Genomic DNA, 55,692 nt, shown 5'->3' on the forward strand with positions numbered 1-55,692 from the left:
GGAAGCGCGGCCACATGCCCTGCGCGAGCGCCGCGCGGCTGACCGAAGCCGGCTTGCCGGTTTGCGCTTCATAGACCCAGTAATTGCGCAGCACGGTGGTGACGTAGCCACGCGTCTCCCAATAGGGGATCGATTCGATATAGAGCAGCGGATCGCCGCCATCGCGCGTCTGTGCGTTCCACAGCTCGACTGGGCCGGGACCGGCATTGTAAGCCGCGATGACTTTCGGGAGCAGACCCTCGGTGCACCGCTGGTCGCGCAATTGCTCGAGATAGCTTTGGCCGACTTCGAAATTGGTGCCGGGGCGCGACAGTGCGCTGCGGTCGAAGCTGCGGCCCTGCTTGCGCGCGATGTCGGTCGCGGCGCGCGGCATTACCTGCATCAAGCCGTAAGCGCCCGCTGGACTCACCACATCGGTGCGGAAGCGCGATTCCTGGAGCGTGTGCGCAAACACCAGCGCCTTGTCGACGCGCCAGCCACCATCGGGCGCCCAGTTCGGCGCAGGGAAACGCGCCTCGAGCGGCGGCGTCGCGCCGACCGGTCCGTTATGCGACAGCCAGACCTGCGTTGCGGGCAGATCGAGCGCCGCCGCCACGCGGACCAGCGCAGGATATTCCGAGGGATCGCCGATCCGCGCCTGCTGGCGGATCACCGCATCGGCGAGGCCGTTCTCGCCGATCTCGACCAAGGCGGCCGCGACGCGGACGTTGGGACGACGCCCGACCTGCTGCCAGTCGCTCGTGCCCGACAGCGTCGCCGCGCGGTTGGGGGCGTCCTTGATGCCGAGCGCCTGGCGCGCGAGCAGGCCGTAAAAGGTCTCGCGATATTGCGCGGCGTTCTTGAGGCGGTTCTCGATCCGGTCGGGACGGCCGCACTGCATGTCGGCGCGCGCGGTCCAATAGAGCCCGGCGGCGCGCAGTTCGATATCGCTCGCACGCGCGGCGACGCTCTGGAAGAGATCGCCCGCGGCGGCGCAATCGCGCTGCCGCCACGCGGCGAGCGCACCGACCCACACCGCTTCGACCGCGAAATCGCCGTAGCCGCTGCCCGCGCGCGCCGCCATCGTGCGGGCGTTGGCGTCGTCGCCGGCAAGATAATACATCCAAGCGATCTTGCGTTGCCACTCGGTGACCGAATCCGACGACAGGCCGGGGGTCGATTCGAGCAACTGCTGGGCTTCGAAGCCGCGATCTTCCTTGATGAAGGGCTGCATCTTGAGCGCCAGCTCGACCGCAAGCATGTCGCCAGTGCCGAAGCTCTTGGCGCGCTTGCGGGCCGGTGCGCCGTCGATCCAGCGCAGCGCACGCGCCTCGGGCAGGGGTGGCAGGCCGACGCCGCCGCGCGACGCCGCCATCGTCAGGATCTGCTTGGCCTGCGGGAGCTCGGGCGCATCGGCGAGCAGCTTCATCAGCGGGTCGAGATCGGCCTTGGGCGAGCCCTTGGCGGTGAGCAGTTCGGCCTCGGCGATCGCGTGGAGCGGCCCCGGCTTGAGCGAGGCCAGGAGGAGCTGCGCATCCTGCCACTTCTGCGCGCGGATATTGGCGAACACCGCGCGATAGGCATCGCGCTGTTCGGCGTCGAGCTGCGTCGGGATGATGCTGCGTTGGCTGGTCTGGACCGACGCCATCGGCGGTTCGCCCGCTGCCTGTGCGATGCCCGGCACCGCCAGGATAAGAGCGGTGAGAAGAACCCGCTTTGCGCTCATGCGCTCAACCCCGCGATCAACATTTGTAAATCCTTCCACGCCCGGGCCTTGTCGGCCGGGCGTTCCAGCAACAGCCGCGGATGGAAACTGGCCACCACATCGACCGTTACCGCTGGCATGCCATCTTCTAGGTTAATTGGGTGTAAACTGCCGCGGGCATGTGCGACGTCCATCCCCGTCAGCGCACGGCTCGGCGCATTTCCCAGCACGAGCAGCCGCATCGGCTTCACCAAGGCGACGTGATGCCGCGCAACCTCGACGATCCGTTGCTCGATCTCGGGGGCGATCCGCCCCGCGGTCGGGCGCTTGCTGCACATCGGAACGATGTAGACCGATTCGCGACTCCGCCCGATCGCGGCGAGCATCCGGTCGAACAGTTTGCCCACTGGCCCGCCGAACAGGCTTCCCGAGTCGCCATCTTCGCGATCGGGCACGTCGGTCAAAATCATGATGTCGGCGGACGGATCGCCCGACGCGCCGATCGGATCGCCGCGCCAGTCGGCCTCGGGCGCATCGGCACCGGCGCGCCACGTGAGGAAATCCTCGAGCGTGCGCGGCAGCGGCAGCACGACCGGTTCCGCTACGGCGGCAACGCGTGCGCGCTGCTTGGGGACGACGACCGGGGAGACCGGGGCAGCGGTCCAATCGCGCGGTGCTTCGTCGACCAGCGAATCGATGCCGGCGTCGCGCCACCATTCGAGCGCGCTCGCCGCGGCCATCCGCCAGTCGATATTTTGGTCAGCCCCCATATATGCCTATAGCTACCATGTTGACGCGAAGGTCAATTCGCTGGCACGCGCAGCAGGACAGGAAGTGCCGCGCGCGCGACGAGACCGATGCGAAGGCGCCCCGGATGGAGAAGTACCGTGAGTGAAGGCGAAAACCATCGCGAGTCCATGCCGTACGATGTGGTCATCGTCGGCGCCGGCCCCTCGGGCCTGTCGGCTGCGATCCGGCTGAAACAGGTGGCCGCCGAGAAGGGCGCCGATCTCTCGGTCTGCGTGCTCGAAAAGGGCTCGGAAGTCGGCGCGCACATCCTTTCGGGCGCGGTCATCGATCCCAAGAGCCTCGACGAATTGCTGCCGAACTGGCGCGAGGACGGCTGCCCCCTCGCCGAGGTGCCCGTCACCGAAAACCACCATTGGGTGCTGAGCAAGGGTGGGAAGCGCAACCTGCCGCATTTCCTCACGCCGTCGTTCATGCACAACAAGGGGACCTATACCGGCAGCCTCGGCAATCTGTGCCGCTGGCTCGCGGGCAAGGCCGAGGAGCTCGGCGTCGAGATCTTCCCCGGCTTTGCCGCCGCCGAAATCCTTTATAACGACCACGGCTCGGTTAAGGGCGTCGCGACCGGCGACATGGGCGTCGCACGCGATGGCTCGCACAAGGGCGATTACACGCCGGGTCTCGAGCTCCACGCGAAATACACCTTCTTCTCGGAAGGCTGCCGCGGGCATCTGTCGAAGCAGCTGATCCGCAGCTTCGATCTCGCCAAGGACAGCGACCCGCAAGTCTATGGCCTCGGCGTAAAGGAATTGTGGGACATCGACCCCGCGCTCCATTCGCCCGGCCGCGTGATCCACACGCAGGGCTGGCCGCTCAGCGAGACGCACGGGTCGAACGGCGGCGGCTGGATCTATCACCAGGCCAATGGCCAGGTGTCGATCGGCTTCGTGACGTGGCTCAACTACACCAATCCGTATCTCTCGCCGTTCCAGGAGATGCAGCGCTGGAAGACGCATCCCGAGATCGCCGCTTTGCTCAAGGGCGCCAAGCGCGTCAGCTACGGCGCGCGCGCGATCAGCGATGGCGGGCTGCAGTCGATCCCCAAGCTGGTGATGCCCGGCGCGGCGCTGATCGGCGACAGCGCGGGCTTCCTCAACGTGCCGCGGATCAAGGGCACGCATACCGCGATGAAATCGGGCATGCTCGCCGCCGAGGCCGCCGCCGATGCGATCCTCAGCCAGCGCGAACATGACGAGCTCGCCGCCTATCCCGCGGCGTTCGAGCAGAGCTGGGTCAAGAAGGAGCTGTCGGTCGTCCGCAACGTCGTGCCGCTGGTCAAGAAGTTCGGCGATTTCGTCGGCTCGGGGCTTGCCGGGATCACGATGTGGCTCGAGCATTGGGGCCTCAAGGTGCCCTTCACGCTGCACCATCACCCCGATCACGAGAGCCTGTGGCGCAAGGACCAGGTCCAGCCGATCGTCTATCCCAAGGCCGACGGCGTGCTGACCTTCGATCGTCTGTCGTCGGTGTTCATCTCGAACACCAATCACGAGGAGGACCAGCCGGTCCATCTGACGCTCAAGGATCCCGACGTCCCGGTGAAGCACAATCTGCCGCTGTATGACGAGCCCGCGCAGCGTTACTGCCCGGCGGGCGTGTACGAGATCGTCGGCGAGGAAACCGGCGATCCCAAGTTCGTGATCAACGCGCAGAATTGCGTCCACTGCAAGACCTGCGACATCAAGGACCCGACGCAGAACATCAACTGGGTCGTGCCCGAAGGGGGCGGGGGCCCCAACTACCCCAATATGTAAGGCGCGCCGGGCAAGACGCAGCGAAGCTGCGTCGCGCCTCAAGGCGCGCCCGGCCGGCGGCGCCTTAAGCGCCGTCCGACGACGCGGCTTCGCCGCGGCGCTCTCAACCGGACGAAGCGAATGATCACCGAAACCGCCCCCGCCAAGATCAACCTCGCGCTCCACGTCCGCGCGCGTCGGAGCGACGGCTATCACGAGCTCGAAACGCTGTTCGCCTTCGTTGCCGATGGCGACACGGTGACGCTCGCCCCCGGGCCACTCTCGCTGGCGATCACCGGGCCGTTCTCGGAAGGCTTGAGCGGCGAGGGCGACAATCTCGTGCTCCGCGCCGCGCGCGCGTTCGCCGCGGCGTTCGATCTGCCAGAGGGCGGCGCCTTCACGCTCGACAAGCATTTGCCGGTCGCCTCGGGGATCGGCGGCGGTTCGGCCGATGCTGCGGCGGCGCTCCGCGCGCTCGCCCGCGCCAATGATATCGCGATCGACGATCCCAAGCTGTTCGATATCGCGGCCGCGCTCGGCTCCGACGTTCCGGCGTGCCTGCTCGGCCGCACCGCGCTGGGGCAGGGGCGGGGCGAGCGCCTCGTCCCGCTCGACGGCCCCAGCGGAATGCCGGTGCTGCTCGTCAATCCCGGCGTGGCGGTGTCGACCGCCGCGGTGTTCAAGGCCTGGGACGGCTTCGATCTCGGCGCGATGCCCGAGGGCGATGTGTTCGACGTCGCGCTCGCCGCGCGCAACGACCTCGAGCCCCCCGCCCGCCGGCTCGCGCCCGAAATCGACGGAGTGCTCGCGCTGCTCGCCGAGGGGACGCCGTTGCTCGCGCGCATGTCGGGTTCGGGCGCGACGTGCTTCGCGCTTTACGCCACCACCGCCGAGCGCAGCGCCGCCGCCGAGCGGATCCGCGCTGCGCAGCCCGGCTATTGGTGTCTCGAAACGACACTCGCGTGACGGATCGCCGCGTCATTCTGGGACAAGCGCACGCGGGTCAGCGCCAAAACCGGCGGAAAACCGCGATTGGCGCGCCGCTTGCTATGCTAGGGCAAGATGGGTCCGCCGCCCCCCTGCGGAGCGCCCGTTGATGGTCCATGGCTCAGCCTTGCGCCATTCCCCGGCCGGGGTGGTGACATCCATGTCATCCCCCCGGTCGTGACCATATGACGCGCCCCCACATCCTCTCCGGCAAACCCGGCGGCATCTTGCTGATCTGCGATCACGCGTCGAACGCGGTTCCCGACGGTATCGATCTCGGCATCGCGCCGGCCTTGCTCGAAAAGCATATCGCGATCGACATCGGCACCGCCGCGCTCACTCAAGCGCTTGCGGCGGAACTGGGCACGCCTGCCTTGCTCGCCACGCTGTCGCGGCTGGTGATCGACCTCAATCGTCCGACCGACCATCCCGGTCTGATCCCGCTCGCGAGCGACGGCCACGCCATTCCCGGAAATGCCACGGCAGACCGCACGGACCGGATCGCCCGCTTCTATACGCCCTATCACGACGCGCTCGCCGCGCTGATCGTCGAGACGCAGCCCACGCTCATTGCGGCGATTCACAGCTTCACGCCGCGGCTCGAACACGGTGACGGTGCGCCCCGCCCGTGGGAGATCGGCATCCTGTCGAACACCGATCGCCGCGCAGCCGACCTAGCGCTACCGCTGCTCGCAGCGCAGGGTCTCGTCACTGGCGACAACGAGCCCTATTCGGGGCAATTGCTCAACGCGACGCTCGACCGCCACGGCGAGGGCAATGGCATTCCGAGCCTGTCGATCGAAATCCGCAACGATCTCATCGCCGACCCGGCAGGCGTAGATCGCTGGACCGCGATCCTCGCGCCAATCTTGCGTGAAATCAGCAACAGACTTGCGTCGAGCGACCATCCTACGCAATAGGCTGTCGCCATGACTCGCACCTTCGACAAATCCAAGCTCCCCAGCCGCCATGTCTCCGTCGGCCCCGAGCGCGCCCCGCACCGCAGCTATTATTACGCGATGGGAATTGCCGAGGAGGATATCGCCAAGCCGTTCGTCGCGCTTGCCTCCGCCGGCAACAACTCCGCACCGTGCAACACCACGCTCGATGCGCAGGCCGATGCCGCGCAGGCGGGCGTCATCTCGGGCGGCGGCATGCCGCGGCGCTTCAACACGATCACCGTCACAGACGGCATCGCGATGGGGCATCAGGGGATGAAATCCTCGCTCGTCAGCCGCGAAGTGATCGCCGATTCGGTCGAGCTCTCGGTCCGCGGGCATTGCTACGACGCGCTGGTCGGCTTTGCCGGCTGCGACAAATCGCTCCCCGGCATGATGATGGCGATGCTCCGCCTCAATATCCCGAGCATCTTCGTCTATGGCGGCTCGATCCTGCCGGGCAGCTATCACGGCAAGGACGTCACCGTTGTCGACGTGTTCGAGGCGGTCGGGCAATACGCCGCCGGCTCGTGCCCGCTGCAGGAATTGATCGAGCTCGAAAAGGTCGCGTGCCCCGGCCACGGCGCGTGCGGCGGCCAGTTCACCGCCAACACCATGGCGTGCGTCGGCGAGGCGATCGGCCTGTCGCTGCCCAATTCGAACATGATGCCCGCGCCGTATCGCGGCCGCGACGAGATCGCGCGCGCCGCTGGCGACCAGGTGATGGAGCTCGTCGCGCGGGGCATCCGCCCGCGCGACATCTGCACGCGCGAGGCATTCATCAACGCAGCGCGCGTCGTCGCGGCGACCGGCGGCTCGACCAACGCCGCGCTGCATCTGCCCGCAATGGCGAACGAGGCAGGGATCGACTTCGACCTGTTCGACGTGGCGGAAGCTTTCAAATCAACGCCGTACATCGCCGACCTCAAGCCCGGTGGTAAGTATGTGGCCAAGGACATGTACGAGGCCGGCGGCGTCTACATGCTGATGAAGACGATGCTCGCGGGCGGGTTCCTCGACGGCAATTGCCTGACCGTTACCGGCAAGACGCTCGGCGAGAATATCGATCAAGTCACCTGGAACCCCGACCAGAAGGTCATCTACGACGTCAAGGCGCCGCTCTCGGCGACCGGCGGCGTGGTCGGCCTTCGCGGATCGCTCGCCCCCGATGGCGCGATCGTCAAGGTCGCGGGCATGCACCGGCTCCAGTTCACCGGCCCGGCGCGCGTGTTCGATTGCGAGGAAGACTGTTTCGCCGCGGTCGAGGCACGATCGATCAACGAGGGCGAAGTGCTCGTGATCCGCTACGAAGGCCCCAAGGGCGGCCCCGGCATGCGCGAAATGCTGTCGACCACCGCCGCGCTCTACGGTCTCGGCATGGGCGAGAAGATCGCGCTGATCACCGACGGCCGTTTCTCCGGCGCGACGCGGGGTTTCTGCATCGGCCATGTCGGGCCCGAAGCCGCCGACGGCGGTCCGATCGCGCTGATCGAGGACGGCGATTCGATCCGGATCGACGCCGAGGCCGGCACGATCGATCTCGATGTCCCCGCCGATGTCCTCGCCGCGCGGAAAGCGGCGTGGCAGGCGCGCGTCAACGATTATCAGTCGGGTGTGTTGTGGCGCTATGCCAAAACCGTCGGCCCGGCGTATAGGGGCGCGGTCACGCACCCAGGAGCCAGTGCCGAAACCCATGTCTATGCGGATATCTAGCGCAGCATTGCTGCTCCTCGCGCTCGCGGCTTGCGGCGAGCCGCAGACCGACAAGGCGACGCTCGCCAAGGTCGAGGCCGAGCAGCGCGCGCGCCAGGACGATAGCGGCAATATCGTCTGCGCGCAGCGTGGCTCTGTCGATTTCGCGCGCGTCTGCACGGTCGATCGCACGCAGAGCGCCGACGGGCTGGTGTTGACGCTGCGCCATCCCGACGGCACCTTCCACCGCTTGCTCGTGACGCGCGACGGCCGCGGCGTTATCGCAGCCGACGGCGCCGAGAAGGCCATGGTCAGCGTGATCGGCAGCGGCGAGATCGAAGTCGCGCTCGGCGGCGATCGCTATCGTTTGCCTGCAACGGTCAAGGGCAAGGCCGCCACGGCGTCATGATCCGAAGCGACGGGCAGCCGATCGTCGGCGCGGCAGCGATGCGCGCCGTCGAGCAGCGCGCGATCGATGCCGGCACCAGCGTCGAAGCGCTGATGGAGCGGTCCGGAGCGGCCGTCGCCGAAGCTGTGCGGCGGCTTGCGGGCGGCGCGCCAGTCCTGCTGCTGTGCGGACCGGGCAATAACGGCGGTGACGGCTATGTCGCGGCGCGGCTGCTCAAGGCGAACTGGCTCGACGTCCGCTTGGCCGCGCTGAGCGCCCCGAAGACAGAGGCCGCAAAGGCCGCACGCGCCGGATGGGAAGGGCCGGTCGAGGATTTCGCGGCGCTTGCCCCCGACGCCAGCCACGGCGCGGTGCTGGTCGATGCGCTGTTCGACACCGGCCTCACGCGACCGCTCGCGGCGGAGACGGCGGCGCTGCTCGCCACGCTGACCCGCCACGCGCATCTCGCGATCACCGTCGATGTGCCGAGCGGGGTCGATACCGATACCGGCGCGATACTCGGGGAAGCGGAGATTGCGCCCTATGCGCTGACGCTCGCACTCGGTGCGCTGAAACCTGCACATATCCTTCAACCCGCTGCGGTTTTGTGCGGCGCGGTGCGCGTGCTCGACATCGGGCTCGACGCGACCGCAAGCCACGACTGGACGCTCGCGCGACCCACGCTCGCGCAGCCGACCCCGGCGATGCACAAATATTCGCGCGGTCTCGTCGTTGTGATCGGCGGCGCGATGCCCGGCGCTGCCGCGCTCGCAGCAAGCGCCGCCATGCACGTCGGCGCCGGCTACACTGCGCTGCTCGGCGCGGCGCCCGACATGCCGCACGCGCTCGTCCAGCGCGCCTGGTCGCCCGAGGCATTGGCCGCAACGCTCGATGGCAAGAAGCACGACACTACCGCGATCATCGTCGGCCCCGGGCTCGGCAAAGGCGCGGACGCCGCCGAAAAGCTCGAGCACGCGCTGGCGAGCGGCTATCGCCTCGTGATCGACGGCGACGCACTTCACCAACTCGACGACACAATGTTCGAACGGATCAAGGCGCGCGACGCCGACGCTCTCGTCGTGCTCACCCCGCATGCCGGCGAGTTCCGCGCCATCTTCGGCGCCTATACCGGCAGCAAGATCGACGCCGCCCGCGCCGCCGCCGCGCGCTCCGGCGCGATCGTCGTATTCAAGGGCCCCGACACCGTGATCGCCTATCCCGACGGCCGCACGCGCATCGCGACGCACGCCAATCCCTGGCTCTCGACCGCCGGCACCGGCGACGTCCTCGCCGGCGCGATCGGCGCGATGCTCGCCAGCGACGCGCCGCACCCGGTCGAGGCAGGGGTCTGGCTCCATGCCGAAGCCGCGCGGCGGCTCGGTGCGGCATTCCTCGCCGATGATCTGGCGATAGAACTTTCCAAAGTAAGGGGCGCCCTGTGAGCGACGTCATCGTTCGAGTAGCGGCCCGCGGCGACGGCATCACCGCCGATGGCCGCCACGCCGCCTATGCCGCCCCCGGCGACACGCTGACCGCCGACGATGTCGTCGTGCCCGGCCCACATCACCAGACCCCGCCATGCCGCCACTTTCCCGTTTGCGGCGGCTGCCAGCTCCAGCATCTCGACGATGCGAGCTACGCCGATTTCCTCACCGACCGCATCGCCGGCGCGCTCGCCGCGCAAGGGTTGACCGCCCCGATCCGCCCACCCGCGCTTTCCCCCTCGCATACTCGCCGCCGCGCGACTCTGCATGCCGAGGCGAAGGGCGGGGGGCTCCAGCTCGGCTTCAGCGAGCAAGCGAGCCACGCGATCGTCGACCTGCGCGAATGCTGGATCCTGACGCCACGCTTGTTCGCGCTCGTCGCCCCCTTGCGCAAACTGCTCGCCCGCGCTCTGAAGGGCCGCGCGCGCGTCCATCTGACCGAGCTCGACCAGGGCATCGACGTGCTGATCGAAGGCACGATCGCCGACGGCCTCGCGATCGCCGAGGCGATCACTGCCTTCTGCAGCGCGAACGGTGTCGCCCGCTTCGCGATCGACGACGGGATCGGGCCGGAGACGCGCTGGGAGCCCGAGGCGGTGACGATCACGCTCGGCGGTGTCGCAGTGCCGTTCCCCGCTGGCAGCTTCCTCCAAGCGACGCAGGAGGGCGAGGCGGCGCTCGTCGCGGCGGTCCGCGAAGCGATCGGCGATGCCAGGATCAGCGCCGATCTGTTCGCCGGGCTCGGCACCTTCGCGTTGTCGCTGCCGGGGAAGGTCTATGCCGCCGAGGCCGGACGCGACGCGATCTTCGCGCTCAAGGCGGGCGCGGCGCAAGCGGGAAGGGCGGTGTTCGCCGAGCATCGCGACCTGTTCCGTCGCCCGCTGACCTCGGCCGAGTGCGACCGCTTCGCCGCGATCGTGCTCGATCCGCCCCGCGCCGGCGCGAAGGAGCAGATCGCGCAGCTGGCTGGCTCCAAGGTGCCGGTGATCGCCTATGTCTCATGCAATCCCAGCAGTTTCGCGCGCGATGCTGAGATCCTGTCGAAAGGTGGCTACATTCTCGACTGGATCCTGCCCGTCGGCCAGTTCCGCTGGTCGACGCATGCCGAGCTTGCCGCGCGGTTCAGCCGTCAGGGATAATCCGCGCGGAGAAAGTACAGGCCGTCGGGCGGCGCATTGAGCCCGAGCCGGGTGCGGTCGCACGCGGCGAGCGCTGACGCCATGTCGTCGGGCGACCATTTGCCGAGACCAACGAGCGATAGGCTCCCGACCATCGAGCGCACCTGATGATGCAGGAACGATCGCGCCGAGGCGAATACGCTGATCCGATCGCCATCCGCGACGACATCGAGCCGATCGAGCGTCCGCACCGGGCTGTCGGCCTGGCAATGCGCCGCGCGAAAGGTGGTGAAGTCATGCCGCCCGACCAGATGCGCCGCCCCCTCGGCCATCGCCGCGGCATTGAGCGGCGCGGGAACGCGCCACGCCAGCCCGCGCTCGACCGTCAGTGGCGCGCGCCTCGTGACGATCCGGAATTCGTAATGCCGCCGGATACACGAAAAACGCGCGTGCCAGTCGTCGGGCACGACCTCGCAATCGACGATCGCGACCGGATCGGGACGGACCAGCGCGTTGAGCGCTTCCATAAGCCGGAACGGGGTGATCTCGCGCGCGACATCGACATGCGCGCGCATGCCGAGCGCGTGAACTCCGGCATCGGTCCGCCCGGCCGCCTGGACCGCGACGGTCTCGCCGGTTACGGCATGGACCGCGCGCTCGATCGAGGCCTGGACGCTCGCGCCATTGTCCTGCCGCTGCCAGCCGACGAACGGGCGCCCGTCATATTCGACCGTCAGCGCAAAGCGCGTCAAAGCTGCGTGCCCGCAGGTATGGGGAAGCCGCGGAGGAGCTCGGCAGCGGTCATCACGCCACGCCCTGCGCGCTGGAGCAGCGTCGGCCGGATCGCGCCGTCGGCACAAGCGATGGTGAGGCGGTCGTCGATCACCACGCCGGCACTACCCCCGCCGTCACCCCAGCGAAAGCTGGGGTCTCCCCGGTCGGGCGCGCTGCCCGTTGCCGGGAGATCCCAGCTTTCGCTGGAATGACGGATATCCGCTGCAAGGACCTTGATCCGCTCGCCCTGAAACTCGAAAAACGCCCCCGGCACTGGATTGAACCCACGCACCTGCCGCTCGACCGCAGCGCCGTTCTGCGTGAAATCGAGCCGCGCCTCGGCCTTGTCGATCTTGGCGGCATAGGTCACGCCGTCCTCGGGCTGTGGCACCGGCGGATAGCCGGCAAGGTCGGCGAGCACCGCCACCATCAACCGCGCGCCCATTGCGCTCAGCTCGTCGGCCAGCGCACCCGCCGTCTTGCCGTCGACCGGCGTCGCATCGCGCAACAGCACCGGCCCGGTATCGAGCCCGGCCTCCATCTGCATGATGCACACACCCGTGTCCGCATCGCCGCCAAGGATCGCCCGCTGGATCGGCGCCGCCCCGCGCCAGCGCGGCAGCAGCGAGGCGTGGACGTTGAGACACCCGTGCGCCGGCGCATCGAGCACCGCGCGCGGCAGGATCAACCCGTACGCCGCGACCACCGCGATGTCCGCGCCAAACCCAACGAACTCGGCCTGCGCTTCGGCATCGCGCAGCGACACCGGCGTCCGCACCGCGATCCCCAGCGCCTCGGCGCGCGCCTGGACGGGCGAGGGGGTGAGCGCCTTGCCACGCCCGGCGCGCCGCGGCGGCTGGCTGTATGACGCGACGACGTCGTGCCCGGCATCGACCAGCGCCTGCAGCACCGGGACCGAGAAATCGGGCGTGCCCATGAAGAGTATCCGCATGGCCGCGCTTTGCGATCGGGGCTGCGCAAAGGCAAGTCCCGTCACCCGAAGCCAGCCGGGGGGCCGCTCGATCGACCCCGGCCTACGCCGGGGCGACGGATAGTGACGAACGCCGTTCCGCCCCCTATCTCTTGGCGATGGCCTCTCCCGAAATCGAAGCACTCACGCAAGCGCTGTCCAAATTGCCCGGCCTCGGCCCGCGATCGGCACGGCGGGCGGTGCTGCATCTGCTCAAGAAGCGCGAGGGGGCACTCGCGCCGCTGCTCAATGCTTTGATGGCGGTCGAGGAAAACCTTTCAAACTGCTCGATTTGCGGCAATATCGACACGACCAATCCGTGCGCGGTATGCGCCGACCCGCGCCGCGACGCGCGCGCGTTGTGCGTCGTCGAGGAAGTCGCTGACCTGTGGGCGCTCGATCGCTCACGGCTGTTCCCGGGGCGGTTCCATGTGCTCGGCGGTCGGCTGTCGGCGCTCGAGGGCGTGCGGCCCGAGGATCTCGCGATCGAGTCGCTCGTGCGGCGGATCGCCGATGGCGGGATCGACGAGGTCGTGCTCGCGATGAATGCGACGCTTGAGGGCCAGACCACCGCGCATTACATCGCCGAACGGATCGAACGCTTCCCGATCCGCATCACCCAGCTCGCGCATGGCTTGCCGGTCGGCGGCGAGCTCGATTATCTCGACGAGGGGACCTTGGCGCAGGCCCTGCGTGCGCGGCGGCCGGTGGCTTAGGCAGCAACGCGGTCAAGAAGATGTGGTTCGCGCAGAGGCGCACAGAACGCGGAGAAGAAGACAGGAGAGCGATCCACGCGAAGGCGCGGAGAGCTGATTTCGCCGCGCGGCCGCCCGCGTCATCGCCAGCCGCAAATCCTGCGGCTGCCCGCTGCGCGGGCGATACCCCACACGCACGCCGCCTCCGCGTCCTCCGCGCCTCTGCGCGAACCAATCTTCTTGTGCTTTCGCGCCTTTGCGTGAATCCATTCCGCAGCTGAAACCTTGACGCGCCCCCCGACCTTTCCTAGCTCGCGGGAATGGCAGTCCTAGAAATCCTCGAAGTCCCGCACCCCGGCCTCCGCGCCGTCGCCAAGCCCGTCGAAACGGTGGACGACGCCGTGCGGAAAATCGTCGCCGACATGTTCGACACGATGTACGATGCCCGCGGCATCGGCCTCGCCGCGACGCAGGTCGCGATCGAGCAGCGCATCGTTGTGATCGATCTGCAGGAGACCGAAGGCGAGGGCGAAGACGCCAAGCCGGTCCGCAAGCCGCTCGTCTACATCAATCCCGAGCTGGTATCGGTGAGCGAGGAAACCTCGTTCTACAACGAAGGCTGCCTGTCGATCCCCGAGCAATATGCCGAGGTCGAGCGCCCCACCAGTTGCCGCGCGCGCTGGCTCGATGAGCAGGGTGCGGTCCAGGAGGGTGACCTCGACGGCCTGCTCGCGACCGCGCTGCAGCACGAGATCGACCATCTCAACGGCGTGCTGTTCATCGACCACATCTCGAAGCTCAAGCGCGATATGTTGCTCAAGAAGCTGACGAAGATGCGCAAGGCGGCGTGATCGCCCACTCCCTCTCCCGCTTGCGGGAGAGGGCGGCAGAGCGCAGCGAGGTCGGGTGAGGGCAGTGACCGGACGCGCGTGGCACGGCCCTCACCCCGCCCCTCTCCCGCAAGCGGGAGAGGGAGAAGGCTAGAACAGCCCCTCGATCTCCCCCCCGGCCCCAAATCTAATCCCCTCCGCCGCCGGCACGCGCGGCAGGCCCGGCATCGTCATGATCTCCCCGCAGATTGCCACGACGAACCCCGCGCCTGCGCTGAGGCGCACCTCGCGCACCGGCACGACATGCCCCGTCGGCGCCCCCAGCTTGGCCGGGTCGGTCGAGAAGCTGTACTGCGTCTTGGCCATGCAAACGGGCAGATGCCCGAACCCCGCCGCCTCGAACCGCGCGAGCTGCGCCAGCACCGAAGGCTCGGCGACCGCTTCCTCGGCGCGGTAGATCCGCGTCGCGACGGTATTGATCTTGTCGAACAGCGACAGATCATCGGCATAAAGCGGTGCGAATTGCGACGGATGCTCGGCCAGCGCTGCAACCTTCTCGGCCAACTCAAGAGCACCCGCTCCACCTTCGGCCCAATGCGAGCACAGCACCGCCTCGCAGCCCTGGTGCTCTGCGATTTCGTGGATCACCGCGACTTCCTCGGGTGTATCACCGTCGAAGCGGTTGATCGCCACCACCACCGGCACCCCGAACGCGCGCACATTTTCGATATGCCGCGCGAGATTGACGCCACCGCGTCGCACCGCCTCGGCATCAGGCGCGCCGAGATCGGCCTTGGCGATACCGCCGTTCATCTTGAGCGCCCGCACAGTCGCGACGATCACCGCCGCAGCTGGCTTCAACCCGGCCTGGCGACACTTGATGTCGAAGAACTTCTCCGCCCCCAGATCCGCGCCGAACCCGGCCTCGGTCACGACATAATCCGCCAGCCCCAGCGCCGCCCGCGTCGCGATCACCGAATTGCAGCCATGCGCGATATTGGCGAATGGCCCGCCATGGACGAACGCCGGCGTGCCCTCGAGCGTCTGGACGAGGTTGGGCTTGATCGCCTGCGCGAGCAGCACCGCCATCGCACCATCGGCCTTGAGGTCGCGCGCCGTCACCGGCTGCTTGCCGCGCGTATAAGCGACGACGATCCGCCCGAGCCGCGCCTCGAGATCGTGCAGGTCGCTCGCGAGGCACAGGATCGCCATCACTTCCGAGGCGACGGTAATGTCGAACCCGCTCTCGCGCGGATACCCGTTCGCCGGCCCGCCGAGCGACTGTGCGATATCGCGCAAAGCGCGGTCGTTCATGTCGAGCACACGCCGCCACACGATCCGCCGCACGTCGATATCGAGCGCATTGCCCCAATGGACATGATTGTCGATCATCGCCGCGAGCAGATTGTGCGCCGAGGTGATTGCATGGAAATCGCCAGTGAAATGGAGGTTGATGTCCTCCATCGGCACGACTTGCGCGTAGCCACCGCCGGTCGCCCCGCCCTTGGTGCCAAAGCACGGCCCGAGCGACGGCTCGCGCAGCGCAAGCATCGCCTTGCGCCCGCTGCGGTTGAGCGCGTCGGCGAGCCCGACCGAGGTGGTCGACTTGCCTTCGCCCGCGGGCGTCGGGTTGATCGCGGTGACGAGGATCAGTCGGCCCTGCTTGGCCGGCGCGGGCAGGGCGGCCAGATCGATCTTCGCCTTGTGATGGCCATACGGCTCGACCGCCTCGGGCGGGATCCCGGCTGCGGCGGCAATCGCGCCGATGGGTTGCAAAGTGGCGGCGCGCGAGATCGCGATATCGGTGAGCATGCGACGGCCCTACCAAATCCCGCGCAAAAAGGGAGATGGAGAATGTTGCGGGCGGGGCGCCCTCGCGCGTCGCCATTCGGTCTGTCGCGCAACCATTTACCATCCCGATCGCGCGGGCTACGGGTTCGCAGAATGTTCCAGCGAGACCCACGATGACCGGATTGACAATAGCCCTGGTGGCGATAGCCGCGCTTTTGATCGGGCTCGCGCTCGGCTGGGTGTTGGGCAGCAAGCCGGTCGCCGCCGCGCGTGCCGATTCGGCCGCGCGCGAGGCGGATTTCAAGCGGGCGATCGTCGATCTCGCCAGCGCCGAGGAACGCGCGCGGGCGGCCGACCAGCTCCGCGCCGAGCTCGCGACGATCCGCGACGAACGCGATGTCGCCCGGCTCGAGAACACCGCGCTCAAGACCCACACCGCGGCGTTCGAAAATCGTCTCGCCGACATGCAGGCCACCAGCGAAGCGCGCCAACGCGCCGAACGCGACACCTATGAGGGCCGCATCGCCGATATCCGGCAAGTCACTGCGGCGCGCGAGAAGATGGTCAGCGACGCGCACGCGACTCGCATCGCCGAACTGCTCCACGCCAAGGAATTGCTCGCGACGCAATTCGCCGAGGTTTCGAACAAGCTGTTGGCCGACGCGCAGAACGCCTTCCTCAAGCGCGCCGACGAACGCTTCCGCCAGTCGGAGGAGACCGCGGGCGCCAACCTCAAGTCGATGCTCCAGCCCGTCAGCGACCGCCTGTTGCGCTACGAGGAAGCGGTGACCAAGGTCGAGCTCGATCGCGTCAGTGCGTTCGACCAGTTGAAGGGGCAGATCGAGGGCCTGCGCGTCGGCCAGGAAAAAGTCTCGAGCGAGGCCGCCAAGCTCGTCAACTCGCTCCGCAACGCGCCCAAATCGCGCGGCCGCTGGGGCGAGCAGCAATTGAAAAATGTGCTCGAAACCTGTGGCTTGTCCGAACATACCGATTTCCAGACCGAAGTCTCGGTCGCGAGCGGCGACGCCGACGAGCGGGCAGGGGGGCGGCTCCGCCCCGACGCGATCGTCAAGGTTCCCGGCGGGCGTGCGCTGGTGATCGACGCCAAGGTGTCGCTCAATGCGTACCAGGACGCATTCGGCGCGGTCGACGAGGAGGAACGCGCCAAGGGCCTCGCGCTCCACGCAGCCGCGATGCGCGCGCACGTCAACGGGCTCGGCAACAAGGCCTATTGGAGCCAGTTCGCCGACGCGCCCGATTACGTCATCATGTTCGTCCCCGGCGAGCATTTCCTCTCCGCCGCGCTCGAGCAGGACCCGACGCTGTGGGACTTCGCGTTCGAGAAGCGCGTGCTGCTGGCGACGCCGACCAACCTGATCGCGATCGCGCGGACCGTCGCGGCGGTATGGCGTCAGGAGCGGCTGGCGAAGGAAGCCGCCGAGATCGGCCGGCTCGGCAAGGAAATGCACGACCGGCTCGCCAAGGTGGCCGACGATCTGCGCAAGGTCGGCGCCGGGCTGAACAGCGCGGTCAACAATTTCAACAGCTTCTCCAACTCCTTTAACGGCCGATTGATGGTGACGGGCCGCAAGTTCCGCGACCTCAACATCGAGACGGGCGCGCGCGAGCTCGAGGATGTGTCACCGGTCGAAGCGCTCGCACGCTATGACGAGACTTCGAAGCTCTTGACGCATGCCGATGAAAAGGCGTCAGAATAGGCCTCACAGAGCGGGGACGGCGGATGAGCGGCACACCGTGGATGGCACTGGCGCTGCTGATCGGCGCGCCGACCGCTGGTGGGGCCGCGTCCCCCGATATCGATGCGGTGCAGAAGGAAGCCATCGACACCGCGTCGCGCGCGGTGCTCGACGGCCATCCTGACGCGGCGCTCGCCCGGATCGAGCCGGTGATCGCGGCCTATCAATCCGCGTATTCGGGCGAGACTCGCAAGATCTATTGCGGCATGTCGACCGCGCAGACGCTCGCCTATATGGCGCTCGCCGCGTCCGAGAAACACGACGCGGTCGCGTTCGGCCCGGGCTATTGCATTGCGTTATACGTTAAAGGGTTCGCGCTGGTCAATCTCAAGCGCCTGCCCGAAGCGCGCGCTGTCTACGAGCGTGTCGTCGCGCTCGCCCCGATGCACGCGCACTTTCTGACCGAACTCGGCCAGACCTACCGGCCCGATCGCAACTGGCCCAAGATGCTCGATCTGTGCACCAGGGCGGCGGGGCTCGCCGATCTCGCGCCGCCCGACGCGGTTGCGAGCGAGCACGGCTTTGCCTGGCGCTGCATGGGCTATGCGCTGACCGAACAGGGCAAGCTCGACGAGTCCGAGGCATTGTATCGCAAATGCCTCGAGTTCGACTCCAACGACGCCAAGGCGAAGAGCGAGCTCAGCTATATCGCAGACCAGCGCCGCAAAAAGACCTAGTCGCGCCCCGCCTGCTGCCCGAGGACCTCATACGCCATCACCGCAGTCGCGACCGCGGCGTTGAGGCTGTCGGCCTTGCCGAGCATCGGGATTTTCACGAGCAGGTCGCACTCGGCGGCGTACGCGTCGGGCATGCCCTGCGCTTCGTTACCGGTCAGCAGAAAGGTTGGCGCCTGATACTGCGCCGAGCGATAATCAACGCTGGTATCGAGACTCAGCCCGACCAGTTGCCCCGGCCCGCTGCGAAGCCACGGCAGGAACTCGCTCCACTCGCACTGGACGACGGGCACGGTGAACAGCGCCCCCATGCTCGCGCGCACCGCCTCGACCGAGAAGGGATCGACGCATTCGCCGATCAGGATCAGCCCGCCAGCCCCGACCGCGTCGCCGGTGCGCAGGATCGTGCCGAGATTGCCCGGATCGCGCAGCCGCTCAGCGACGAGCCAGATCCCCGCGGCGCCGCGATCGAGCGTGTCGAGCGCGTGCGCGAATTCGGCGAAGACGCCGACCACCGCCTGCGGGTTGTCCTTGCCCGAGAGCTTGGAGAGGATGTCGGGGACGGTCTCGATCGCCTCGCCACCCGCGGCTTCGACCGCTTCGACCAGCGCGAGCACGAGCGGATGGGCGGCGCTGTCGCGGGCGAAGAAGAGATAGTGCGGGATACGCCCGGCCTCGCGCGCCTCGGTGAGGATGCGCAGGCCTTCCGCCAGGAATAGCCCTTCCTCGCGGCGATGGCGTTTCTCGCGCAAGCTGCGGATGCGCTTGATCAGCGGGTTGGAATAAGCGGTGATCTCGCGGGGCATCATCTTCTTCTTACTCCCCTCCCGCTTGCGGGAGGGGCTGGGGGTGGGCACCCGACATATACGGTAGCTGACGCTGACAGCGCGTGCCCACCCCTTCCCCCCTCCCGCAAGCGGGAGGGGGGAAGGGGTGGCTCAATCTTCGCCGAACTTCGCCTCGACCAGCGCGCACAGCGCGCCGACCGCGGTCTCGGCATGCTCGCCCTCGGCCGAAATCGAGATCGTGTCGCCCATCGCCGCGCCGAGCATCATCAGCCCCATGATCGAGGTGCCCGTCACCGACCCGGCGCCATCCTTCTCGACCTGCAGCTCGCACGGCTGCGACGCGGCGAGCGTGACGAACTTGGCGCTGGCCCGCGCATGCAGCCCGCGCTTGTTGGTAATCAACACCGAACGCTTGACCGACATCAGGCGGCCGCCTCGCCGAGAACCTCGGAGGCGACCGAAATATATTTCCGCCCCGCCTCGCGCGCGGCGGCGACGGCATCGACGATCTTCATTTTCTTGCGCGCCGATTCGAGCCGGATCAGCATCGGCAGGTTGATCCCCGCGATCACTTCGATCCGCCCGCGCTCCATCAGCGAAATCGCGAGGTTCGACGGCGTCCCACCGAACAGGTCGGTCAGCAGGATCACGCCGCGCCCGGTATCGACGCGACCGATCGCCTCGGCAATGTCGTTGCGGCGCGCCTCCATATCGTCCTCGGGGCCGATATTGACCGTGGCGACATGCTCCTGCTTGCCGACCACATGCTCCATCGCCGTCACGAACTCATCGGCCAAACGGCCGTGGGTCACGAGAACCAGTCCGATCATCGTCCCACCCACTTCATGCAACACGCGCCCCATCGTCCCTAATCTCATCGGGCGTCCCGTCGCGCACGCCCTCAAGTGAGTCTTGCGGGGCAGCGGCGAGATCGCGGTGCGCGACCGTGGGCGAAAATCCCTCGGCGCGCAACCGCGCGGCGATCCGCTGCGCGACATGGACCGAGCGATGTCTCCCTCCGGTACAGCCCAAGGCGATCGTAACATACGATTTTCCCTCGGCGCGGTAGCGCGGGAGCAGCAGCAGCAGCAGCGCCTCGATCTGCGCGAGCGCGGCGTCATACGCCGGGTCCTGCGCGATATAGGCCGAGACGTCGGCATCGAGCCCGGTCCCCGGGCGCAGCTCGGGCACCCAATGTGGATTTCGCAGGAAGCGCATGTCGAAAACGAGGTCAGCCGTCCGCGGCAACCCGCGCGCAAAGCCGAACGACATCACCGAAAGCGTAGGCTCACCCAGCCGTTCGCCGAGCTGCTCGCCCGAAAACGTCGCGCGCACCTGCTGCGCGAGTTCGTTGGCGGTGAGGCTCGTCGTGTCGATCAGCCGGTTCGCCCAGCCGCGCAAGGGGGATAGCAATTCGCGTTCGCGCGCGATGCCGTCCGACGCCGGCCGGTCGAGCGCGAGCGGGTGCCGCCGCCGCGTCTCGGAATAGCGCCGCTCGAGCTCGTTCCCCGCACAATCGAGGAACAGCGTGCCGATGTCATAGCCATGGACTTCGCGCAGCTGCTTGATTCGCTCGACGATCCGCTCGGGATCGAAATCGCGCGTCCGCGCGCCGATGCCGAGCGCGAGCGGCTGTGCCGAACGCTCGAACCCCTCGGGCAACGGCGCATTGAGCAAGCGATCGAGCAGCAGCAGCGGGAGATTGTCGACCACTTCCCAGCCGAGATCCTCGAGCGTGCGCAACACGGTCGATTTCCCCGCGCCCGACATGCCGGTAACGAGCAGGATATCCTTGGGATCGCGTTTCATAGCGTCTCTCTAACGTCGCGGAGCGCCAATTCCACCTTGATCGGTGCCGAAGCCGCGAAAGCATCGAGCGCGACCACGGACACTGCGACGCCAGCGATGACGGTCGACTCGTTCGGCTCGGGCATCCGCGCGACCGCACCTCCAAGCCGTATAACGAGCGCGACCGCAATCTCGTCGATATACGGCATAGCCCGAATCCCGATCCCGCGCACCTCGATCTTCCCGGCGATCGTGTCGGGTGCCGTCGCGCGGAGCCCGCCTGCGACCGCGCGGACCGCGGTATAGTCGTCGCTGACGAGACGTGCCCCGCGATCGATCAGCCGCAGCGCAAGGTCCGACTTGCCGCTCCCCGACGGGCCGATCAGCATCACGCCGAGCTCCCCGATCGCGATCGTCGTCGCATGGATGCGCAGGCTCATCCGGCGGTTTCCGCGGCGGGCAGGCGAATGACGAAGCGCGCGCCCGCGGCGCGGTTGGTGCGTTCGGTCGCGACGATGCTGCCCTGATGCGCGTCGACGATCGTCCGCGCGATCGCGAGGCCGAGGCCTGAATGCTTGCCGAACGCCTCGCCCGCCGGGCGCAGCGACTGGAAGCGCTGGAACACCTGCTCGCGCGCTTCCTCGGGAACGCCGGGACCTTCGTCCTCGATCGCGACGAACACGCCGTCGGGCTCGTGGCGCGCGACGATCCGGATCAGCCCGCCATCGGGCGAGAAGGAAATCGCATTCTCGATGACATTTTCGAGCACCCGCTCGAGCCGCGCGCCTTCGCCCAGCACGACGAGCGACTCGGCTTGCCGTCGGTCGAACTCCAGCCGGATGCCGCGTTCGACGCCGCGCGCCTCACGGCTGCCGATCAGCGCCGCGATCATCGCGCCGAGATCGACTGGCTCGAACTTCGCGCGGCTGAGCTGCGCGTCGAGCCGCGATGCCTCGGCAATATCGGTGATCAGCCGGTCGAGCCGGTGGACATCGTCGCGCACGATCGCGAGCAAGCGCTCCTGCAGCGCCGGATCCTTGACCAACGCCAGCCCCTCGACCGCCGAGCGCAGCGACGCGAGCGGGTTCTTCATCTCGTGCGTCACATCGGCGGCAAACGCCTCGATCGCGTCGATCCGCGCGCGAAGTGCGAGGCTCATGTCCGACAGCGCGCGCGCGAGCATCCCGATTTCGTCGCGCCGCTCGGGCAGCCGCGGCACAACCACCTCGCGCGCCCGCCCGAGCCGGACGCGCACCGCCGACCAGGCGAGCCGCCGCAGCGGCCGCACGATCGTGCGCGCGAGGAACAGCGACAGCAGCACCGAGACGATCGCGACGACGAACAGCACGATGCTGAGGCGGAAGCGCTCGACGCGCACCGTCTGCGTGATGTCGCGCGCATTGAAAGTCGTCATCACCACGCTGCCGCCGGGCATCGGCGAGGCGGCGGTGATCACGGGGGTGCGATCGGGGGCACGCCATACCGTCGCCGCGACGGTCGGCGCCGATCGCACGGTGCGCACGTCGGGCCAGGCGAGCCCGTTGCTGCGCTCGCGATACAGCGGCGCGCGCGGCGTGCCGACGACGGTGTCGATCCCGGCGTCGAGGAAGCGCGCCGCGCCCTGGGTCCAGGCCTGCTTGTCGGGGTCCTGCAGCACGAAATTGCGCAGGCCCAGCGCGCGCGTGTCGATGATCAGCTTGGCGTCGGCATCGTAGATGCGGATCCAGCTCCCCATGTCGCGCGCCAGCTTGACCGAAAGATCGGGGCGCTGCGCGGTCGGCACCGCGACCACCGCCTCGGCGATCAGCCGCGCCTCGCGGATCGATTGCGTGACGCGCCCGTCGACGATCCGGCTGCGATACGAATCGAGATAGAAGAACCCGCCCGCGAGCATCGCCAGCGCGAAGACGTTGACGAACAGGATGCGCGGCGTGAGCGAGACGCGCGCCGACCAGCGCAACGACAGCGCGCGCGCATCCTCGTCGCTCGGATCGAGCACGAGCATCGCCGCCGCCGCGGGGTCAGTCCTCCGAGAAACGATAGCCCGCTCCATACAGCGTCTCGATCGCGTCGAATTCGGGATCGACCTGGCGGAATTTCCGCCGGACGCGCTTGATATGGCTGTCGATCGTCCGGTCGTCGACATAGATGTCGTCATGATAGGCGGCATCCATCAACTGGTTGCGTGTCTTGACGATGCCGGGCCGCTGCGCGAGCGTTTCGAGGATCAGGAACTCGGTCACCGTCAGCACGACGTTTTCGCCGCCCCAGGTGACGCGGTGCCGCGCGGTATCCATCGCGAGCCGCCCACGCGTGAGCGACGTCTCCGCGCTCGCCTCCTCGCCCGCCGAGCCGCTCGTCGAGACCTCGGTCCGCCGCAGGATCGCACGGATCCGTGCGATCAGCAGCCGCTGCGAGAAGGGCTTGGCGATATAATCGTCGGCGCCCATCGCCAGGCCCAGCGCCTCGTCGAGTTCGTCATCCTTCGAGGTCAGGAAGATCACCGGGATCATGCTCTTCTCGCGCAGCCGGCGGAGCAGTTCGAGCCCGTCCATCCGCGGCATCTTGATGTCGAGGATCGCGATGTCGGGCGGATTGTCGATCAGCGCCTTCAGCGCGGTCTCGCCATCGGAATAGAGCCGCGTGACAAAGCCTTCGGCCTGCAACGCGATCGATACCGATGTGAGGATGTTGCGGTCGTCATCGACCAGCGCGATCGTTGCCGTCATCGGCGGGGGCATTCCTTCATCATTTCGCAGGCGGCTTAATCCATTAGCCGCCCAGCCTCAATGGAAGCTGAACGGACCGATTTGACCGGCACGCCCCGCCTCGATATGCGCGACCGGAACACCGCGAGGTCGAAATGACCCGCACGGGACAGTAGGAGAAACCCCAGTGAGCGATCGCATACCCACCGCCGGCCTTGAATCGCAGGGCATCGAAACCCGCGCAAATCTGCACTGGAATCTCGTCACCGCCCGGCTGATCCAGTCGGCGATCGCCCGCGGGGAGGGCAAATTGTCCGCCGACGGCCCGCTGGTGGTCGAAACCGGCGCGCATACCGGCCGCTCGGCGCAGGACAAGTTCATCGTCCGCGACGCCGAAACCGAGAGCACGGTGTGGTGGGGCAAGAGCAACAAAGCGATGTCGCCCGAGCATTTCGCTGTCCTCAAGGCCGATTTCCTGTCTGCGCTGCGGGACAAGGAAGATCTGTTCGTCCAGGATCTGTTCGGCGGCTCGCAGCCCGAGCACCGCGTCCAGGTCCGCGTGATCAACGAGCTCGCCTGGCACAACAGCTTCATCCGCACGATGCTCGTCCGCCCCGAGGAGAGCGAGCTGCGCGGCTTCGTCCCCGACTATACGATCATCGACTTGCCGAGCTTCCGCGCTTCGCCCGAGCGCCACGGCTGCCGCAGCGAGACCGTGATCGCGGTCAATTTCACCGACAAGCTCATCCTGATCGGCGGCACGCGCTACGCCGGCGAAATGAAGAAGTCGGTGTTCAGCCTGCTCAACTATCTCCTCCCGCCAACGGGCGTGATGCCGATGCACTGCTCGGCCAACATGGGCCCCGACGGCGACACGGCGGTGTTCTTCGGCCTGTCGGGCACCGGCAAGACGACGCTCAGCGCCGATGCCAGCCGCACGCTGATCGGCGATGACGAGCATGGCTGGTCCGACACCGCGGTCTTCAATTTCGAGGGCGGCTGCTACGCCAAGATGATCCGCCTCTCGGCCGATGCCGAGCCCGAGATCTTCGCGACGACCAAGCGCTTCGGCACGATCCTCGAAAACGTCGTGATGGATCCGGTGACGCGCCAGCTCGACTTGGACGATGCCAGCCTCGCCGAGAACAGCCGCGGCGCGTACCCGATCGACTTCATCCCCAATGCGTCCGAAAAGAACATGGGGCCGGTTCCGCGCAACATCGTGATGCTGACCGCCGACGCCTACGGCATCTTGCCCCCGATCGCCAAGCTCACCCCGGAACAGGCGATGTACCACTTCCTCTCAGGCTACACCGCGCGCGTCGCCGGCACCGAGATCGGCGTGACCGAGCCCGACGCGACCTTCTCGACCTGCTTCGGCGCGCCGTTCATGGCGCGGCACCCCTCGGTCTATGGCAATTTGCTGAAAAGCCGGATCGCCAAGGGCGGGGTCGATTGCTGGCTGGTCAACACCGGCTGGACCGGCGGCAAATATGGCATCGGCAGCCGCATGCCGATCAAGGCGACGCGCGCCTTGCTCAATGCAGCGCTCGATGGTTCGCTCAACGACGCCGAGTTCCGCACCGATCCGAACTTCGGCTTCAAGGTGCCGGTCGCCGTGCCCGGCGTCGACAGCGCGATCCTCGATCCGCGCGCGACCTGGGCCGACAAGGCGGCCTATGACGCCACGGCGGCAAGGCTCGTCGATCTGTTCGTGGAAAACTTCGCGCAATTCGCCGAGCATGTCGACGAAGGCGTGCGACAATCCGCGCCCAAAGTCGCCGCCGCCGCCTGACCTGCCCGCGTCTCCGGATCGGGCACCGCATTGGAGCCCGATCCGATGACCGACTTGCCCTTCCGCCCCTTTCCCGATGACGCCGCGATCCGGCGCGTGGGGGAGGGGCTGCTCGACCGCAGCCTGCCGCGCCCCGACTGGACGCACGAGGCGCATCTCGCCGCAACGCTCTGGCTCGCCCGCGACCGGCGCGACATCGACCTGGACGCGCAGATCGCGACGATCATCTCGCGCTACAACGTCGCCGTCGGCGGGGTGAATGACGACAGCCAGGGCTATCACGACACGATCACGCGCGCCTATCTCGCCGGCATCCGCGCGCATCTCGCCACACGCGACCCGGCCGAACCGCTCGTCGCCAGCGTCGATGCGCTGCTCGCCAGCCCCGCGGGGCAGCGCGATTGGCCGCTGCGCTTCTACAGCCGCGCGCGGCTCTTCTCCGTCGCGGCGCGGCGCGCTTTCGTCACGCCCGATCTCGCGCCGCTGCCCGTGGCGTGATACGCTCGGCGTCTCGCAAATTGACGATCAAGGATGCACGCATGGGAATGCTCGACGGCCTGCTCGGCCAAGTCACCCAAAACGTCGACGTGAAGAACCTCGCCGAGAAGATCGGCCTGACCCCCGAGCAGATCGAATCGGCGGTCGCCGCGCTCGGCCAGGCGCATGCCGCACCCGGCGACACCGTCGCGACCGCAGCCGAGACCACCGGCCTGCCGACCGACACGCTCCAACAGATCCTCGCGCATCTCGGCGGGGAGGGCGCGCTTGCCGGTTTTGCGAGCCAGCTCGCCGGGCAAAGCGGGGTGCTCGGCCAGCTCGGTGGCCTGGCCGAGGGTTTCTTCGGAAAGAAATGAGCCTTTCGGATCGGTCGCGTCGCGCCGCCGCGCGACCGATCCGCTTTGCGCTTCAATCGCCGCGCGCGATTGGCTAAGCGCTTGGAGATGAACGAAACCGACGAGTATCGCGCGAACGGCTATGCCGCGCTCCCCGGCCTGTTCCCGCCGGCGGTGCTCAACGCGTTCTACGATCGGATGCGCCAGGATCTGGGGCTCACCAACGCCTCGATGCGTCGCTTCACCGCGCGCGGGCCGTTGCTGACCAAGGACGCGATCGAGATCTACGCGCTGCAATATCCGCCGATGCTGACCTTCCTGTGGGGGCTAACCCCGCGGATCGCGCAGGCAACCGGCTGCGCGTTGCTCCCGACCTACGCCTATTTCCGGCTCTATCAGCACGGCGACGTGTGCCGCATCCACACCGATCGCCAGGCGTGCGAGCACAGCGTCTCGCTGACGATCGCCTATGGCGACGAAACGCCCTGGCCGCTGTCGGTCGCGACCGTCGCCGATCCCGTCCCGCAGCCGGTGGTGCGCGCGGATTTCGGCGAGACCGCGTTCGGATCGATCGCGATGCAGCCGGGCGACGGCGTGCTCTATCAGGGCGTCCACCACCGCCACGGCCGGCTCGAGCCCAACCCCAATGCCTGGTCGGCGCATCTCTTCCTGCACTGGGTCGACGCCAATGGGCGTTACAAGGACCAGGCGTTCGACCGCCCGACGATCGAGCGCGTCAACGCCGGGCGGTAGCGCCCCGCGGCGTCGCCCTGCTGGCGAAAGCACCGTTAATCATTCCTCCTCCGTCACCCTCGCGAAAGCGAGGGCCCCGCTTCTACTCGGCGCGCCAGAAAGAGCGGGATCCCCGCATTCGCGGGGATGACGAAGCGGTGAGGGAGTGTCACGCTCGCGGGCACGACCGATCGATGAGCGGAACGCTGATCCCTCGCGCGCGCCTCCGCGCGAACCATCCTTCTTCTTCGCGCGCCCGAAAATCGCACCAAGCAAAGCCAGCTCAGCCCAGCTCGACCCGCAACACGCTCCCATCCGCCCCGACGATCCGCACGCTGGCGCCAACCGCCGCATCGGGCCCGATGGCGGTCCAAGCCCCGTCGCCCACCGTAACGCGGCCCTCGCCATCGACGATCGCCTCGCACACCAGCACGCGCCGACCGATCAACCGCGCCGCGCGATCGTTGAGCGCTGGGTCGGCCCGCGTCGTGTCGAGCCCGCGATACCAGCGCCACCCGATCGCCACCGCGCCCGCGGTCAGCCCGGCGAAGACCAACGCCTGCAGCACGATCGGCACCCCCGGCACGATCAGCACGAGCAGCCCGGTCCCGACCGCACCCGCGCCGAGGAACACCAGGAAGAACCCCGGCACGAGCATCTCGGCGATGACGAGCGCGAGCGCCGCCGCCAGCCACAGCGCGCCGAGGCTCCAAACGACCCCGAACAGCATCATGCCGCCGGCTCCTCCGCTTCGAATGGACCCGGCCGCGGCCGCGGCTTGACCACCGGCGAGGCCGACGGCGACCCGACGATCGCCTCGCGCGCCAGCTCGCCGATCCCGCCGAGCGTCCCCATCAACTGCGTCGCCTCGACCGGGAAGAGGATCGTCTTGGCATTGGGCGAGGTCGCGAACTTGCCGATCGCCTCGACATATTTCTGCGCGATGAAATAGTTGATCGCCTGGACGCTGCCGCCCTCGATCGCATCCGAGACCGCCTTGGTCGCCGCCGCCTCGGCCTCGGCCGCGCGCTCGCGCGCCTCGGCGTCGCGGAACGCCGACTCGCGGCGCCCCTCGGCCTCGAGGATCTGCGACTGTTTTTGCCCCTCGGCGCGGTTGATCGCATTCTGGCGGGCCGCTTCCGACTCGAGAATGGTCGCGCGCTTCTCGCGCTCGGCCTTCATCTGGCGCGTCATCGCGTTGACGATGTCGGCGGGCGGGCGGATGTCCTTCAGCTCGACGCGCGTGATCTTGACGCCCCAGCTCTCGGTTGCATGATCGACCACCATCAGCAGCCGCGTGTTGATCTCGTCGCGCTTCGACAGCGTCTCGTCCAGGTCCATCGATCCCATCACGGTGCGCAGATTGGTCGTCGCGAGCTGTATGATCGCGAGATACAGGTCGCTCACCTCATACGCCGCCTTGGCCGCATCGAGCACTTGGAAGAACACCACGCCGTCGACCGCGACCATCGCATTGTCCTTGGTGATGATCTCCTGGCCGGGAATGTCGAGCACTTGCTCCATCATGTTAACTTTGCGCCCGACCCGGTCGAACAGCGGCACGATGAAGGTGAGCCCGGGCTTGGCGACCGCGGTGAACTTGCCGAAGCGTTCGATCGTGTACTGATAGCCTTGGCGGACGACCTTCATGCCGAGCATGAGGTAGAGCAGGACGAGGATAACGAGCAGGCCGGCGATGATGAGTGCCATGGGGTTCCCCTTGCGCGACCGCGGAAGGGGCGGGCGCGATTGTTGGGTTTTAGCAGATTGGGGGTGCGGGGGTAGGGGGGGCTCCTATGCAAGCCCTGGTTACATCGCGGAATACTCCCGAGAGTCTTCCGGCAGCGAAGAGAAATCAAAGTTCGGCTGGAACTCGGCGTATTTCGCGCATTTCTTGTCCGAAATCGTCTTTGTGCCCTGCATGACGACAAGGCCCGCTGCAGGCCTCGCGCCAGACATCGCATTTCCTTCGACGGTATAGACGATGTAACTATAGGCACCGCTCTTGAAACGCAGCTGGTATTCGACCCCCGCCATCCGCTGTGTCAGCCAGAAGACATTGCCGCTTTGCCGGTCGCCGATGATCGACATCTCCTCTTTTTGCTGCGTGCCGTAATGATAGACCAGCTGACTGCCCACCAAGTTGACCGACACGCGCTTGGTGCCGATCCCGCAACTGAAAATTGGTTTCGGCATGCCCGCGGATGATCCCGCCGCAGAAGAAGGTGCGGGAACGAGCAAGAGGAGCATCGTGATCGCCAACGTTTTCATGTCGTTTCCTCGGATATGAAATATTCAGGTCGCGATCGATGCGGGAACACTGTTCGTATCAGGAGTTGATGGCGCGATAGTGACACCACGCGGCGCGGATCGCAAACCGCTATGCTGCGTTGGTTGGCTGTTCTCGCGGAAGGCTCCGTTTAGTCTTTCCTACAAGCTACGTTCGTGCTATGTTCTTACCTGCTCTTTGAACGGTCTGGCTTATCATCCTCGCGCCTTTGCGACAGTTTCGCTTGGCCTGCGCCGGGCGGCGGAACGAAAGGGGAGGTCACCCGCATTCCGTATTGGCGCAGGAACGGAAACGATCGGAAAAGGAAACATCACGTCTTGGGGTCAATCGAGTCAACCGAGACACCGTTCGTCGCACAGCGTTAAACTTCTTCATCTTGCCCCTCCCTTCAGGGGAGGGGCTTGTGAGCCACCCGCGATGGTGCGACTCTCGTGCGACTTTCCACCGCGCCCCCGTCTGCAGCGCCCCGCCCGCCACATCCCAAACCGCCCCCTAGCGCCCCGCGCGGCCGTTGTTTACATGGACCGCCACGACTCGCACCCACCCGACCTCCCCGGGGCAGCAGGAAACGGCATCTTCATGGACATTCGCCTCGGCCTCACCTTCGACGATGTCCTGCTCGTGCCGGCTGAATCGGACATCGTGCCCAGCCAGACCAACACCGCGACGCGCGTCACTCGCGGCATCTCGCTCGATATCCCGATCCTCTCCTCGGCGATGGACACCGTGACCGAGGCCGACATGGCGATCGTCATGGCGCAATTGGGTGGTATCGGCGTGCTGCACCGCAACATGGAGGTCCCCGAGCAAGTCGCCGCGGTCCGTGCGGTCAAGCGCTTCGAGAGCGGCATGGTCGTCAACCCGATCACGATCGCCCCGTCCGCGACGCTCGCCGAAGCGCAGGCGCTGATGCTGCGCCACAAGATCAGCGGCATCCCGGTGGTCGAGGCCGACGGCACGCTCGTCGGCATCCTCACCAACCGCGACACGCGCTTCGCCGAGAACGCGCAACAGCCCGTCTCCGAACTGATGACGCACGAGAACCTCGCGACCGTCTCGACCGGTGTCGGCAAGGAAGAGGCGCGCCGCCTGCTCCACCAGCGCCGGATCGAGAAACTGATCGTCGTCGACGACAAATATCGCTGCGTCGGCCTGATCACCGTCAAGGATATCGAGAAGGCTGTCACCTATCCCAACGCGACCAAGGACGATGCCGGCCGCCTGCGCGTGGCGGCAGCGACCACGGTCGGCGACAAGGGCTTCGCGCGGACCGAGGCTTTGGTCGATGCCGAGCTCGACCTGGTGGTGATCGACACCGCGCACGGCCACAATCGCGACGTCGCGCGCGCGGTCGAGCGGGTGAAGAAGCTCAGCAATTCGGTCCAGGTCATCGCCGGCAACGTCGCCACCGCCGAGGCGACCCGCGCGCTGATCGACGCTGGCGCCGATGGCATCAAGGTCGGCATCGGCCCGGGCTCGATCTGCACCACGCGCGTCGTCGCCGGCGTCGGCGTGCCGCAGCTCACCGCCGTGATGGACTGCGCCGAGATCGGCCAGAAATACGGCGTGCCCGTCATCGCTGACGGGGGCCTGCGCACCTCGGGCGATCTCGCCAAGGCGCTCGCGGCGGGCGCGTCGGCGTGCATGATCGGCTCGCTGCTCGCGGGCACCGAGGAAGCGCCGGGCGAGACCTTCCTGTTCCAGGGCCGCGCGTACAAATCGTATCGCGGCATGGGCTCGGTCGGCGCGATGGGCCGTGGCTCTGCCGACCGCTATTTCCAAGGCGACATCAAGGACCAGATGAAGCTCGTCCCCGAGGGGATCGAGGGTCAGGTCGCCTTCAAGGGCCCGGCAAAGGACGTGATCCACCAGCTCGTCGGCGGCATCCGCGCGGCGATGGGCTATACGGGTTCGGCGACGCTCGACGACCTGCAGGCGCGTGCCCGCTTCGTCCAGATCACCGGTGCCGGCCTTAAGGAAAGCCACGTCCACGACGTCGACATCACGCGCGAAGCCCCGAACTACCCCACGCGCTGAGCGCGCGGGCAAGACGTATTTCGTCACCCCGAACTTGATCCGGGGTCCATGCGAGCCGTCCGAGACGAGACGTGGCGCATGAGGCGAGCAAACCGCATGGATGCCGGATCAAGTCCGGCATGACGACGACTGGAATTTTGATATCACCCCATCCGCCCGCACCCAGGCCGCGATCGAGCTGCTCGACCAGATCATCGCTGGCGCGCGAGACAGCGGCGCCGCCGCCGACACGCTGATCGCGCGCTATTTCAGCACGCGCCGCTACGCCGGCAGCAAGGACCGCCGCGCCGTCCGCGAGCTCGTCTACGCAGCGATTCGCGCAGCCGGCGAGCGCCCAGCCTCGGGCCGAGCCGCGATGCTCGCCGTCGCTGAAGCCGACCCAGAGGTCGCCGCGACCTTCGACGGCGTCGGCCACGGCCCCGCGCCGATCGGCAAGCACGAGACCGCCGCCCCCTCGGGCGTCGCGCCGACGTGGATCATCGACCGCCTGCATTCGTCCGACCTCGGCTATGAAGAGTTCGAAGCGCTCATCAGCCGCGCCCCGCTCGACACGCGCATCAACCGCATGATCGTCGAGGAGATCGACATCGAGGGCGCCGAGCCGATCGCCGGCCTGCCCGACGGCCTGCGCCTCCCGTCGGGCACGCAGGTCGAAAACCTCCCCGCCTACAATCACGGCGCGATCGAGGTGCAGGACGCCGGCAGCCAGTTCGTCACGCTCGCTGCCAAGGCCAAGCCCGGCCAGCGCATCGTGGACCTGTGTGCTGGAGCCGGCGGCAAGACGCTCGCGCTCGCCGCGGTGATGGAAGGGCAGGGCGAAGTGCTCGCGACCGACACCGATCGCATGCGCCTCTCGCGCATGGCCCCTCGCGCTGAACGCGCACGCTCGGGGATCATCGAGACGCGCCTGCTCAATCCGGGCCGCGAGGTCGAGATGCTCGACGATTGGCTCCACAGCGCCGATTGCGTGCTGATCGACGCGCCGTGCTCGGGCACCGGCACCTGGCGCCGCAACCCCGAGGCACGCTGGCGGCTCACGCCCGACCGGATCGAGCGGCTGGTCGAGACGCAGAAGCACGTGCTCGAAGTCGGCGCCAACCTCGTCAAGCCGGGCGGCGCGCTTGTGTACATCGTCTGCTCGCTGCTCGACGTGGAGGGGGCAGGGCAGGTCGCCGACTTCCTCACCGCCAACCCCGGCTGGAAGGCGCAGCCGCTCAAACTCCCGGTCGGGCGCAAGCATGGCCCCGGCGTCCGCCTGACGCCAGCGCATGACGCCACCGACGGCTTTTTTGTCGCGCGCCTCATCGCGCCGTGATAGCCCTGTTGGCGTGTCGAAGCTGGAGTATCTCATGCGTTACACGTCCGTCGCCGTCGCTGCCGCGCTGACGCTGGTTACCGTCGCGACCGCGGTGCAGGGTCAGCGGCCCGAGGACGCGGTCGATGCGCGCTCGCTGGCGCTGCTCGCCAAGGGGCAGGCGCAGCAGGCGGCGGGCAATCTCGACGCGGCGACCGATCTGTTCGAGAGCGCGGTCGCGGTCGATCCGCGCAACCGTGACGCGTTCGTGCGGCTCGCCGAAGTCGCCAAGACGCGCGGCCTGCCGGGCAAGGCGATCCGCCTCTACCGCGAGGCGCTGTCGCTCGATCCCAACGATGTCGCCGCGTTGAGCGGGCAGGGCGAAGCGCTCGTCGCCAAGGGTGCGGTCATCCGCGCGCGCGAGAATCTGGCGAAGGTCAAGCTGGTCTGCGCCAAGCGCGCGTGCCCCGAAATCGCCGTGCTGACGGCATCGATCGCCAAGGGCCCACCGATCGTTACGGCTGCCGCGACGGTACCGGCAGCGCTCCCCAAAGCCGACTGATCCGTTGCCCCGGCGAAGGCCGGGCCGCTGGATGTAGCAGAGCGCCGCCCGACCCACCGAGCGGCCCCGGCCTCCGCCGGGCAACGCTGTCAGGAAAGCGCCTTGGCTAGCGCGACGAACTCCGCAACGCTCACAGTTTCCGCCCGCCGCGTCGCCTCGATCCCGACCGCGTCGAGCGCCGCGAGCGCGCCCGGCACACCCTTCAAGCTCTGCCGCAGCATCTTGCGCCGCTGCCCGAACGCCGCTGCCGTCAGCCGCTCGAGCGTCGCGAAGCGCACGCCGTCGGGCGCCTCAGCAGGCACGATATGCACCACCGCCGACATCACCTTGGGCGGCGGGGTGAAGGCCGACCGATGCACCGGCATCGCCAGCGTCGCCTTGCTCCGCCACTGCGCGAGCACCGCCAGTCGCCCATACGCTTCGCCATCGGTCGGCGCGACGATCCGTTCGGCAACCTCGCGCTGGAACATCAGCGTCAGGCTCTCCCACCACGGCGCCCAGTCGGCGGACAGCCAGCGCACCAGCAACGCCGTGCCGATGTTATAGGGCAGGTTGGAGGCGATATGCGGCTTGCCCTCGAACAGGCCGGCGCCGTCGATCTCGAGCGCATCGCCCTCGATCACGCGCAGCTTACCGGGAAACGCCTCGCCCAGTTCGGCGAGCGCGGGGATGCAGCGGTGGTCGCGCTCGATCGCCGTCACGCGGGCCCCCGCGCCGAGCAGCGCCCGTGTCAGCCCGCCCGGCCCCGGGCCGATCTCGAGCACTTCGGCATCGGTCAAGTCGCCGGGAATGCGTGCGATCCGCGCGAGCAGTTGCGCGTCGAGCAGAAAGTTCTGCCCCAGCGCCTTGCTTGCGTTGAGGCCATGGCGCGCGATCACCTCGCGCAGCGGCGGCAGTTCTGGCTTGGTCACGCGTCGGCAGCAGCGCGGCGGTCGGCGGCTTCACCGGCGAGACGGATCGCCGCGATCGTCGCACCGGGCTCGGCGCGGTCCTTGCCGGCGATGTCGAAGGCGGTGCCGTGATCGGGCGACGTCCGAACGATCGGCAGGCCGAGCGTGATGTTGACGCCCTCGTCGAAATACAACGTCTTGATCGGCACGAGCGCCTGATCGTGATAGCAGCACAGCACGGCGTCATAGCCAGCACGCGCCCGCGGGTGGAACAGCGTGTCGGCCGCGAACGGGCCAATCGCGTCGATCCCGTCGTCGCGCAGCGCCGCGACCGCAGGCGCGATCAGCTCGATCTCCTCGCGCCCGATCGCGCCGCTCTCGCCGGCATGTGGGTTGAACCCGGCAAAGGCGATGCGCGGGTTGAGGATCCCGAAATTGCGCGCCAAGCCGCGCGCGGTCGCACGGCCCTTGGCGACGATCAGCTCGATCGACAACAGCCCACTCACCGCGGCCAGCGGCACGTGCGTCGTGATTGGCACGACGCGCAGATCGGGGCCGGCCAGCATCATCACCGCATTCTCGCCGGCAATGCCGCAGCGTTCGGCGACGAACTCGGTCTGGCCGGGATAAGTGAAGCCGATCTGGTAGAGCTGGCTCTTCGACACCGGCCCGGTGACGAGCGCCCGCGCGGCACCCGAGCGGACGAGCCCGGCGGCAAGCTCGAGCGCCCGCAAGGCACAGCGCGCGCCCTCGACATCGGGCGAGCCCGGCACGATCTCACCGCCATCCTCGACCGTCAGCACGGGAAGCGCGGTCTCGAACACTCGGTTGGCCGCTTCGGGATGCGCGATGATCGTGACCGGACCATCCCACACTGCTGCGATCGCTCGCGCGTCGCCCGTCGCGAAGAATGGCGGGAGGCCGGCTTCAACGCGACGCGCCCACGCTTTTGCGATCACCTCGGGGCCGATGCCCGCCGGATCCCCCATCGATATGGCGAGCGGCGCGACCATCGTGGTATCCTCCAGGTCAGCGATATTCAACGATCGCGTCACGCCGCAAATCGCGGAGCAACTGGTTCGCACGCAGGTTAACGCGTTGATTTTCCATCGTACTGCGAACTTGTTCCATTCCCGGAATGTTTGCAACCGCTTCGTCACGACCGCACAACACGAGCGAACGGATGCCATCCTTGGCCGAGCCGAACGGCGGCGTCGATTCGCCGACCTGCAGCTTTAGCATGATCTCGCGCAGCGCGACCGGCAAATCCTTGATCCGCACCGAATCGTTGTCGACCACATCCGCGCCGAGCGTTGCCGCAACCTTGGCAACCTCGCCGCAGCCCTTGATCGTCGAGCTGAGCTTGGCGAACTCGGCGACGCGGGCGTTGGCCTGTTCCTGCGTGATCCCCTCGGGGAAGCGCTCGCTGACCTGCTTGAGCGTCAGGCGCGCATCGAGCGGATCGGCGACGCCGATCTTGCGCGTATCGACCAGATAGATGATTGAGAAACCACCCGGCACCTCGATCGGCCCGGCGAGATGCTCGGGCGTCATCGACTTGATCGCCTCCACCAGCGCCGCCGGAAGCTGCGACAATTGCTGCTCGCTCAACCAGTCGAGATCGCCGCCGGTCGCACGCGTCGTGGCGTCGGACAGGCGGGCGTAATAGCCGAACGTATCCTCGCCCTTGTCGCGCTTCTGGATCGACTGCATCATTTGCTGCGCTTGCGCGAACACCTCGGGCGCACGGTCGGCATCGGCCTTCAGATAGATTTCGCGAACGTGATATTCGGTCGAGCCCTGCTGCTTTTTGATCTTGTCGATGATCGCATTGACCTCTTCGTCACCGACGTTGACGTCGACTTTGCGGCGAAGATAGCGGTTCCACGACAGTTCAGCCTCGATCTGGCGCTTGAGCGAACGGTCGGCCGATCCGATCGTCCGCAGATACGCGCGCATTTCGGTCGGCGTCTTGCCGAAGTTGCGGGCGACCGTGTCGTAGCTCTTGTTGATCTCGTCGGGACCAATTTTGACGTCGGCACTCTTTGCCTGCTGGATCTCGAGCGTTTCGTCGATCAGCTGGCGAACGATGACGAGCTTGTACTGCGCCATTTCCTGCGCCGACAGTTTGAGGTCGCGTGCAGCGAGCAACAGCGCAACGCGCTGGTCGATATCGGTCCCGGTGATCACAGCACCGTTGACGATCGCGGTCGGCTTGCGGATCGTCGGATCGACCTTGCCGAAGATCGTTGGGTTCTTGGGCAGATCGAGCGCGGTCACGCCGGCTTGGTCGGATGCCGCCGCCTCGGGCCCCGCTGGCGCCGGCGCAGTCTGCGCGATCGAGCCCCCGCTCGCGGCCAGCAGCGCGATGATCGCTGCGCCAAATCCGAAGCTGCGACCCAGTCGGGTCGGCTTTGCTGTATCAGTCTTCACGTAATCAAAATCCCATCCCGCACAGCGTGCCCGATCAGCCCAAACCTTCGCGCCCTAGGCCCGGGCCCGAACCGTTGGACGCGGTCCTGCGCCGATCCGTCTGAACCAGTGCTTAGCGGCCAAGGTTTTTGAACGCCAGCGTCAACAAGAAGCCATTGCCCGCCTTGACGTCGCCGGTGGTCTGATAATCCCGTTTCCAGGTAACCCCGAGCTTGAGGCAATCATCCTCATACTGCACGCCGAGCCGGTGCCGTACGGGGTCGAACCCGTCGGCGAGCGACAACGGGTCTTCGTCTCGATTGGTCAGATCGATCACCGTCGAGCCGAACACGGACCAGAAGCGCGAAATCTGCACGCGCGAGCCGACCCGCAATTCCTCGCGATCGCGCAGATCCTCGAGCGTCCGATCGATGTTGCGGTTGAGCCGCAGATATCCGACGAGGAAATAGGTGCTGCGCGAACCGACGGTCGCATCGAGCTCGTTGCGGCGGACCGCGAGGTCGCCTTGGTCGAGCCGGTAGCGGTGGATCACCGAAACCCAGTCATGGAAGCGCAGTTCGGTCCGCCCGACGATGTCCGATACGCGTCCCGAAAGGCCGGTACCGTCGGGAAACAGGGTCGGACGGCTGTTGAGGCGATAGCTTTGCCCGATATTGGTCGTGAGCGAGAAGCCCGGTAGGTCGACTGCCCAGTCAAGCCCGTAAGTCACCCGCGCCGAATCCTCGAAGCGATCGTAGCCGGGAAAGCGGTTGAGCGAGAACAGGTTGGTATCCTCGAGATCGACCGACCGCGAATCCTCGTTCGGAACCGTCGTGGTGCCAGCCTGTGGCGATCCGACGATTTGCACGCGCGGGGTAAGGCGCTGCGTGCCGCCAAGGAGCGCCCCGATGAACGGCCACTTCACGTCGATCGCGAACGCGCCGATCAGGCGGCCGCTGACGCCCGACTCGCCGCGATAGTTTGCCACGCTCGTCGCGAGGATATCGCTGGTACGATAGAGGTCGCCGCGGCCGAGCGCGGTGAAGGTCACCTCTTGACCCCAGGGCGTCAGCTTGCGCAATTCCCATTGCGCGCTGGCAAACGCGCGCTGCGTGTCCTGTCCCGCCGGGCGCTCGATCCCGAGCGTGTTGAGCTGGAAGGTGAGAACGCCGCCGAGAAGACTGTCGGGAATCCGCTTGCGATAATCGATCTCGGGCAGCGCGATCGGTTGGAGCGCCTGGCGGTCGCCGACGCGGAGCGTCTGGACGTACCAACCGGCGACCGAGAAATAGCTGCTCCGGTCGATATGCTCAAGCTTCACGGTGCTGCGCAGCCGGTCGTCGGTCGAGATGTCATAGCGTCGCAGGAACGTCGGGTCGGTGGTCAGGCGCAAGGAACCGCTGAGCGTCCAATCGGGGGTCAGCTGGAAACGCGCAACCCCGTCGAGATAGCCGCGGAACGAATTCGGCGTGCCTGCAGGGGTCGGGGTCAGCAAATCGGTGCTGCGCGGGCTCGCGGTGACATAGCCCGCGATGCGGTACGCGCCGAGCGTGTTGAGCGCGCTATATTCGGCCTTGAGCATCGGCAGCACGGCGCTGAAGATCCGCGGCGTGACCGTCAGCCCTTGGTTCGGCCCGAGCGCGAAATGGTAGGGCTGCGCGAATTCGAAGCCGTTGGTACGGCTGTAGCGCAGGTCGGGCGCGAGCAGGCCGTTGTCGTTGCCGTCGCCGATCGCATTCGAGAAAGCGGGCAACGGAATCGTCGGCAGGCCGAACAAATTGATTCGCGCGCCCTTGTAATAGATACGGCGTCGATCGGGCCGATAGATCACGCGCACCGCGGTGATCTTCCACGACGGTTCCTTGGGGCAATTGTTCGAATCGGTCACACCGCACGGCGTGTAGGCGGCATCCTCGAGCACGACGGTCTCGTCGAGCGAGCGCGTTCCCTTGCGTGCAGCCAGTCGTCCACCCTTTTCGAGCACGAGCAGCATGTTGTCGACCATGCCGTCCTTGAGCGCATCGGTCAGCTCGATCGAATCGCCATAGGCGGTGTCGCCGCCGGGGTTGACCACCGCGACATTGCCGTCCGCGTGGACCTTGCCGGTCTTGCGGTCCCATACCACCGTATCGGCGCGCAACCGATTGCCGGCGCGGTACATTCGCACGTCGCCCTTGGCGGTGACCATGTCGCCTTTGCTGTCATATTCCAGCGTCGTGGCGTTGAACTGGACCTGGTCTTCGCCCGTGCTCGGCGTCGTCGCGGGCGGCGGGGGAGGGACGGTCCGCGTCTGCAGATCCTGCGCGAAGGCGGGCGCGGCCGCCCAGACGAGCGGACACACGCAGCTGGCGAGAAAGGAGGCACGCTTCACGTCGGAACTAACACCCTGATGCGAGAAAGCGCCCGATCTGTCGCCGGATGCCGCTGGTCGATCCCGCCCTATCGCATCGACCTTGCCTCGCTGCAATCGTGCTGCGGCGAATTCCCCCGGCGATTTCCTGGGGTCGATCCTTTGCCAGCAGCGTCTGGCTGTCCTAGAGACATTCGACTCATTCGACGACCAGACCACATCGAGGCTTTCATGCACATCGAACTTTCCAGCGCCGCGCCGGCGTCCGCCGCGGCGATCGCCTTTCCCGTCGAGAAGGACGGGCTTGCCCGGCTCGCGACTACGCTCATCGACGCGGCGGCGCTCGATCTCGTCAAGGCCGCGGCCCGCGCGAGCCGCTTCGAGGGCGAGGCGGCGAGTGTCGTCGAGACCTTCGTGACCGACGGTGCGGGCGGGGTGCGGCGCGTGTTGCTGCTCGGCACGGGCGCGGGCAGCGAGCCCGACTATGAGCGCGCCGGCGGTGCGCTGACCGCTCGCTTGCTGACCTCGGGCGTCACGAGCGCGAGCGTCGATTTCACCGGAACGGGCGCCACCCCGAACGCGGTCGCGCGCTTCGCTGGCGCGGCAGCACAGCGCGGCTGGCGTCACGACGTCTATCGCACCAAGCTCCCTGAAAAGTCGAAGCCGACGCTGACCTCGATCGTCCTGCACGGCGCGCCCGAAGCGACCGATGCCGCGTGGAGCAAGCAGAAGGCGCTGACCGAGGGCCTCGAGCTGACGCGCACGCTCGTCGCCGAGCCGCCAAACGTCATCTATCCCGAAACCTTCGTCGCCAAGGTGCTGGCCGAGGTCGAGGGCCTTGGGCTCGAAGTGACCGTGCTTGGCGAGGACGAGATGCGCGAGCTCGGCATGGGCGCATTGCTCGGCGTGTCGCAGGGTTCGGCCAAGGACGCGCGGCTGCTCGCACTGAAATGGAGCGGGGCAGGCGCGGGTGATCCCGAGCTGGCGCTGGTCGGCAAGGGCGTGACTTTCGACACCGGCGGCATCTCGCTCAAGCCCGGGCCCGGCATGGAAGACATGAAGTGGGACATGGGTGGTGCTGGCGCGGTCGTCGGCGCGATGAAGGCGATCGCCGGGCGCAAGGCCAAGGCCAATGTGATCGGCGTGTGCGGCCTCGTCGAGAATATGCCCGATGGCGATGCGATCCGTCCCGGTGACGTGCTCACCTCGATGTCGGGGCAGACGATCGAGATCCTCAACACCGATGCCGAGGGGCGTCTGGTGCTGTGCGACGCGGTCACCTGGGTGCAGCGCACGCATCGCCCCAAGACGATCGTCGATCTTGCAACGCTCACGGGCGCGATGATCATCAGCCTCGGCTCGGAGCATGGCGGCATCTTCGCCAATGACGATTCGCTCGCCGATCAGCTGCTCGCTGCGGGCAAGGCGTCGGGCGACCTGCTGTGGCGCTTCCCGCTGGGCGAGGCGTACAACAAGCTGATCGACTCGCCGATCGCCGACATGAAGAACGTGGGCCCGCGTGGCGCAGGGTCGATCACTGCCGCGCAGTTCATCCAGCGCTTCGTCGATCCGGGCGTGAAATGGGCGCATCTCGACATCGCCGGGATGGTGTGGTCCGACAAGGCCGGCCCGAACTACGACAAGGGCGCGACCGGGTACGGCGTGCGTCTGCTCGACCGGTTCGTCGCGGATAACTTCGAAGCATAAGCCGCAATTCCCCCCTCCCGCTTGCGGGAGGGCTAGGGGAGGGAACGACCTGGAACGCTTGCGGTCCGCCTGAGCAAGAAGGCAAGGTAGTGGGAGAAACATGCAAGTCGACTTCTACCACCTCACCGCGCAACCGCTGGAACGCGTGCTCCCGCGTATCGCCGAGCGCGTCGTCGAGACCGGCGGCCGCCTGCTGATCGTCGCCGAAAGCGCCGATCAGCGCGGCGCGCTCGACCGCCTGCTATGGACCTATGCCCCCGACAGCTTCCTCCCGCACGCACAAGCCGACGGCGAGAGCGACGCCGCCCAGCCGATCCTGATCACCGACCGCCCCGCCGCCGCCAATGCCGCGCGCAACATAGCGCTTGCCGACGGCGTGTGGCGCGAGGAAGCGCTCGGCTTCGACCGCGCCTTCCACTTCTTCGACGAGGAGCGCATCATCCAAGCGCGCGCCGCGTGGAAAGCGCTCGCCGATCGCTCCGGTATCGAGCGCCGCTACTGGAAACAGAATGACAGCGGCCGGTGGGAGCAAGCCGCCTGAGGCTTGCATCCGACCGGGCGCCCGACTAGGGGAGCGCGACTTTCCAAACGCCTTTCAAACACAGGAGCTTCACGGTCATGGCCGCGAACCGCACTTTTTCGATCATCAAGCCCGACGCGACGCGTCGCAACATCACCGGTGCCGTCACCAAGATGCTCGAGGAAGCAGGGCTCCGCGTCATCGCCTCGAAGCGCATCCAGATGACCCGCGAGCAGGCCGAAGGCTTCTACGCGGTCCATAAGGAGCGTCCGTTCTTCGGCGAGCTCGTCAGCTTCATGATCTCGGGCCCGGTCGTCGTGCAGGTGCTCGAGGGCGAGAACGCCATGCAGCGCAATCGCGACATCATGGGCGCAACCAACCCGGCGAACGCCGAGGCCGGCACGATCCGCAAGGAGCTCGCCGAGTCGATCGAAGCCAACACCGTGCACGGTTCGGATTCGGACGAGAATGCTGAGATCGAGATTGCCTATTTCTTCAAGCCCGAAGAAATCGTCGGCTGATGCCAAAGTGGCGCGTGCGACGGGCAGGGCCGGCGGATGCCGACCTGCTCTCGCTCGTCGCCAACGCGGCGTTCCTCGACACCTATGCGCCGTCGCTCGCCGGCGCCGATCTCGTCGTGCATTGTCTCAAGAACAATAGCGCGGCGGTGTTCGCCAAATGGCTCGCCGATCCCGCGACGGTCGTCACCGTCGCGGAGATCGAGCCCGGGTTTGCGCCGATCGGCTATGCCGTGCTGACCGCGCCCGACTTTCCGATTGCGCTGCAGCCCGGCGATATCGAGCTGCGCCGGATCTACACGCTGCGACAGGCCTATGGCAGCGGCATCGGCGCCGCGCTGATGGCGCAGGCGATCGCCGATGCTGTCCTGGTTGGCGCCAAGCGTGTGTTGCTCGGCGTATGGGATCAGAATGCCCGCGCCCGTGCCTTTTACGAACGCAATGGATTTAGCGTCATCGGCACCCGCGACTTCGTTGTCGGCGGCGAGGTGCATGTCGACCCGGTTTACGCGCGCGGACTTTGAACCCCGGCTGTAACGGCGTCAGTCGTTGGTCTTCGGCTGCTGACCCGCCCAGACCGCATCGAGCCGCTTCTGCGTCCCGCCGAGTTCGTGGAGCCGCAGGCTTTCGAGCTTGACGGACCGTCCGAACGGAAACCCGCCCTCGGTCTTCCACCCGATATCGTAGATCCCGCGCGTCGTCCGCGGCGTATCGCCATCCCAATAGGTCAGCGCGATCAGCACCGGCAGCCGCCCGGTCTTCTTATCGGGCCCGCCATCGGTCGCTTTCAGCAAGGCATGGTCGAACCAACCGCGATCGATCGTATCGGCAACGGTATCCTTGGTGCCGACGCCGAGCGCGGTCGGGAAGGTAACGGTCGCGTCGCGGATCGCATGGCGGTCGTCGTGCGCGAGCAGCAACGCGGTGCCGTTCGAGGCTGGCGCCGCGCGGATGTCGAAGCGTGATTGCTCGCGCGCTGCCTTGATCGAGGCGACCTGCTTGTCGGCTTCGTCTGCGCGGTGATCGGCCCAGTTGAGGTACAGGCTGCCGCCCGCAATGAGCAACCCGGCGACCGCGATGAATTCGCCGAGGTTGATCCAACGCCGCCGCGTCGCCGCTGCTTCGGCCTTGGCGACCGCCTCGGTCGCGGCGACCTGGAGTTCGGGATCGCGCGGTTGCTCGCTCACCGTCCGCCCGCCTCGAGCAAGCGACGCGGCGCGGCGAGTTCCCAGCTGATCGCGATCCGGTCGCCGACGCGGTCCCAATCGGTGTCGTCACGATCGAGCCGCATTGCGACCCAGCCCGATGCGCCGAGATAGGCCGGGCGGAAATAGGTCTCGGGATCGGCTTCGATCAGCATCGCCTGCTCGTCGACCCCGGTGGTCTTGACGATCACGACGGTTTCGCCGTCGCCGTGATGATCATGCCAGAAATAGGCGAAGAACTTGCCATCGGCGATCAGGAAGCCGGGTGCCCCGTGCGACGGGCGTTCGGTGGTTTCGGGCAATGCCAGCGCCAGTGCGCGGACCTTGGCGAGGGCGGATTCGGGATTGGGGCTCATCGTTTTACGAACTCTGCCAGAACCTGGGGGTAAAGGCGATGCTCGGCCTCAAGCACGCGCGCGGCGAGGCTGTCGGGGGTGTCACCGGCCACGATCGGCACTTCGGCCTGGCCGAGCACGTCGCCACCATCGAGCTCCTCGGTGACGATATGGACCGAGCAGCCAGCAACCGCATCGCCCGCTTCGATCGCACGGGCGTGGGTATCGAGGCCTTTGTACTTGGGCAGGAGCGAAGGGTGGATGTTGATGATCCGGCCCGCCCAGCGCGCGACGAAGCCGTCGGAGAGCAGGCGCATGTAGCCGGCGAGCGCGATGATCTCGACGCCAGCTTCGACAAGCGCGGCGTCGATCGAGGCTTCATAGTCGGCCTTCGGGATGCCCTTGGGCGATTGCGTGAAGGTGGCGAGGCCACGCTCGCGCGCCCAGGCGATGCCGGCGGCGTCGGGCTTGTCCGATGCGACGAGCGCGACGTGATAGTCGCGCGCCGCCTCGACCAGCGCCATCATATTGGAGCCACGCCCCGAGAGCAGAATGCCGACCTTGACGCTCACTGCCCCCCTCCCGCTTGCGGGAGGGGCTGGGGGTGGGCACCCGACATCGACGGTAGCTGACGGTGATGGCGCGCGCCCACCCCCGACCCCTCCCGCAAGCGGGAGGGGGGAAGACGACGTTCACCCATGGTTATGCGTCGCGGTCCAATCGGCACGACCGCCCCACGTCTCGACCGACCCCGACACCGTGCACCCGCGCACGCCAGCCGCGATCGTCCCGATCGCGAACACCGTCTCGCCCGCCGCCTCGAGCCCGGCGGTCACCGCCGCGACCTCGTCCGCTGCCACCACAGCGACCATCCCGATCCCGCAATTGAAGGTCCGCGCCATTTCTTCGGGCTCGATATTGCCCTGCGCCTGGAGGAACGCCATCAGCCGCGGCTGCGCCCAGGCATCGGCGTCGATCCTCGCATGCGTGCCGTCGGGCAGCACGCGCGGGATGTTCTCGAGCAAGCCGCCGCCGGTGATGTGCGCGAGACCCTTGATCCGCTTTTCCGCAAGCAACGGCAGCAATGCCTTCACGTAGATCCGCGTCGGCGCCATCAACGCATCGATCAGCAAGACGTCCGCATCGAACAGCGCCGGCCGGTCGAGCTTCCAACCCTTGTCGGCGGCAAGGCGGCGCACGAGCGAAAACCCGTTAGAATGCACACCAGCCGAGGCGAGCCCGAGCACGACGTCGCCCGGCGCAATGTCAGCCCCGGTCAACGCCCGATCGCGCTCTACCGCCCCGACGCAGAAGCCTGCGAGATCATAATCGTCGGCGGCATACATACCCGGCATCTCGGCCGTTTCACCACCGATCAGTGCGCAGCCCGCCTGGCGACAGCCCTCGGCGATCGAGGCGATCACGCGCTCGGCGACTGCGGGGTCGATCTTGGCGGTCGCATAATAATCGAGGAAGAAGAGCGGCTCGGCGCCCTGGACGATCAGATCGTTCGCGCACATCGCGACGAGATCGATCCCGACCCCGTCATGCGCATTGTGCTCGATCGCGAGCTTGAGCTTGGTCCCGACGCCGTCATTCGCCGCGACGAGCAGGGGATCGACGAACCCCGCCGCCTTGAGATCGAACAGACCGCCAAAGCCGCCCAGTTCGGCATCGGCACCCGGCCGACGCGTCGCCTTGGCGAGCGGTGCGATCGCGCGCACCAGCGCATTGCCAGCGGCAATCGAGACGCCCGCTTGGGCATAGGTGTAGGACTCGGTGTCCGGGTTCGTTTCGCTCATCGTGCCCGCCTAGCCATATCCTGCTTGGATTTCCACGCCTCCTTCGCCAAAAGGGCGCCGACATGTCGATCCGCCGCCTTTCCACGCCCGTAAAGTTCGCTGCGGCGCTCGCCCTGACCGCGTCGGGAGGGCTGGTGCTCGCGCAAGTCGACGATCCCGATCAAGGTGTCGCCGCCGCCGACAGCTCGGGCAGCTATGAAGTGAGCGGCATTCAAATCGACGTTACCGGCAAGAGCGCAGAGGCCGCGCGCTATGCGGGATGGCGGATCGCGCAGCGCAAGGGTTGGGACATGCTGTCGCGCCGGATGGGCAGGGGCGGGGGCACGCTGCCCGACGGTACGCTCGACGCGATGGTGTCTGGGATCGTCGTCGAGAACGAACAGATCGGCCCCAACCGCTACGTCGCCAAGCTCGGCGTGCTGTTCAGCCGGGCGCGTGCCGGGTCGATCCTCGGCGTATCGGCCGAGGCGTCGCGCTCGTCGCCGATGCTGACGATTCCGATCGAAGTGAGCGGCGGGGTCGCCACCGGCTTCGAACAGAAGACCGCCTGGCAGGACGCGTGGAGCCGCTATCGCACCGGCAACAGCGCGGTCGATTATGTCCGCCCGACCGGCACCGGCGCCGACGCGCTATTGCTCAACCTCGGCCAGACCGAACGTCCGGGTCGTGGCTGGTGGCGCGTCGTGCTCGATCAATATGGCGCGACCGATGTGCTCGTGCCCAAGGTCACGCTGCGTCGCGAATGGCCCGGCGGGCCGATCATCGGCGTGTTCGAGGCGCGGCATGGCCCCGACAATCGGCTCGTCACGCAATTCACGCTGCGCGTCGACCGCGCGGACGCACTCGCTGTTTTGCTCGACGCGGGCGTCAAGCGGATCGACGAAGCCTATCAGGCCGCGTTGCGCGGCGGCGGGCTCAGCGGCGATTCCGGCCTCGCCTATGTCACGCCCGTCGCCACGCCGACGCCGGTCGCCACGCCAACCGAAGTCGTCCCGATCGATCTCGGGATCGATGGCTTGCCGGGCCCCGCCGCGACCAAGAGCGGCGTTACGATCACGGTCCAGGTCGACACGCCCACCGCCGGCTCGGTCACGGGAACCGAGAGTGCGCTTCAGGCGATCCCTGGCGTTCGCTCGGCGATCACCACGAGTCTCGCGATCGGCGGCGTGTCGGTGCTGCGCGTCGCATATGACGCCGATCCGGCGGTATTGCGCGCCGCGCTCGAATCACGCGGTTGGAGCGTGAGCGCGAGTGGATCGACCCTCCGCATCCGCCGCGGCGGTTCGGCGGTTCAGGGGAGCCAGCCCACCCCTACCGATTCGCCGACGGGGTGATCTGATGCTTCCGGCACAAATGGCACTTCCGCTCGACTGGCCAGCCGATCCGCGTGACGATGAATTCCTGATCGGGGATTCGAACATGCGGGCGGTGCAGCAGCTCGAACATTGGAGCACCTGGCCCGTGATGGCCGTCGTCGTTACCGGCCCGCGCAAATCGGGTCGCAGCCTGCTGGCGCGCATCTTTGCCGCCAAGACCGGCGGCGGGTTGATCGACGATGCCGAGCGGCAGAACGAGACGAGCATCTTCCACGCGTGGAACCGCGCGCAGGAGGATCGCCGCCCGGTCGTGATCGTCGCCGACGCGCCGCCGCCCGAATGGTCGATCAAGCTCCCCGACCTGCGATCGCGCCTTGCCGCGAGCCCTACGGTGCGGATTGGCGATCCCGACGAGGCGCTGATGCGCGCAATCTTCGAGCGTCAGTTCCTCAGGCGTGGTATCGACGCGCGGCCGGAGGTGATTCAATGGCTCGTCCTGCGGGTGGAACGCACCCATATCAGCTTGCTGCGCACGGTCGATCTGCTCGACCAGGCGCTGTTGGCGCGGCACAAGCGCCTGTCTATCCCGCTCGCACGGGTGACGTTGATCGAAGCCGGACTGATCCCGGGCGCGGCACCCGACTTGTTCCCCGAATCGACGGAAACCCGATGACCCGCCCAGCCCATCTCGCGAGCCTGGACCATGACGACGATCCGTTTGCGGGCAGCGAGGGGAGCGACCGTTATTTCAATCGCGAGCTCTCCTGGCTCGCCTTCAACCGCCGCGTGCTCGAGGAAGCGTGCAACACCGCGCATCCGCTGCTCGAGCGTGTGCGCTTCTTGTCGATCTCGGGGTCGAACCTCGACGAATTCTTCATGGTCCGCGTGGCTGGGCTCAAGGGCCAGCAGTTGCAGGACGTCGCGCGGCTGTCGAACGACGGGCTGACGTCGGGGCAGCAGCTCGCGGCGATCGTTGCCGAGGCCGATGCGCTGGTGACGAGCCAGCGCGACGTGTGGCGCGACTTGCGCCGTCAGCTCGCCGAGACGGGCATCGCGGTGCTCAGCTCGCGGACGATCGACGAGGCGCTGTCGGGCGAGGATCTCGCCTGGCTCGAAACACAGTTCCGCGAGCAGCTCTTCCCGATCCTGACCCCGCAAGCGCTCGACCCCGCGCATCCCTTCCCGTTCATCCCCAACAAGGGGCTCGCGGTGATGTTCGACCTCGTCCGCATCTCGGACGACCAGCCGATCCGCGAGCTCGTCATGATCCCCGCGCCGATGCCGCGTTTCCTGCGCCTGCCCGGCGAGAAGGCACGCTACATCGCGGTCGAATCGCTGGTGAAGCGTTTCGCCCCGCTTGTCTTCCCGGGCTATCGCGTGATCGGCGGTGCTGAATTCCGCGTGCTGCGCGACAGCGATCTCGAGATTGAGGAAGAAGCCGAGGATCTCGTCCGCTACTTCGCCAATGCGATCAAGCGGCGTCGGCGCGGCCGCGTAATCCGGCTCGAACTCGAAAGCGGCATGCCCAAGCGGCTCGGCTCGGTGCTCCGCGACGAACTCGGCGGCGCGGATTGCTTCGTCACCGAGAGCGGCGCGTTTCTCGGCGTCGGCGATCTCGAGGCGATCGTCGACGAGGATCGCCCCGATCTCAAATTCCCGCCCTTCTCGCCGCGTTTCCCCGAGCGAGTTCGCGAATATGGGGGCGATTGCTTCGCCGCGATCAAGGCGAAGGACATCGTCGTCCACCACCCGTACGAGACCTTCGACGTGGTGCTCGCCTTCCTCAAGCAAGCGGCCGCTGACCCCGACGTCGTCGCGATCAAGCAGACGCTATACCGCGCGGGCAAGCAGCCCGCCGTCATCAACGCGCTGATCGCCGCGGCCGAAGCGGGCAAGTCGGTTACCGCGGTGGTCGAATTGAAGGCGCGCTTCGACGAAGAGCAGAACCTGCTCTGGGCCTCGGCGCTCGAGCGCGCGGGCGTCCAGGTCGTCTATGGCTTTATCGACTGGAAGACGCACGCCAAGGTCTCGATGGTGGTGCGCCGCGAGAGCGGGCAATACCGCACCTACTGCCATTTCGGGACTGGCAATTACCATCCGATCACCGCCAAGGTGTACACCGACCTGAGCTTCTTCACCGCCGACCCGCGGCTCGGTCTCGATGCCGCGCAGATGTTCAATTACATCACGGGCTATGTCGAACCCGAGAACATGGCGCTGATCAGCCTCTCGCCGCGCGACTTGCGCCCGCGGCTGATGCGGCTAATTGATACCGAGATCGCCAACGCCAAGGCCGGCCGCCCGGCCGCGATCTGGGCGAAGATGAACTCGGTGGTCGACCCGGCGGTGATCGACAAGCTCTACGAAGCGAGCGACGCCGGAGTGCAGATCGACCTCATCATTCGCGGGATCTGTTGTCTCAAGCCCGGCGTCCCGGGCCTGTCGGAGAACATCCGCGTGAAATCGGTGATCGGCCGCTTCCTCGAGCACAGCCGTATCTGGTGCTTCGGCAATGGCGGGATGCTGCCCAACGACGGCGCGCAAGTGTTCATCTCCTCTGCGGACTGGATGCAGCGCAATTTCGATCGCCGGATCGAATATATGCTGCCGATCGAAAACAAGACCGTCCACCAGCAGATCCTCGACCAAGTGATGGTCGCCAACCTGATCGACAACGAGCAGAGCTGGGAGCTGCAGGGCGACGGGTCGTACGTTCGCACGCAGCCGGGCGACCGGCCGTTCAACCTGCATCGCTATTTCATGACCAACCCGTCGCTGTCGGGGCGCGGCGCCTCGCTCGCGGCGAGTGGTTCGGTGCCCAAGCTTTCGCTCCGAAACCGGCGCTAAGCCGATGGACACCACCCCCAGGATCTCGGCGGCGTCATCTGACAACGCTGTCTCCGGTAATCGCGTCGTCGCGCGCGAGCAGGATCCCGCCGAGCCGCGCACCGCGATCATCGATATCGGATCGAATTCGATCCGCCTGGTTGTCTATCAAGGGCCTGAGCGAATGCCCGCGACCTTGTTCAACGAGAAGGTGATGGCCGGGCTCGGCCGCGGCCTGGCCGAGACTGGCGCGATTGCCGAGACAGGCATCACGGTCGCCAAGGACGCGCTCGCGCGTTTCGCTGCTGTCGCGCGCGAGATGGAAGTGACCCGGCTGCGCACGGTCGCGACTGCGGCTGTGCGCGATGCCTCGAACGGCAAGGTTCTGCTCGATGCGGCGCGCGATCTCGGGCTCGAGGTCGAATTGCTCAGCGGCGAGCAGGAAGCAACGGGTGCCGGCTACGGCGTGTTGTCTGCGATCCCGCAGGCCGATGGTATCGTCGGCGATCTCGGCGGCGGCAGCCTCGAACTCATCCGCATTCGTGGCGGCAAGGTCGGCGAGCGTGTGTCGTTTCCGCTCGGCGTGCTGCGCATCGGCGCGATTCGCGACAAGGGGCCGGGCGTGTTGCAGCGCGAGGTCGCGCGTGCGCTCGATCGCGCGGGCTGGACGGGGAAGGGGGCGGGGTTGCCGCTCTATCTCGTCGGCGGATCGTGGCGCGCGCTCGCGCGGCTCGACATGCACCTCGGCAGCTACCCGCTTCCCGTGATCCACGAATATGCGATGTCCGCCGAAGCGATCGCGCGGATGGGGCGGACGATCAGCCACGTCAACAAGAGCTGGCTGCGCGCGATCCCGGGCCTGTCCGCCGCCCGCGCGGCAACGCTGAGCGACGGGACCGCGCTGCTCGTGTCTTTGCTCAAGCATCTCGGCAGCGAGACCACGATCGTCTCGGCCTTCGGGCTGCGCGAAGGACTGCTCTACGGCGCGCTAGCCCCGGACGTCCGCGCGCAGGATCCACTGATCGTCGCGACGCGCGACGAAGGCCGGCGGCATGGCCGCTTCGCCGAGCATGGCGATTTGCTCGACCGCTGGATCGCGCCGCTCTTCACGCGCGACCGGCCCGAGATGGCGCGGCTGCGGCTCGCGGCGTGCTTGCTCGCCGATGTCGGCTGGCGCGCCAATCCCGAATTCCGCGCCGAGCGCGGCGTCGAAGTCGCGCTCCACGGCAATTGGGTCGCGGTCGACGCGCGCGGTCGTGCGCTGATCGCACAGGCGCTCCACACGAGTCTGGGGGGCGGGGTCAACACGCCCGCGCCGCTCGCGGTGCTCGCCGATCCGCTCGACTTGAAGCGCGCGGTGCATTGGGGGCTGGCGATGCGGCTCGGGCAGCGGATGAGCGGTGGGCTGGCCGGACCGCTCCAGCGCTCGTCGCTTGCCGACGATGGCGAGACGGTGACGCTGCGCGTAAAGAGCAGCGATATCGCGCTGTACAGCGAGACGGTCGAGCGGCGTCATGCCTCGCTGGCAACGGCGCTGGGACGCAAGGCGGTGATCGTAGAGTAGGCCCCTTCGTCACCCCGGGCTCGTCCCTGAGTGCACCGGGATGAGCGCACAACACGCGCAGGACGCGCGGCACGGTCGACCCCGGCACAAGGCCGGGGTGACGGACGGGGTTAAGTCCGTCGAAGGTCGACTAAACCGCGATATCCTCGGTCCGCGTCATCTTGAGCTTGCCGTTGACCACCGCAAACGCCAGCCGCCCCTCGACCAGATCGAGCGCGTCGCGCCCGAACTGCTCGAACCGCCAGCCCTGCAGGATCGACAGCCCCTCGCGCTGCCCAGCCGCAAGCGCGTCGATATCGTCGGTCCGCGCCAGCAACCGCGCCGCGACATCGATTTCCTTCGAGCGGATCTTGAGCAGCAGCTTGAGCAGGTCGGCGACCAACGCGCCGTCCTTGCCCATGCCCGGCTTGCGGTCGTCGCGCGACGGCAGTTCGTCGGCCGACATCGGCTCGGCATGTTCGAGCGCCGCCATCAGCCGCGCGCCGATATCGTTCTGCGCCCAGGTCGCGGAAAGCCCGCGCACCTTGGCGAGATCGGCCTGCCGCTTGGGCGCGTGGCCCGCCAGATCGGCGATCGTCTCGTCCTTGACGATCCGCCCGCGCGGCAGATCCTTGCCGCGCGCCTCGATCTCGCGCCAGCGCGCCAGCGCCTTGAGCCGACCGAGCACCTCGGGCTTGCGGCTCGGCACCTTGATCCGGCGCCACGCTTCCTCGGGATCGTTCGCATAATTCTTGGGATCGCCGAGCCGCTCCATCTCCTGGTCGAGCCACGCGCCGCGACCGGTCTTGCGCAGCCGCTCGAGCATCTTGGGGAATATCTTGGCGAGATGCGTCACGTCGCCGATCGCATATTCGATCTGCCGCGCGTCGAGCGGCCGGCGGCTCCAGTCGGTGAAGCGCGCGCCCTTGTCGACCGTGATGCCGAGCCAGGCATCGACGAGGTTCGAATAGCCGACCTGCTCGCCTTGCCCCAGCGCCATCGCCGCGACTTGCGTGTCGAACAGCGGATGCGGCGTCGTTCCGGTGAGGTTGTAGACGATCTCGAGGTCCTGCCCACCGGCATGGAAGACCTTGAGCACGTCCTCGTTATTGACCATCAGCTGGAGCAGCGGGCTCATGTCGAGCCCCGGCGCGAGCGGGTCGATCGCCGCCGCCTCGTTCTCATCGGCGATCTGGATCAGGCAGAGTTCCGGCCAGAAGGTGTTCTCGCGCATGAACTCGGTGTCGATGCAGACGAAATCGGCTTGCGACATTCGGGCGCAGAGATTGGCGAGGGTGGCACTGTCGGTGATCAGGGGATGGATATGCATCTCCACCCCATAGCGAGGGTCGCGCGCCTTGACAAAGGCGGGTTGTAGAGGGAAGCGCATCGACCATATTCGCCGCCGCCTCGGCGGAGGCCGGGACCGCTGCGCTGTCACGCGTTGCGCTCCGATACACAGCGGCCCCGGCCTTCGCCGGGGCGACGAACATGAGAAGATCTATGCACGCTTATCGCACTCATACTTGCGCCCAGCTCCGCGCCGCGGACGTCGGCACCACGGTCAAGCTGTCGGGCTGGGTCCATCGCAAGCGCGATCACGGCAATCTGCTGTTCGTCGATCTGCGGGACCATTACGGCATCACGCAGATCGTCACCGACAGCGACAGCCCGGCGCACGCCGTGCTCGACAAGCTGCGCCCCGAGTCGGTCGTGACGATCACCGGCGAGGTCGTCGCCCGTTCCGCCGAGACGGTGAACGCCAACCTTCCCTCGGGCGAGATCGAGATCCGCGCGCGCGACGTCGTCGTCCAGTCGGTCGCGCATGAGCTGCCCATGCCGGTGTTCGGCGAGGCCGAATATCCCGAGGAAATCCGCCTCAAGTACCGCTATCTCGATCTGCGTCGCGAGCGACTCCACGCCAACGTGCTGCTGCGCTCGAACGTCATTTCGTCGCTGCGCCAGCGGATGATCGGGCAGGGGTTCACCGAATTCCAGACCCCGATCCTCACCGCCTCTTCGCCCGAAGGCGCGCGCGACTATCTCGTCCCCAGCCGCGTCCATCCCGGCAAGTTCTACGCGCTCCCGCAGGCGCCGCAGATGTTCAAGCAGCTGCTGATGGTCGCGGGCTTCGACCGCTATTTCCAGATCGCACCGTGCTTCCGCGACGAGGACGCCCGCGCCGACCGTTCGCCGGGCGAATTCTACCAGCTCGATTTCGAGATGAGCTACGTCACGCAGGACGACGTCTTCGCCGCGATCGAGCCCGTGCTCCACGGCGTGTTCGAGGAATTCGCCGACTGGCAGGGCAAGGGTCGCACTGTTTCGGCGCTGCCGTTCAAGCGCATCCCGTACCGCGAATCGATGCTCAAGTACGGCAACGACAAGCCCGACCTGCGCAACCCGCTGATCATCGCCGACGTGTCGGAGCACTTCAAGGGCTCGGGCTTCGGTCGCTTTGCCTCGATGGTCGAGGGCGGCGACGTCGTCCGCGCGATCGCAGCACCGAACACGCACGAGAAATCGCGGAAATTCTTCGACGAGATGAACAGCTGGGCGCAAAGCGAAGGCTTCCCCGGCCTCGGCTATGCGACGCAGAAGGACGGCGTATTCGGCGGCCCGATCGCCAACAACCACGGCCAGGACGGCATGAAGGCGATCGCCGAAGCGCTCGGCCTCGGCCCGAACGACGGCATCTTCTTCGCGGCCGGCAAGGCGGCGCAGGCGGCCAAGCTCGCCGGCCTCGCGCGCACGCGCGTTGCCGACCAGCTTGGCCTGATCGACGACAAGCGCTTCGAATTCTGTTGGATCGTCGATTTCCCGATGTTCGAATATGACGAGGACGCCAAGAAGGTCGACTTCAGCCACAACCCCTTCTCGATGCCGCAGGGCGAGATGGAAGCGCTCGAGACGAAGGACCCGCTCGATATCCTGGCGTTCCAGTACGACATCGTCTGCAACGGCATCGAGCTGAGCTCAGGCGCGATCCGGAACCATCGCCCCGAGATCATGTACAAGGCGTTCGAGATCGCCGGCTATACCCAGGCCGATGTCGATACGAACTTCGCAGGCATGATCAACGCCTTCAAGTTCGGCGCGCCGCCGCACGGCGGCTCCGCGCCGGGTGTCGACCGCATCGTCATGCTGCTGGCGGACGAACCCAACATCCGCGAGGTCATCACCTTCCCGATGACGCAGAAGGCCGAGGATCTGATGATGGGCGCGCCCAACTTCGCGACGCCCAAGCAGCTCAAGGAGTTGAACCTGCGTTCGACCGCCGGCGTCGCGACCGCGAAGCCCGCAGACGAAGCAGTGCGTCCGGCCTAACGCTCTCCCGTTTCGGGAAGGGCTGGCGCAAAAAGGCTCCCTCCCGCACGAGGGGGGGCTGTGCCCGTAAACACTCCCCTCCCGCTTGCGGGAGGGGCTGGGGGAGGGCAGTGTCGTCCCATGAAAACGAACCGCGCATTTTCTCTCCCAACCCCTCGCGCCAGCGGGAGGGAACTGTGACGATCCAACTCTCCGACTACGAATCGGGCAAGTCCTTCGACGGCGATTACGACGCCGAGCTCAAAAAGCTCCAGACGCGCTTGTCGCATATCCAGGTCGCGCACATCGTCCATCGCAAGCGCGCGATCGTCCTGCTCGAAGGCTGGGATGCGGCGGGCAAGGGCGGCATCATCCAGCGGCTGTGCGCCGACTGGGATCCGCGCAATTTCGAGGTCTGGCCGATCAAGGCACCGACCCAGGACGAGCTCGACCGGCACTTCCTGTGGCGCTTCTGGACCAAGCTCCCCGCGTGTGGCGACATCGCGGTGTTCGATCGCAGCTGGTACGGCCGTGTGCTCGTCGAGCGCGTCGAAGGCTATGCCAAGGACACCGAGTGGAAGCGCGGTTACGACGAGATCAACGAATTCGAGGCGCAGCAAGCCGATTCAGGAACGACGATCGTCAAGCTATTCGTCCATGTCTCGACTAAGGAGCAGGACGAGCGGCTCGCCAGCCGGCTCGATCATCCCTGGAAGCGCTGGAAGACCGGCGCCGACGATTATCGCAACCGCGAGAAGCGGCCGGCGTATCTCGATGCGATGCACGACATGTTCAAGCGCACCGACACGCGCTGGGCGCCGTGGACGGTGATCGACGGCAACGACAAGAAAGCCGGCCGCATCGCCGCACTCACCGCGATCGCCGAGCGGCTCGAGGCGCATGTCGACATGACGCCACCCGAGCTCGACCCGGAAATCGAGGCGATCGCGCGCGAGGCGCTGGCACGCAAGCCCTGACGGGCCGGCGCGTCAGCGGCGCGCGATCAAATCCATAGCAGGATGAGCGGGACGATCGTTCCCGCGACGAGCATTGCGATCGAGACCCGTCGCATCGAGCGGATCGACAATGCAATCACGACGCCCGTGATCGTCGAGGCGCACAAGGCGATCGACAGCAGGACGACGAAGATCTTGAGCGGAAGCGGGGACGGCCGCTTGGGGCCCGCGCGCTCGGCCTCGCCGCGCGGCTTGGCCGCTTCGCCGGTGGGCTTGGGTTGCTCGGCGCGCGGCGGGCGGGGCGGGCCCTGATCCTTGTGGACGCTGGCGATCCACACGATCCAGTTCGGCGGCGTGCCGCCATAGCCGCGCGCTTCCTGCAGCCGGAAGGTTTGCAACGCACCGCTGACCGAGAACAGCAGGATCATCGGCGCGAAGAACAGGCCGAGATAATGGTGATAGCGGCGCAAGGTCCGCAGCGTGTTGGGTCTCATCCGCGATGTGCTACGCGAACGATACGACTCGGGCAATTGCGGACCTTACGCGGGTGCGAAGTCGCCCGTTTCGTCCATCACATGCAGCACGCCGTCGGCAATCGCGAAATAGGCGCCGCGCAACCGCAACGTCCCGGCGGCCTCGGCCTCGCGGATGTTGGGGAAGGTGCGCAGATTGGCGATGCTGACGCGCACCGTTTCGAGCTCCATCTCGCGGATCGCGGCGGGGCCAGTGCCGTGCTCGGCGACGATCCGGTCGCGCGCCGAATCGAGCATGTCGATCCAGTGCGCGATGAAGCCGCCTTCGCCCGGCGCCTTGCCCTCGAACGCGCGCGTCAGCGCCGCGTTGACGCCGCCGCACGA

The 55,692-nt window shown here is 67.1% G+C and carries 54 protein-coding genes (2 of these 54 cut by a window edge); 28 read left to right on the top strand and 26 right to left on the bottom strand.

From position 1 onward, the window contains the following. Positions 1-1,705: the 5' portion of a lytic transglycosylase domain-containing protein gene (locus ABIB28_RS00285; protein WP_189674657.1), read on the bottom strand. 98 nt of this gene lie to the left of the window's left edge; 1,705 of the gene's 1,803 nt are visible here — the first part of the coding sequence; the start codon lies at positions 1,703-1,705; the stop codon falls past the left edge of the window. Next, on the bottom strand, positions 1,702-2,454 hold the full coding sequence (locus tag ABIB28_RS00290) for a uracil-DNA glycosylase (protein WP_354285503.1): 753 nt from the start codon (positions 2,452-2,454) through the stop codon (positions 1,702-1,704). The genes ABIB28_RS00285 and ABIB28_RS00290 overlap by 4 nt, the downstream gene beginning before the upstream one ends. Before the next feature lie 147 nt (positions 2,455-2,601). Here ABIB28_RS00290 and ABIB28_RS00295 point away from each other — a divergent pair, with 147 nt between their 5' ends. The 7 genes from ABIB28_RS00295 (at position 2,602) to ABIB28_RS00325 (ending at position 10,852) form a co-directional block, all read left to right on the top strand. Continuing rightward, positions 2,602-4,245, top strand: coding sequence for an electron transfer flavoprotein-ubiquinone oxidoreductase (locus ABIB28_RS00295; protein ID WP_354286306.1), 1,644 nt, complete (start codon positions 2,602-2,604; stop codon positions 4,243-4,245). Between the two features lie 120 nt (positions 4,246-4,365). Then, positions 4,366-5,190, top strand: coding sequence for a 4-(cytidine 5'-diphospho)-2-C-methyl-D-erythritol kinase (locus ABIB28_RS00300; RefSeq protein WP_354285505.1), 825 nt, complete (start codon positions 4,366-4,368; stop codon positions 5,188-5,190). A gap of 206 nt (positions 5,191-5,396) precedes the next feature. Then, positions 5,397-6,131: an N-formylglutamate amidohydrolase gene (locus ABIB28_RS00305; protein ID WP_354285507.1), complete on the top strand. Its 735-nt coding sequence runs from the start codon at positions 5,397-5,399 to the stop codon at positions 6,129-6,131. Between the two features lie 9 nt (positions 6,132-6,140). After that, the gene (gene ilvD, locus ABIB28_RS00310; RefSeq protein WP_133188092.1) at positions 6,141-7,862 is read left to right on the top strand and encodes a dihydroxy-acid dehydratase; all 1,722 of its coding nucleotides are present in this window, start codon (positions 6,141-6,143) and stop codon (positions 7,860-7,862) included. Beyond that, positions 7,849-8,250 carry a hypothetical protein gene (locus tag ABIB28_RS00315; RefSeq protein WP_354285509.1) on the top strand — a complete coding sequence of 134 codons (402 nt, stop codon included), beginning with the start codon at positions 7,849-7,851 and terminating at the stop codon, positions 8,248-8,250. Before ilvD ends, ABIB28_RS00315 begins: the two co-directional genes overlap by 14 nt. Beyond that, positions 8,247-9,671, top strand: coding sequence for an NAD(P)H-hydrate dehydratase (locus tag ABIB28_RS00320; protein ID WP_354285511.1), 1,425 nt, complete (start codon positions 8,247-8,249; stop codon positions 9,669-9,671). The genes ABIB28_RS00315 and ABIB28_RS00320 overlap by 4 nt, the downstream gene beginning before the upstream one ends. Continuing rightward, positions 9,668-10,852, top strand: coding sequence for a class I SAM-dependent RNA methyltransferase (locus ABIB28_RS00325; RefSeq protein WP_354285513.1), 1,185 nt, complete (start codon positions 9,668-9,670; stop codon positions 10,850-10,852). The genes ABIB28_RS00320 and ABIB28_RS00325 overlap by 4 nt, the downstream gene beginning before the upstream one ends. On the opposite strand, the gene truA is transcribed toward ABIB28_RS00325, so the two are convergent. Continuing rightward, complete coding sequence (gene truA, locus ABIB28_RS00330; protein ID WP_354285515.1) at positions 10,843-11,583, bottom strand: tRNA pseudouridine(38-40) synthase TruA; 741 nt, start codon at positions 11,581-11,583, stop codon at positions 10,843-10,845. The two genes, ABIB28_RS00325 and truA, sit on opposite strands and share 10 nt — an antisense overlap. Then, complete coding sequence (gene fmt / locus ABIB28_RS00335) at positions 11,580-12,557, bottom strand: methionyl-tRNA formyltransferase (RefSeq protein WP_354285517.1); 978 nt, start codon at positions 12,555-12,557, stop codon at positions 11,580-11,582. Before fmt ends, truA begins: the two co-directional genes overlap by 4 nt. A 137-nt stretch (positions 12,558-12,694) precedes the next feature. Between fmt and recR the strand changes: the two genes are divergently transcribed. Together recR and def are read left to right on the top strand one after the other, a co-directional pair. Beyond that, positions 12,695-13,291 (top strand): recombination mediator RecR, encoded by a 597-nt coding sequence (gene recR, locus ABIB28_RS00340; RefSeq protein ID WP_133188104.1) that lies wholly within the window; start codon positions 12,695-12,697, stop codon positions 13,289-13,291. Positions 13,292-13,590: 299 nt separating this feature from the next. Beyond that, entirely contained in the window at positions 13,591-14,121 is a 531-nt protein-coding gene (def, locus tag ABIB28_RS00345; protein ID WP_133188106.1) for a peptide deformylase, read from the top strand. Between the two features lie 129 nt (positions 14,122-14,250). On the opposite strand, the gene ABIB28_RS00350 is transcribed toward def, so the two are convergent. Further along, on the bottom strand, positions 14,251-15,912 hold the full coding sequence (locus ABIB28_RS00350) for a formate--tetrahydrofolate ligase (RefSeq protein ID WP_354285520.1): 1,662 nt from the start codon (positions 15,910-15,912) through the stop codon (positions 14,251-14,253). Positions 15,913-16,064: 152 nt separating this feature from the next. Between ABIB28_RS00350 and ABIB28_RS00355 the strand changes: the two genes are divergently transcribed. After that, entirely contained in the window at positions 16,065-17,609 is a 1,545-nt protein-coding gene (locus ABIB28_RS00355) for a DNA recombination protein RmuC (RefSeq protein WP_354285522.1), read from the top strand. 23 nt (positions 17,610-17,632) lie between these two features. Continuing rightward, positions 17,633-18,325, top strand: a complete 693-nt coding sequence (locus tag ABIB28_RS00360) for a tetratricopeptide repeat protein (protein WP_354285524.1) — start codon at positions 17,633-17,635, stop codon at positions 18,323-18,325. Here the strand turns inward: ABIB28_RS00360 and ABIB28_RS00365 are convergent. The 7 genes from ABIB28_RS00365 to ABIB28_RS00395 form a co-directional block, all read right to left on the bottom strand. Beyond that, the gene (locus ABIB28_RS00365) at positions 18,322-19,128 is read right to left on the bottom strand and encodes a TrmH family RNA methyltransferase (RefSeq protein ID WP_354285526.1); all 807 of its coding nucleotides are present in this window, start codon (positions 19,126-19,128) and stop codon (positions 18,322-18,324) included. The genes ABIB28_RS00360 and ABIB28_RS00365 overlap by 4 nt on opposite strands. Before the next feature lie 132 nt (positions 19,129-19,260). Beyond that, a complete protein-coding gene (locus ABIB28_RS00370) occupies positions 19,261-19,533 on the bottom strand; it encodes an HPr family phosphocarrier protein (RefSeq protein ID WP_133188116.1) in 273 nt (90 codons plus the stop codon). After that, a complete protein-coding gene (locus ABIB28_RS00375) occupies positions 19,533-19,940 on the bottom strand; it encodes a PTS sugar transporter subunit IIA (protein WP_133188118.1) in 408 nt (135 codons plus the stop codon). Before ABIB28_RS00375 ends, ABIB28_RS00370 begins: the two co-directional genes overlap by 1 nt. 13 nt (positions 19,941-19,953) lie before the next feature. Beyond that, on the bottom strand, positions 19,954-20,919 hold the full coding sequence (gene rapZ / locus ABIB28_RS00380) for an RNase adapter RapZ (RefSeq protein ID WP_354285529.1): 966 nt from the start codon (positions 20,917-20,919) through the stop codon (positions 19,954-19,956). Beyond that, positions 20,916-21,338, bottom strand: coding sequence for an HPr kinase/phosphorylase (locus ABIB28_RS00385; RefSeq protein WP_354285531.1), 423 nt, complete (start codon positions 21,336-21,338; stop codon positions 20,916-20,918). The genes rapZ and ABIB28_RS00385 overlap by 4 nt, the downstream gene beginning before the upstream one ends. After that, a complete protein-coding gene (locus ABIB28_RS00390) occupies positions 21,335-22,903 on the bottom strand; it encodes a sensor histidine kinase (protein WP_354285533.1) in 1,569 nt (522 codons plus the stop codon). Before ABIB28_RS00390 ends, ABIB28_RS00385 begins: the two co-directional genes overlap by 4 nt. Positions 22,904-22,919: 16 nt before the next feature. After that, positions 22,920-23,627 carry a response regulator transcription factor gene (locus tag ABIB28_RS00395; protein WP_133188126.1) on the bottom strand — a complete coding sequence of 236 codons (708 nt, stop codon included), beginning with the start codon at positions 23,625-23,627 and terminating at the stop codon, positions 22,920-22,922. Positions 23,628-23,793: 166 nt separating this feature from the next. Here ABIB28_RS00395 and ABIB28_RS00400 point away from each other — a divergent pair, with 166 nt between their 5' ends. From ABIB28_RS00400 to ABIB28_RS00415, 4 genes are all read left to right on the top strand, one after another. Then, the gene (locus ABIB28_RS00400) at positions 23,794-25,401 is read left to right on the top strand and encodes a phosphoenolpyruvate carboxykinase (RefSeq protein WP_189674675.1); all 1,608 of its coding nucleotides are present in this window, start codon (positions 23,794-23,796) and stop codon (positions 25,399-25,401) included. Between the two features lie 45 nt (positions 25,402-25,446). Continuing rightward, positions 25,447-25,899 (top strand): hypothetical protein, encoded by a 453-nt coding sequence (locus ABIB28_RS00405; RefSeq protein WP_354285536.1) that lies wholly within the window; start codon positions 25,447-25,449, stop codon positions 25,897-25,899. A 41-nt stretch (positions 25,900-25,940) separates the two neighbouring features. Further along, positions 25,941-26,255: a hypothetical protein gene (locus tag ABIB28_RS00410; protein WP_354285538.1), complete on the top strand. Its 315-nt coding sequence runs from the start codon at positions 25,941-25,943 to the stop codon at positions 26,253-26,255. A gap of 87 nt (positions 26,256-26,342) precedes the next feature. Then, positions 26,343-26,987, top strand: coding sequence for a hypothetical protein (locus ABIB28_RS00415; RefSeq protein ID WP_354285540.1), 645 nt, complete (start codon positions 26,343-26,345; stop codon positions 26,985-26,987). Between the two features lie 262 nt (positions 26,988-27,249). On the opposite strand, the gene ABIB28_RS00420 is transcribed toward ABIB28_RS00415, so the two are convergent. The 3 genes from ABIB28_RS00420 to ABIB28_RS00430 all read right to left on the bottom strand — a co-directional run bounded on the left by ABIB28_RS00420 (position 27,250) and on the right by ABIB28_RS00430 (position 29,237). Then, the gene (locus tag ABIB28_RS00420; RefSeq protein ID WP_133191950.1) at positions 27,250-27,696 is read right to left on the bottom strand and encodes an NfeD family protein; all 447 of its coding nucleotides are present in this window, start codon (positions 27,694-27,696) and stop codon (positions 27,250-27,252) included. Continuing rightward, on the bottom strand, positions 27,696-28,676 hold the full coding sequence (locus ABIB28_RS00425) for an SPFH domain-containing protein (RefSeq protein WP_354285542.1): 981 nt from the start codon (positions 28,674-28,676) through the stop codon (positions 27,696-27,698). The genes ABIB28_RS00420 and ABIB28_RS00425 overlap by 1 nt, the downstream gene beginning before the upstream one ends. A 99-nt stretch (positions 28,677-28,775) precedes the next feature. After that, the gene (locus ABIB28_RS00430; RefSeq protein WP_189674679.1) at positions 28,776-29,237 is read right to left on the bottom strand and encodes a hypothetical protein; all 462 of its coding nucleotides are present in this window, start codon (positions 29,235-29,237) and stop codon (positions 28,776-28,778) included. A 598-nt stretch (positions 29,238-29,835) separates the two neighbouring features. On the opposite strand from ABIB28_RS00430, the gene guaB reads away from it, so the two are divergent. From guaB to ABIB28_RS00445, 3 genes are all read left to right on the top strand, one after another. Next, positions 29,836-31,293, top strand: coding sequence for an IMP dehydrogenase (guaB, locus tag ABIB28_RS00435; RefSeq protein ID WP_354285544.1), 1,458 nt, complete (start codon positions 29,836-29,838; stop codon positions 31,291-31,293). Positions 31,294-31,435: 142 nt separating this feature from the next. Further along, positions 31,436-32,608, top strand: coding sequence for an RsmB/NOP family class I SAM-dependent RNA methyltransferase (locus ABIB28_RS00440; RefSeq protein WP_354286308.1), 1,173 nt, complete (start codon positions 31,436-31,438; stop codon positions 32,606-32,608). A 34-nt stretch (positions 32,609-32,642) separates the two neighbouring features. After that, positions 32,643-33,149 (top strand): tetratricopeptide repeat protein, encoded by a 507-nt coding sequence (locus ABIB28_RS00445; protein WP_354285546.1) that lies wholly within the window; start codon positions 32,643-32,645, stop codon positions 33,147-33,149. 89 nt (positions 33,150-33,238) lie between these two features. On the opposite strand, the gene rsmA is transcribed toward ABIB28_RS00445, so the two are convergent. The 4 genes from rsmA to ABIB28_RS00465 form a co-directional block, all read right to left on the bottom strand. Beyond that, positions 33,239-34,060 (bottom strand): 16S rRNA (adenine(1518)-N(6)/adenine(1519)-N(6))-dimethyltransferase RsmA, encoded by an 822-nt coding sequence (rsmA, locus tag ABIB28_RS00450; RefSeq protein ID WP_354285548.1) that lies wholly within the window; start codon positions 34,058-34,060, stop codon positions 33,239-33,241. Beyond that, positions 34,057-35,052 carry a 4-hydroxythreonine-4-phosphate dehydrogenase PdxA gene (pdxA, locus tag ABIB28_RS00455; protein ID WP_322163858.1) on the bottom strand — a complete coding sequence of 332 codons (996 nt, stop codon included), beginning with the start codon at positions 35,050-35,052 and terminating at the stop codon, positions 34,057-34,059. The genes rsmA and pdxA overlap by 4 nt, the downstream gene beginning before the upstream one ends. A 16-nt stretch (positions 35,053-35,068) precedes the next feature. Then, positions 35,069-36,472 carry a peptidylprolyl isomerase gene (locus ABIB28_RS00460; protein WP_189674684.1) on the bottom strand — a complete coding sequence of 468 codons (1,404 nt, stop codon included), beginning with the start codon at positions 36,470-36,472 and terminating at the stop codon, positions 35,069-35,071. 112 nt (positions 36,473-36,584) lie between these two features. Beyond that, positions 36,585-38,822, bottom strand: coding sequence for an LPS-assembly protein LptD (locus ABIB28_RS00465; protein WP_354285551.1), 2,238 nt, complete (start codon positions 38,820-38,822; stop codon positions 36,585-36,587). A 210-nt stretch (positions 38,823-39,032) separates the two neighbouring features. On the opposite strand from ABIB28_RS00465, the gene ABIB28_RS00470 reads away from it, so the two are divergent. The 4 genes from ABIB28_RS00470 (at position 39,033) to ABIB28_RS00485 (ending at position 42,070) form a co-directional block, all read left to right on the top strand. Next, positions 39,033-40,508 (top strand): leucyl aminopeptidase, encoded by a 1,476-nt coding sequence (locus ABIB28_RS00470; protein WP_354285553.1) that lies wholly within the window; start codon positions 39,033-39,035, stop codon positions 40,506-40,508. Positions 40,509-40,608: 100 nt separating this feature from the next. Then, positions 40,609-41,049: a DNA polymerase III subunit chi gene (locus ABIB28_RS00475; RefSeq protein WP_354285554.1), complete on the top strand. Its 441-nt coding sequence runs from the start codon at positions 40,609-40,611 to the stop codon at positions 41,047-41,049. Positions 41,050-41,126: 77 nt separating this feature from the next. Beyond that, on the top strand, positions 41,127-41,549 hold the full coding sequence (gene ndk / locus ABIB28_RS00480; RefSeq protein WP_133188157.1) for a nucleoside-diphosphate kinase: 423 nt from the start codon (positions 41,127-41,129) through the stop codon (positions 41,547-41,549). Beyond that, positions 41,549-42,070, top strand: coding sequence for a GNAT family N-acetyltransferase (locus tag ABIB28_RS00485; RefSeq protein WP_354285557.1), 522 nt, complete (start codon positions 41,549-41,551; stop codon positions 42,068-42,070). The genes ndk and ABIB28_RS00485 overlap by 1 nt, the downstream gene beginning before the upstream one ends. Positions 42,071-42,088: 18 nt before the next feature. Here ABIB28_RS00485 and ABIB28_RS00490 read toward each other — a convergent pair whose 3' ends face one another. From ABIB28_RS00490 to purM, 4 genes are all read right to left on the bottom strand, one after another. Continuing rightward, a complete protein-coding gene (locus ABIB28_RS00490; protein WP_354285559.1) occupies positions 42,089-42,733 on the bottom strand; it encodes a hypothetical protein in 645 nt (214 codons plus the stop codon). Continuing rightward, positions 42,730-43,107 (bottom strand): MmcQ/YjbR family DNA-binding protein, encoded by a 378-nt coding sequence (locus tag ABIB28_RS00495; protein WP_354285561.1) that lies wholly within the window; start codon positions 43,105-43,107, stop codon positions 42,730-42,732. The genes ABIB28_RS00490 and ABIB28_RS00495 overlap by 4 nt, the downstream gene beginning before the upstream one ends. Continuing rightward, complete coding sequence (gene purN / locus ABIB28_RS00500) at positions 43,104-43,613, bottom strand: phosphoribosylglycinamide formyltransferase (protein ID WP_354286310.1); 510 nt, start codon at positions 43,611-43,613, stop codon at positions 43,104-43,106. The genes ABIB28_RS00495 and purN overlap by 4 nt, the downstream gene beginning before the upstream one ends. A gap of 165 nt (positions 43,614-43,778) precedes the next feature. Continuing rightward, a complete protein-coding gene (gene purM, locus ABIB28_RS00505) occupies positions 43,779-44,888 on the bottom strand; it encodes a phosphoribosylformylglycinamidine cyclo-ligase (protein ID WP_354285563.1) in 1,110 nt (369 codons plus the stop codon). 62 nt (positions 44,889-44,950) lie between these two features. On the opposite strand from purM, the gene ABIB28_RS00510 reads away from it, so the two are divergent. From ABIB28_RS00510 to ABIB28_RS00525, 4 genes are read left to right on the top strand one after another with little or no spacing between them, the layout of a single operon-like run. Continuing rightward, positions 44,951-46,222: a heavy-metal-associated domain-containing protein gene (locus tag ABIB28_RS00510; RefSeq protein ID WP_354285565.1), complete on the top strand. Its 1,272-nt coding sequence runs from the start codon at positions 44,951-44,953 to the stop codon at positions 46,220-46,222. 19 nt (positions 46,223-46,241) lie between these two features. After that, the gene (locus ABIB28_RS00515; RefSeq protein WP_133191952.1) at positions 46,242-46,877 is read left to right on the top strand and encodes an HdaA/DnaA family protein; all 636 of its coding nucleotides are present in this window, start codon (positions 46,242-46,244) and stop codon (positions 46,875-46,877) included. Further along, a complete protein-coding gene (locus ABIB28_RS00520; protein ID WP_133188169.1) occupies positions 46,874-49,051 on the top strand; it encodes an RNA degradosome polyphosphate kinase in 2,178 nt (725 codons plus the stop codon). Before ABIB28_RS00515 ends, ABIB28_RS00520 begins: the two co-directional genes overlap by 4 nt. Positions 49,052-49,055: 4 nt before the next feature. Then, positions 49,056-50,594, top strand: coding sequence for a Ppx/GppA phosphatase family protein (locus ABIB28_RS00525; RefSeq protein WP_354285568.1), 1,539 nt, complete (start codon positions 49,056-49,058; stop codon positions 50,592-50,594). A 130-nt stretch (positions 50,595-50,724) separates the two neighbouring features. On the opposite strand, the gene rnd is transcribed toward ABIB28_RS00525, so the two are convergent. Further along, positions 50,725-51,903, bottom strand: coding sequence for a ribonuclease D (rnd, locus tag ABIB28_RS00530; RefSeq protein ID WP_189674693.1), 1,179 nt, complete (start codon positions 51,901-51,903; stop codon positions 50,725-50,727). Between the two features lie 173 nt (positions 51,904-52,076). Between rnd and aspS the strand changes: the two genes are divergently transcribed. Both aspS and ABIB28_RS00540 read left to right on the top strand, forming a co-directional pair. After that, entirely contained in the window at positions 52,077-53,900 is a 1,824-nt protein-coding gene (gene aspS, locus ABIB28_RS00535) for an aspartate--tRNA ligase (RefSeq protein WP_354285570.1), read from the top strand. A 176-nt stretch (positions 53,901-54,076) separates the two neighbouring features. Further along, entirely contained in the window at positions 54,077-54,856 is a 780-nt protein-coding gene (locus ABIB28_RS00540) for a polyphosphate kinase 2 family protein (protein WP_354285572.1), read from the top strand. A gap of 26 nt (positions 54,857-54,882) precedes the next feature. Here ABIB28_RS00540 and ABIB28_RS00545 read toward each other — a convergent pair whose 3' ends face one another. Next, a complete protein-coding gene (locus tag ABIB28_RS00545; RefSeq protein ID WP_354285574.1) occupies positions 54,883-55,329 on the bottom strand; it encodes a hypothetical protein in 447 nt (148 codons plus the stop codon). A gap of 45 nt (positions 55,330-55,374) precedes the next feature. Further along, positions 55,375-55,692 carry the 3' portion of a carbonic anhydrase gene (locus ABIB28_RS00550; RefSeq protein ID WP_189674697.1) on the bottom strand. 312 nt of this gene lie beyond the right edge of the window, so 318 of the gene's 630 nt are visible here — the last part of the coding sequence; the start codon falls outside the window, past its right edge; the stop codon is at positions 55,375-55,377.

This window comes from Sphingomonas sp. UYEF23, assembly GCF_040546165.1.
GTDB lineage: Bacteria > Pseudomonadota > Alphaproteobacteria > Sphingomonadales > Sphingomonadaceae > Sphingomonas > Sphingomonas glacialis.

What these genes read in the sequence shown, in the direction of transcription:
- ABIB28_RS00410 (WP_354285538.1), top strand. Translation starts at nt 25,941, where the DNA reads ATGGGAATGCTCGACGGCCTGCTCGGCCAAGTCACCCAAAACGTCGAC.
- ABIB28_RS00295 (WP_354286306.1), top strand. Translation starts at nt 2,602, where the DNA reads ATGCCGTACGATGTGGTCATCGTCGGCGCCGGCCCCTCGGGCCTGTCG.
- def (WP_133188106.1), top strand. Translation starts at nt 13,591, where the DNA reads ATGGCAGTCCTAGAAATCCTCGAAGTCCCGCACCCCGGCCTCCGCGCC.
- ABIB28_RS00350 (WP_354285520.1), bottom strand. Translation starts at nt 15,912, where the DNA reads ATGCTCACCGATATCGCGATCTCGCGCGCCGCCACTTTGCAACCCATC.
- ABIB28_RS00390 (WP_354285533.1), bottom strand. Translation starts at nt 22,903, where the DNA reads ATGCTCGTGCTCGATCCGAGCGACGAGGATGCGCGCGCGCTGTCGTTG.
- ndk (WP_133188157.1), top strand. Translation starts at nt 41,127, where the DNA reads ATGGCCGCGAACCGCACTTTTTCGATCATCAAGCCCGACGCGACGCGT.
- ABIB28_RS00290 (WP_354285503.1), bottom strand. Translation starts at nt 2,454, where the DNA reads ATGGGGGCTGACCAAAATATCGACTGGCGGATGGCCGCGGCGAGCGCG.
- ABIB28_RS00305 (WP_354285507.1), top strand. Translation starts at nt 5,397, where the DNA reads ATGACGCGCCCCCACATCCTCTCCGGCAAACCCGGCGGCATCTTGCTG.
- ABIB28_RS00515 (WP_133191952.1), top strand. Translation starts at nt 46,242, where the DNA reads ATGGCACTTCCGCTCGACTGGCCAGCCGATCCGCGTGACGATGAATTC.
- ABIB28_RS00525 (WP_354285568.1), top strand. Translation starts at nt 49,056, where the DNA reads ATGGACACCACCCCCAGGATCTCGGCGGCGTCATCTGACAACGCTGTC.
- ABIB28_RS00485 (WP_354285557.1), top strand. Translation starts at nt 41,549, where the DNA reads ATGCCAAAGTGGCGCGTGCGACGGGCAGGGCCGGCGGATGCCGACCTG.
- ilvD (WP_133188092.1), top strand. Translation starts at nt 6,141, where the DNA reads ATGACTCGCACCTTCGACAAATCCAAGCTCCCCAGCCGCCATGTCTCC.
- ABIB28_RS00445 (WP_354285546.1), top strand. Translation starts at nt 32,643, where the DNA reads ATGCGTTACACGTCCGTCGCCGTCGCTGCCGCGCTGACGCTGGTTACC.
- fmt (WP_354285517.1), bottom strand. Translation starts at nt 12,557, where the DNA reads ATGCGGATACTCTTCATGGGCACGCCCGATTTCTCGGTCCCGGTGCTG.
- ABIB28_RS00405 (WP_354285536.1), top strand. Translation starts at nt 25,447, where the DNA reads ATGACCGACTTGCCCTTCCGCCCCTTTCCCGATGACGCCGCGATCCGG.
- aspS (WP_354285570.1), top strand. Translation starts at nt 52,077, where the DNA reads ATGCACGCTTATCGCACTCATACTTGCGCCCAGCTCCGCGCCGCGGAC.
- purM (WP_354285563.1), bottom strand. Translation starts at nt 44,888, where the DNA reads ATGAGCGAAACGAACCCGGACACCGAGTCCTACACCTATGCCCAAGCG.
- ABIB28_RS00385 (WP_354285531.1), bottom strand. Translation starts at nt 21,338, where the DNA reads ATGAGCCTGCGCATCCATGCGACGACGATCGCGATCGGGGAGCTCGGC.
- ABIB28_RS00415 (WP_354285540.1), top strand. Translation starts at nt 26,343, where the DNA reads ATGAACGAAACCGACGAGTATCGCGCGAACGGCTATGCCGCGCTCCCC.
- ABIB28_RS00420 (WP_133191950.1), bottom strand. Translation starts at nt 27,696, where the DNA reads ATGCTGTTCGGGGTCGTTTGGAGCCTCGGCGCGCTGTGGCTGGCGGCG.
- ABIB28_RS00355 (WP_354285522.1), top strand. Translation starts at nt 16,065, where the DNA reads ATGACCGGATTGACAATAGCCCTGGTGGCGATAGCCGCGCTTTTGATC.
- ABIB28_RS00320 (WP_354285511.1), top strand. Translation starts at nt 8,247, where the DNA reads ATGATCCGAAGCGACGGGCAGCCGATCGTCGGCGCGGCAGCGATGCGC.
- ABIB28_RS00495 (WP_354285561.1), bottom strand. Translation starts at nt 43,107, where the DNA reads ATGAGCCCCAATCCCGAATCCGCCCTCGCCAAGGTCCGCGCACTGGCG.
- pdxA (WP_322163858.1), bottom strand. Translation starts at nt 35,052, where the DNA reads ATGGTCGCGCCGCTCGCCATATCGATGGGGGATCCGGCGGGCATCGGC.
- ABIB28_RS00370 (WP_133188116.1), bottom strand. Translation starts at nt 19,533, where the DNA reads ATGTCGGTCAAGCGTTCGGTGTTGATTACCAACAAGCGCGGGCTGCAT.
- recR (WP_133188104.1), top strand. Translation starts at nt 12,695, where the DNA reads ATGGCCTCTCCCGAAATCGAAGCACTCACGCAAGCGCTGTCCAAATTG.
- ABIB28_RS00545 (WP_354285574.1), bottom strand. Translation starts at nt 55,329, where the DNA reads ATGAGACCCAACACGCTGCGGACCTTGCGCCGCTATCACCATTATCTC.
- rnd (WP_189674693.1), bottom strand. Translation starts at nt 51,903, where the DNA reads ATGCATATCCATCCCCTGATCACCGACAGTGCCACCCTCGCCAATCTC.
- ABIB28_RS00315 (WP_354285509.1), top strand. Translation starts at nt 7,849, where the DNA reads ATGCGGATATCTAGCGCAGCATTGCTGCTCCTCGCGCTCGCGGCTTGC.
- ABIB28_RS00470 (WP_354285553.1), top strand. Translation starts at nt 39,033, where the DNA reads ATGCACATCGAACTTTCCAGCGCCGCGCCGGCGTCCGCCGCGGCGATC.
- ABIB28_RS00430 (WP_189674679.1), bottom strand. Translation starts at nt 29,237, where the DNA reads ATGAAAACGTTGGCGATCACGATGCTCCTCTTGCTCGTTCCCGCACCT.
- ABIB28_RS00475 (WP_354285554.1), top strand. Translation starts at nt 40,609, where the DNA reads ATGCAAGTCGACTTCTACCACCTCACCGCGCAACCGCTGGAACGCGTG.
- ABIB28_RS00395 (WP_133188126.1), bottom strand. Translation starts at nt 23,627, where the DNA reads ATGACGGCAACGATCGCGCTGGTCGATGACGACCGCAACATCCTCACA.
- guaB (WP_354285544.1), top strand. Translation starts at nt 29,836, where the DNA reads ATGGACATTCGCCTCGGCCTCACCTTCGACGATGTCCTGCTCGTGCCG.
- rapZ (WP_354285529.1), bottom strand. Translation starts at nt 20,919, where the DNA reads ATGAAACGCGATCCCAAGGATATCCTGCTCGTTACCGGCATGTCGGGC.
- ABIB28_RS00300 (WP_354285505.1), top strand. Translation starts at nt 4,366, where the DNA reads ATGATCACCGAAACCGCCCCCGCCAAGATCAACCTCGCGCTCCACGTC.
- ABIB28_RS00520 (WP_133188169.1), top strand. Translation starts at nt 46,874, where the DNA reads ATGACCCGCCCAGCCCATCTCGCGAGCCTGGACCATGACGACGATCCG.
- ABIB28_RS00510 (WP_354285565.1), top strand. Translation starts at nt 44,951, where the DNA reads ATGTCGATCCGCCGCCTTTCCACGCCCGTAAAGTTCGCTGCGGCGCTC.
- ABIB28_RS00425 (WP_354285542.1), bottom strand. Translation starts at nt 28,676, where the DNA reads ATGGCACTCATCATCGCCGGCCTGCTCGTTATCCTCGTCCTGCTCTAC.
- ABIB28_RS00360 (WP_354285524.1), top strand. Translation starts at nt 17,633, where the DNA reads ATGAGCGGCACACCGTGGATGGCACTGGCGCTGCTGATCGGCGCGCCG.
- ABIB28_RS00365 (WP_354285526.1), bottom strand. Translation starts at nt 19,128, where the DNA reads ATGCCCCGCGAGATCACCGCTTATTCCAACCCGCTGATCAAGCGCATC.
- ABIB28_RS00375 (WP_133188118.1), bottom strand. Translation starts at nt 19,940, where the DNA reads ATGATCGGACTGGTTCTCGTGACCCACGGCCGTTTGGCCGATGAGTTC.
- purN (WP_354286310.1), bottom strand. Translation starts at nt 43,613, where the DNA reads ATGATGGCGCTGGTCGAGGCGGCGCGCGACTATCACGTCGCGCTCGTC.